This is a genomic window from Streptomyces pyxinae (assembly GCF_024756275.1).
Classification (GTDB): Bacteria; Actinomycetota; Actinomycetes; order Streptomycetales; family Streptomycetaceae; genus Streptomyces; species Streptomyces pyxinae.
Genome location: NZ_JANUGQ010000006.1, coordinates 228,607 through 273,366, shown reverse-complemented (window position 1 = coordinate 273,366; position 44,760 = coordinate 228,607). Strand labels below are relative to the sequence as shown.

Here is a 44,760-nt window from a genome sequence, read left to right as displayed (position 1 = left end):
CCGAACCCGGAAGCTAAGCCTTTCAGCGCCGATGGTACTGCAGGGGGGACCCTGTGGGAGAGTAGGACACCGCCGAACAATTATTAGCCTCGGCTCCCGCACTTCATGTGCGGGAGCCGAGGCATTTTTGCGTTGTCCCCCTTTTGTGTTGTCCCCTATCGATTGGGCTCATCGATCAGGCTTCTGGACAGCGCGCCGTTTCAGAGGCGTCCCGCTGCCTTGAGCGCCAGATAGGTGTCGGCCAGGGCGGGAGCGAGGTCGCCGGAGGCGGCGTCCGCGACCGTCACGCCGTGGCGTTGCAGCAGCTCGGCCGTGCGGCGGCGCTGGGCTCGGGCCTACGCGGCGGCAGCCTCGTACCCGGCGTCGATAGACCCGCGCGCGTCGGCCAACTGCTGGACACGGGGGTCGGCCACCGGGGCGACCAGCACGGTAGGGCGCCAGGTGACGTGGGCAAGACGAGCAGGGAGCGCCGGGGCGCATGAGCGAGGACGGCACCGCTGAGCCCGCGTGCGTCGGTCTCCACCAGGGCCGGCTTTAGGGAGGCGAAGGCTTCGACCAGGGTGGGGAGCATGTCGCCGGCCTTGAGGCCCGCTGCCTGGGCGTGGAGGCGCCGGTCGTACGCCAGGAGACCGACCCGGTCACCGGCACGGGCGGCCAGGGCACCGAGCAGCAGAGCGGCGTCCATGGCGGCTTCGATGGCCCGGGTGTCGTCGCCTGACACGTACGCACGGAGGCTGTCGAGCTCGGTGCCCTGGCTCCGGGTGAGCACACTGGTCCGGCCGTCCATTCTCCGGAGGCCGGCCAGCCGGGAGGGCAGGTGCGTGCGGCTGGTGAACGGCGGCAGCGCGCGAACGCTCCGCGGGGCGTGGTGGTTGCCCTGGGGGGCGGCGAGTCCCAGTGGTCCGTAGGAGCGGACGGTGACGTGGGCGGCGGCACGGTCTCCGCGCCGGGTGGGGCGCAGCACTGGGGTAAGGCGCCGGCGCTCTCCGGCCGGGACGGCGATCCGGTGACGCGAGGCGCTCTCTCCGGTGCCCGGAGCCCAACTGCTGTGCGGCCAGGCGTCTCTGATCCTGGCGCGGAGCGGAGGCGGTGGAGAGCAGGTCGCCTGCCCAGTTCCAGAGGCGGTGGAGGGCGCGCTGGACGATGTCCGGGTCGTCCTGGTGGGACCGCGGGTCGGAGAGTTCGCGCTCGGCCGCCTCGCGGGCGGAGACCCGTGGGACGCCGAGGGCAGGTCCCCGTCCGTCCGGCTCGGCGCCGCCGTCACCCGCCCCGGGGACCGGCACCGGGTCAGTTTCCGGGGGCTTCACCGGCTGGGGAGCCGTATCCGGACAGGCCGGCGGCGCGCGCGAGTTCGAGGTCGAGTGCCTCGCGGCGGATGCGCTGGTCCACGTAGAGGAGGGCGGTCACCCCGGCGGAGATGGGATAGGTGAGCGCGGAGGTGATCACCGCTCCGATGCCGGTGATGACCAGGAAGCTCCAGCCGAATTCGGGAGCGGTTCCGCCGGCCAGTCCGCTGAGCCCGTTGCCGTCCACCGCGTAGGCGATGGCGGTGAAGGGGATCGCGATGATCATCGAGGCGAGGAAGGTCAGCAGGCCGGTCAGGCTGAGCACGCCGAAGACGCGCCACCAGGCGCCCTGGACCAGCTTGGCGGAACGCTTCAGAGCGGCGGTGACACCCTGCCGCTCCAGCATGAGCGCCGGAGTGGAGAGGCTGAGCCGGATCATCAGCCAGAGGGCGGCGACACCCCCGGCGAGGCCGCCGGCCGCCGAGAGGAGGAGGCCGGCGCGGGAGCCGAGGAGCAGGCCGGGAAGGACGCCCACGCCGAGGAGAACGGCAGTGAGCAGGGGCAGCAGCAGGGTGAGCGCCAGCAGCTGGGGCAGCCGGGGGCGGGCCTCGCGCCATGCCTCGGCCAGGGTGACGGACCGGCCCAGGACCGACCTGCTGATGATGACGGTGACCGGGGCGCTGGTGAAGAGGGTCGCCATCAGGACGATGAGCGACGAGGGCCCGAGTCCGATCAGGGTGGACCGCAGGGACTCCACGGAGTTCTCGAGCGCCTCCGCCGGTGTGGGGTCGGGCCCCAGGGCCGGTGGCACCGGAACCAGGTAGCGCTGGACGAGGGTCTCGCCGATCTGCGCCAGGACGGAGACGGCGACGGTGATGGCGAGCACGGTCCGCCAGTGCGCGCGCAGGGTGGCGAAGGCGCCGTCCAGTATCTCGCCCACACCGAGGGGCCGCAGGGGGATGACTCCGGGCTTGGCGGCCGGCGGCGCTCCCCAGCCGCCCGGGCCCGGTCGGCCGCCCCACGCCGGGGGCGGCCCGGCGGGCGGCGGTACGGGGCCTCCGGGGCCGCCCGGCGCGGACCAGTGCCCAGCGGGTGGCTGCTCCGTGGACCAGCCGGCACCGGCCGGTCCGTCCGAGGGCGGGGCGGGGCGCGGTACTCCGGCACCCTGCTCGCCGGAGGAAGGGGATCCGGGCGAGGCCCAGCCCGGGGTGTCGTTCACAGTCGTCCACCTCGTCGGATCGTCTCGGGGCCCGTGCCGTGCCTGAGCCGGCTCGGGCACGGCTCCCGGCCGTCTGCCACACGGCCGGTCGGCAGCCATCGTGCCACGCGGCGGTGGCCGGAGGACCCGGTCCCGGGGCTCCTCGCCACCTTCTTTGTCGGGGCCCCAGCGGGCAGACTGGGCGGATGGCTGATCAGTACGCACAATTCTCCGTCGGCACTGAGCCTCCCGCGCTTCCTCCGCTCCGCTGGGAGGAGCCGCCCGAAGGGCCCGTGGTGGTCCTCCTCGACCAGACCCGACTGCCCGCCGCCGAAGTGGAACTCGTCTGCACGGACGTTCCGGCGCTGGTCGGGGCGATCCAGACGCTCGCCGTGCGGGGCGCACCGCTCCTGGGCATCGCCGGTGCCTACGGCGTGGCCCTGGCCGCGGCCCGGGGCTACGACGTGGAGGAGGCGGCCGAGTCGCTGGCGTCGGCGCGGCCCACCGCGGTGAACCTGGCGCACGGGGTGCGGCGGGCGGCCGCCGCCCACCGGGCCGCGGTCGGCCGGGGCGCCGGCCGGCGGGAGGCGGCGTCGGCGGCGCTCGCGGCGGCGCGGCAGCTGCACCGGGAGGACGCGGCGGCGAGTGCGGCGATGGCCGAGCGGGGGCTGGCGCTTCTGGACGAGCTGGTGCCGGGCGGCGGTCACCGGCTCCTGACCCACTGCAATACGGGCGGGCTGGTGTCGGGCGGGGACGGTACGGCGTTCGCGGTGGCGCTGCGGGCCCATCGTGCGGGCCGGCTGCGGCGGCTGTGGGTGGACGAGACCCGGCCGCTTCTCCAGGGCGCCCGGCTGACGGCGTACGAGGCGGCCCGGCACGGTCTGGCGTACACGCTGCTGACCGACAGCGCGGCGGGTTCGCTGTTCGCGGCGGGGGAGGTGGACGCCGTCCTGGTCGGGGCGGACCGGATCGCCGCCGACGGCTCGGTGGCCAACAAGGTGGGCAGCTATCCGCTCGCCGTGCTGGCCCGGTACCACCATGTGCCGTTCGTGGTGGTGGCGCCGCTGACCTCGGTCGATCTCGACACCCCGGACGGCGCGTCGATCGAGGTGGAGCAGCGGCCGGGGCAGGAGGTGACGGAGCTCACCGCGCTGCCGCGGATAGTGACGAGCGGCCCCGGAGCGGTGGGCGGCATGGCGGTGGCGCCGCTGGGAACACAGGCGTACAACCCGGCGTTCGACGTCACGCCGCCCGAATTGGTGACGGCGATCGTCACCGAATCGGGAGTGGTGTCGCCCGTGACGGCCACCGGAATCGCGGAGCTGTGTGCCAGCTCACGCCAGGTAACGATTAGCTAAATGGGATGATGGCCAATATGAAGGGACGCGTCCTTGTCGTCGACGACGACACCGCACTGGCCGAGATGCTCGGGATCGTGCTGCGTGGTGAGGGTTTCGAGCCGTCGTTCGTAGCGGACGGCGACAAGGCACTCGCCGCTTTCCGCGATGCCAAGCCGGATCTGGTGCTGCTCGATCTGATGCTGCCCGGTCGGGACGGCATCGAGGTGTGCCGGCTGATCCGGGCGGAGTCCGGGGTGCCGATCGTGATGCTCACGGCGAAGAGCGACACCGTGGATGTGGTGGTCGGTCTGGAGTCCGGGGCCGACGACTACATCGTCAAGCCGTTCAAGCCGAAGGAGCTGGTCGCCCGCATCCGGGCGCGCCTGCGCCGGTCGGAGGAGCCGGCTCCGGAGCAGCTGACCATCGGTGATCTGGTCATCGACGTGGCCGGCCACTCGGTGAAGCGGGACGGCCAGTCCATCGCGCTGACGCCGCTGGAGTTCGACCTGCTGGTCGCGCTGGCCCGCAAGCCCTGGCAGGTGTTCACCCGTGAGGTGCTGCTGGAGCAGGTCTGGGGCTACCGGCACGCGGCCGACACCCGGCTGGTGAATGTGCATGTCCAGCGGCTGCGTTCCAAGGTCGAGAAGGACCCGGAGCGGCCGGAGATCGTGGTGACCGTCCGTGGCGTCGGTTACAAGGCAGGACCGAGCTGACATGTCCCGCGGCAGCGCTGCTCCGAAGCCCGGGAAGCCGGGAGTCCGTCCGGGGCGGCCCGCCGCACCGGGGCGTGAGCCCTCCCGGGCCGGCCGTCTGCTCCAGGGCGGCCGGCCGTTCGCGGACGGGGCGCCCGGCGGCCGGGTGCTCCGGCTCGTCGTGCGGCTGGTCCGCCGGCCGGTGCTGCCCGCCGTCCGGCTGTGGCGGCGGAACATCCAGCTCAGGGTGGTCGTCACCACCCTGCTGATGTCGCTCGGCGTGGTGCTGCTGCTCGGGTTCGTCGTCATCGGTCAGATGCGCAACGGTCTGCTCGACGCCAAGGAGCGGGCGGCGCAGAGCCAGGCGTCCGGCGGCTTCTCGGCGGCGCAGGACCAGGCCAGTGCCGCGTCCGGCGGCCAGGACGGCGGCGCCCCGGCGGGCAGCGGGGCGCGGTCGTCGCTGAACTGGCGCTCCGACCTCGTGGTGCAGCTCGCCAGTGGCGGGCAGAGCGCCTTCAATGTGGTGGCGCTCAGCTCCGACTCGGCGGGCACCGCCCCCAGCCGGGGCGCCCGGGCCTCCGGCGGGGTGGAGCCGGCCACCAGCATCCCGGCCGAGCTGCGCGGCTCCGTCGCCCAGGGCACCGGCACCTTCCAGACGTTCACCCGCATCCGCTACACGGACGGCAAGCACTCCGAGGCCGGGCTGGTGATCGGCAAGCGGCTCAACGACATCGAGGGCAACTCGTACGAGCTGTACTACCTCTTCCCGCTCACCCAGGAGGAGGACTCGCTCTCCCTGGTCAAGACCACGCTGGCGACGGCCGGGCTGTTCGTGGTCGTGCTGCTGGGCGCGATCGCCTGGCTGGTGGTGCGGCAGGTCGTGACGCCGGTCCGGATGGCGGCCGGTATCGCGGAGCGGCTCTCGGCGGGCCGGCTCCAGGAGCGGATGAAGGTCACCGGCGAGGACGACATCGCCCGGCTCGGTGAGGCGTTCAACAAGATGGCGCAGAACCTCCAGCTCAAGATCCAGCAGCTGGAGGACCTCTCCCGGATGCAGCGCCGGTTCGTCTCGGACGTCTCGCACGAACTGCGGACGCCGCTGACCACGGTACGGATGGCCGCCGACGTGATTCATGAGGCGCGGGCGGACTTCGATCCGGTGACCGCGCGCTCGGCCGAGCTGCTCGGCGACCAGCTGGACCGGTTCGAGTCGCTCCTCGCGGATCTGCTGGAGATCAGCCGGTTCGACGCCGGCGCGGCGGCGCTGGAGGCCGAGCCGATAGACCTGCGCCAGGTGGTGCGCCGGGTGATCGGCGGGGCCGAACCGCTCGCGGAGCGCAAGGGCGGCCGGATCGTCGTCCTCGGCGACGAACAGCCGGTGGTCGCGGAGGCCGACGCCCGGCGGGTGGAGCGGATCCTGCGGAACCTGGTCGTCAACGCGGTGGAGCACGGCGAGGGCCGGGACGTGGTGGTGCGGCTGGCCTCGGCCGGCGGCGCCGTGGCGGTCGCGGTGCGCGACTACGGCGTGGGGCTCAAGCCCGGCGAGGCGACCCGGGTGTTCAACCGTTTCTGGCGGGCCGACCCGGCGCGCGCCCGGACCACCGGCGGTACCGGCCTCGGTCTGTCGATCGCGGTGGAGGACGCCCGGCTGCACGGCGGCTGGCTCCAGGCATGGGGCGAGCCCGGCGGCGGCTCGCAGTTCCGGCTGACCCTGCCGCGCACGGCGGACGAGCCGCTGCGCGGCTCCCCGGTGCCGCTGGAGCCCGAGGACTCCCGGCGCAACCGGGAGCGGGCGGCGCTGGAGGCGGACCGGGACGGGGCCCGGCCGGCGACCGTGCCCGCCCAGCCGGGCGCGGGCCGCTCCCCGCTGCCCCCGCCGCCCCGGCAGGCGTCCGCCGACCCGACGGCGCTGCCCGGCAACGGCGCGCGGGTGGTGGCGCGGGGCGGGGAGCGGGCGGCCGACGGGACCGTACCGGCGCAGTCGGCACCGGAGCAGGAGCGGAAGACGGAGCGGGAGGGCACGGGTCGTGGGCGCTGAGCGGCGTCGGTTCGGGAGGGGGCGTCCGGCGCGGGGGGCCGTGCTGCTCGGCTGCGCGGGGCTGCTGGCCGGCTGTGCCTCGATGCCGGACAGCGGGGACGTGACCGTGGTCAAGGCGTCGAAGCCGGGCGATTCGCAGGTGCGGGTCTATCCGGTGACCCCGCGCGAGAAGGCCGAGCCGGGCGAGATCGTCGACGGCTTCCTGGAGGCGATGACCGGCGACGACCCCGGCTTCGCCACGGCCCGGAAGTATCTGACCAAGCAGGCGGCCGCGTCCTGGCGCCCGGAGGAGAGCATCACCGTGCTGTCCGCCGCGCCGGCCCGGCAGACCACCGTCCGCGAACCGGAGCAGGAGGGCGCGTCGGGGCGGGTGTACCAGCTGGCGGGGGAGGAGATCGCCACGGTGGACCGCCGGCTCGCCTACCAGCCGGCCACTCCGCAGAAGTACCGGGGCGAGCCGCTTCATCTCTCCCAGGTGACGACCCCCGAGGGCAAGGAGTGGCGGATCGACTCGCTGCCGCAGGGGCTGCTGCTCGGTGAGTCGGACTTCCAGCGCAACTACCGTTCGGTGAACAAGTACTACTTCGCCGCGGGGCGGGGCTGGGTGGTGGCCGACCCGGTCTACATCCGGCAGCGGCAGGACCCGGTGACCCAGACGGTGCAGGCCCTGCTCGACGGTCCGACCGGCTGGCTCGGGCCCGCGGTCGACTCGAACTTCCCGTCCGGTACGGCGCTCAAGGAGGGCGTCCGGACACTCGCCCCCGATGACCGCAACACGCTGAAGGTGCCGCTCAACGAGAAGGCGGACAACGTCGGTCTCGACCGGTGCCGCAAAATGGCGGCCCAAGTCCTTTTCACCGTGGGGGAATTGTCGTCCACCAAGGTCGAAGAGGTGGAATTGCAGCGGTCGAACGGGTCGCGGCTCTGCGTGCTGAACGAGAGTCAGAAACAGAATTACGTCACCGACCGCAGCGTCGCCTTCCCGGAGAACCCCTATTTCGTCGACACCGCCGGAAAGCTGGCCAAGCTGGAGGTCACCGGCGACGACGTCGGCCGGCCGCAGCATGTGCCCGGCCCGTTCGGTGACGGTTCGCTGCGGCTCGGCGCGGTCGCCGTGGCCCGCGACGAGCGGCACGCGGCCGCCGTGACCGGCGAGGGACGCACCCTGCGGGTGTCGTCCATAGAGACCGAGAGCACCCCCCGGGAGCCGGTGGTCACCAGCAACGGCCCGGCCGGCCGGCGGCTGTCCGCGCCCAGCTGGGACGGGCGGGGCGATCTGTGGGTGGCCGACCGTGACCCGGCCGGCCCCCGGATCCGGCTGGTCCCCGGCGGTACGGGCAAGCCGCAGGACGTGGTCACGCCCTGGCTGCTCGACGGGATACGGATCGAGGCGCTGCGGCTCTCGGAGGACGGCGTCCGGATCGCCCTGCTGCTGAAGGAGGGCGACACCACCACGCTCCGGATCGGACGGGTGGAGCGGCGGACCTCGGGTGGCCGGCAGACGGTCTCGGTGGTGGACCTCCAGTCGGTGGCACCGCGCATGGAGTCGGTGACCTCGGTCTCCTGGGCGGGGGCGAGCCGGCTGGTGGTGCTCGGCAAGCTGGCCGGCGGGGTGCAGCAGGTGCGGTACATCCAGACCGACGGCTCCACCTCCGCCTCCGGCATCCCGGGGCTGAACGAGGTGAAGGCGGTGGCCGCCGCGAACGACGAGCGGGCACCGCTGGTGGCGGCCTCCTCGGACGACGGGATCGTCCGGCTCCAGGCCGGTGCCAACTGGCAGCCGGTGGGCGAGAAGGGCACCTTCCCGGTCTATCCCGGCTGACCGCCGGGCCGGTGCCGGGCCCGGGGCGGTTCCCGGGCCGTTCCCGCCGGCCGTCCGTTGCCGGGTCGGTGCCGCCGGGCCGTCCGTTGCCGGGCCGGTGCCGCCGGGCGGTCCGTTGCCGGGCCGGAGCCGGACGGTGGGCCGGGTGCGGCCCCGGTCCCTTCCGGGGCGTTCCGGGCGGCGTCGGCTGACCCGCCCGGTACCCGGGCCCCGGCCCCGGCCCCGGGGTTTTCCACAGGGGTGGCCGGGACGGGTCCCGCCGGGCAGGGTGGGCGCCGTGCGGAACTGGTGGCGGGAATTCTCCGAGCTGGTGCTGCCGGCCTTCTGCGGTGGCTGCGACCGGGCGGGTACGGAGCTCTGCAGGGCATGCGCCCGTGCCCTGTACGGGGACGGTGCCCGGCGGGCCGGACCGGTGCCCGAACCGCCCGGGCTGCCCCCGGTGTACGCGGCCGCGCCCTACCAAGGAGCGGTACGAGCGCTGCTCCTCGCCCACAAGGAGCGCGGCGCCCTGCCCCTCGCCCCGTTCCTGGGCGCGGCCCTCGCCGGGGCGGTCGGCGCCGCCCTGGAGCACCACGGCGGCGCCCCGGCCGACCGCCCGGTGCTGCTGGTGCCGGTGCCCTCCGCGCCCCGGGCGGTGCGGGCCCGGGGCCAGGACGCGGCGCGGCGGCTGGCCCGGGCGGCGGCGGCCGAGCTGCGCCGCGCCGGAGTGGCGGCCCGGGCGCTCCCGGTGCTGCGGCAGCGGCGGGAGGTCGCCGACCAGGCGGGGCTGACCGCGCCGCTGCGCCGGGCCAACCTGGCGGGTGCGCTGGCGGTGGCCGACGGGGGCGGCCGGCTGCTCGCGGCCGGCCGCCCGGTCCTGGTGGACGATCTCGTCACCACCGGCGCCTCGCTGGCCGAGGCGGCCCGGGCGGTGCGCGCGGCTGTCACGGGCGACGGCGACGGCGGCGGGGCAGGGCAGGGGGAGAGCGGGCGGGCGGGTCCCGGGGCCCGGAGAGTACCGGTGGTGGCGGCGGTTGTCGCGGCGCCGGCGGGGGCACTCGTCATAAACCGGAACTGAGCGGGAACGTATGACGTTGCTGGTAGTAGAAGCGTAAAAACACCTGATCGGAGGTACGCGCGGGTAGCGGGTGCCGATATCCGGCCGGGAGGGCTATGTTCGGTGGTGAGGCCCGGCGCACGCCGTGCTTCACCGATCGCACAGCCGTGCCCCGTCCGGAATTCCGGGGATCCCGGTGTTCGCACCACCGAAATCGGGTGGGATGGGGAGCAGGTCGACGGGGAAGAGGAGGGCGAAGCCGCCAAGTCGGGGATCCCGGCGCTTTCGCCGGGGTCGAGTGCAAAAGGGAGACGCCCGGTGGCCGGTGCGCCGGCCGGGCGATCCGGGAACGGAGTTCTGCGTGGACATCGTCGTCAAGGGCCGCAAGACCGAGGTGCCCGAGCGGTTCCGCAAGCACGTGGCCGAGAAGCTGAAGCTGGAGAAGATCCAGAAGCTCGACGGCAAGGTGATCAGCCTCGACGTCGAGGTGTCCAAGGAACACAACCCGCGGCAGGCCGACCGGTCCGACCGCGTGGAGATCACCCTTCATTCGCGGGGCCCGGTGATCCGGGCCGAAGCGGCCGCCGCCGACCCGTACGCCGCGCTGGACCTCGCCACCGGCAAGCTGGAGGCACGGCTGCGCAAGCAGCACGACAAGCGGAACGACCGCCGGGGCACCGGCCGGATCTCCGCCGCCGAGGTGGCCGACACCGTGCCGGGCGTCGCCAGCCTCAACGGCAGCGGGCTCGCGGTGGCCGAGGAGACGACGGACGCCGTGCCCACCACGAAGATCGGCTCCCTCGAAGTGCGGGGCGACGGCCCCCTGGTGGTGCGCGAGAAGACCCACACCGCCGCCCCGATGACGCTCGACCAGGCGCTCTACGAGATGGAGCTGGTCGGGCACGACTTCTATCTGTTCGTGGATTCCGAGACCAAGCAGCCCAGCGTGGTCTACCGGCGGCACGCCTACGACTACGGCGTGATCCACCTGGAGAGTGACCCGCTCGCCGGTTCGGAGGGCGGCGGCGCCGGCGGCGCGCTCGGCGGCTGAGCGGCGACCGGTGCGGGCCGGTGCGGCGGCCGTCGCGTGACGGCCGGGGCGGCAGCGGCGTCGGGTGACGCCTGATCCGTTCCGAGACGATGTGCCCCTGGAGTGCTTCGTGCGCCCCCAGGGGCATCATCGTGCGACCACGGAATCCCCGCTGGGGCACCCGGACGTGGAATCATGGCCGGACGCGTCAACCGGTGGCTCCCACCGGGTGGTTGACGCATCGCACATGAACTCGAGGCCCCGGCCCCAGGGGGAGGAACGATGGCGGACAGCTTCGGCCCGGTGCACCACCCGGGCGGCTCCGGCGCCCCGGACGGCATGGCGGGCGCCGGGCGCGTTCCCGGAACCGGCACGGACGACCCCCCGCCGCGCGGGGAGCCCATCCGGGTCCTGGTCGTGGACGACCACGCGCTCTTCCGCCGCGGCCTGGACATCGTCCTCGAGCAGGAGGAGGACATCACGGTCGTCGGCGAGGCCGGGGACGGGGCCGAGGCCGTCGAGAAGGCGGCCGACCTGCTGCCGGACATCGTCCTCATGGACGTACGGATGCCGAAGCGCGGTGGCATCGAGGCATGCACCTCCATCAAGGAGGTGGCCCCCAGCGCCAAGATCATCATGCTGACGATCAGCGACGAGGAGGCCGACCTCTACGACGCGATCAAGGCGGGCGCCACCGGCTATCTGCTCAAGGAGATCTCCACCGACGAGGTCTCCACGGCCATCCGCGCCGTCGCCGACGGGCAGTCGCAGATCAGCCCCTCCATGGCCGCCAAGCTGCTCACCGAGTTCAAGTCGATGATCCAGCGCACCGACGACCGGCGGCTGGTGCCCGCGCCCCGGCTCACCGACCGGGAGATCGAGGTGCTCAAGCTCGTCGCCACCGGGATGAACAACCGGGACATCGCCAAGCAGTTGTTCATCTCGGAGAACACCGTGAAGAACCACGTCCGCAACATCCTGGAGAAGCTCCAGCTGCACTCCCGGATGGAGGCGGTCGTCTACGCCATGCGGGAGAAGATCCTGGAGATCCGCTAGCCACCGGCGGCGCTGCCAGTGACCGGCGGAGCCACCGGGAGCCGCCGGCCGGTCCCCGCCGTCGGCCGGGCCGGTGCGGCGCCCGGGCCGGGGCGTTGGTCAGGTCAGCGCGGCGGTCAACTCGGCGGCCAGCTCCGGGGGATGGACGCGCTCCACCCGCACCGCGTCGCACCCCACCCAGCCGGCCGCCTCCTCCAGCGCCCCGGCCATCGGCCGCACCGCCTTGCGGCTGTCCAGCGACACCTGCCGGGCCACCAGGGTGCTGCCCTCCCGGGCCGGGTCCACCCGGCCGAGCAGCTTCCCGCCGGCCAGCAGTGGCATGGCGAAGTAGCCGTGTATCCGCTTCTGCTTGGGGACGTACGCCTCCAGCCGGTGGGTGAATCCGAAGATCCGCTCGGTGCGGGCCCGTTCCCAGATCAGCGAGTCGAACGGCGAGAGCAGGGTCGTACGGTGCCGGCCGCGCGGCTCGGTCGCCAGCGCCTCCGGATCGGCCCAGGCCGGCTTCTCCCAGCCGGCCACCCGCACCGGCACCAGCCCCGAGTCCGCCACCACCGTGTCGAACTGCTCGCCCTTCAGCCGGTGGTAGTCCGCGATGTCGGCCCGGGTGCCGACCCCCAGCGCCCGCCCGGCCAGCGCCACCAGCCGGCGCAGGCACTCGCGGTCGTCCAGCTCGTCGTGGAGCAGCCGGCCCGGGACGGCACGCTCGGCGAGGTCGTACACGCGCTTCCAGCCGCGCCGCTCCACGCAGACCACGTCGCCGTACATCAGTGCCCGCTCGACGGCGACCTTGGAGGCGGACCAGTCCCACCACTCGCCGCCGTTCTTGGCGCCGCCCAGCTCCGTCGCGGTGAGCGGCCCCTCGGCGCGCAGCTGCTTGATCACCGACTCGTACGCGCCGTCCGGCAGCGCGTGGTACCACTGCTTCTGGGCCCGGTAGGCGCGGCGGCGGAAGGCGAAGTGCGGCCACTCCTCGATCGGCAGCACACAGGCGGCGTGCGACCAGTACTCGAAGGCGTGGCCCTCCGTCCAGTACGCCGTGTCGACGGTCCGGCGGCCCACCGCGCCCAGCCGGGCGTACGGCACCAGCTCGTGCGAGCGGGCCAGCACCGAGATGGTGTCCAGCTGTACGGCGCCGAGCCGGCGCAGCACCCCGCGCACCCCCGCCCGGCGGTCCGGCGCCCCCAGGAACCCCTGGGCCCGCAGCGCGATACGGCGGGCCTCGTCGGCGGAGAGCTCCAGCACCGGGGCGGGACCGGGCGCGGGGGAGGAGGCCGGAGCGGAGCCGGAAGACGGATCGGGTGGCGGCAGGATCGTCATGCCGGGAACCCTAGACGCCGGCACTGACAACCCGGCCCCCGGCCCGGGCCGTGCAAGGCCGTGCAAAGCCCTGCAAAGCCCTGGAAAGCCGTGGAAAGCCGGGAAGAGGGGCCCGGTCGGCCGCACCCACCGACCGCCGCGCCCGTGCGGCAAGGACCCGGGCCGTGCTGCGAGAACCCCGGGCCTCCGGCAAGGCGTCCCGGCCGGCCGCTCCACCGGCGCCCCGGTTGCCCCACCGGCCGCCGGGCCCCGCCGCCTCCCCTTCACCCGCGCGGTGGGAGGTACGCCACCGGTCCCGGCAGCCCGAGGTCGCCGGGGAGCAGGGCGCCGATCCAGCAGTCCCGCAGCGTCCCGTGGTTGAGCAGTCCCGCGCGCCGGACGCCCTCGTACCGGAACCCGGCCCGCTCCGCGACCGCCCGGGAGCCCGCGTTGCCGACCTCGGCCCACCACTCCAGCCGGTGGCAGTCCCGCTCGGCCAGCGTCCAGCGGGCCAGCGCGGTGACGGCCTCGGCGGTGTACCCCCGGCCCCGGTGCTCGCGGGCCGTCCAGAAGCCCAGCTCCCAGACCCCGCCGCCGTCCCGGTCACCGCGGTCCGGGCCGCTCCGGCGCCGTACCCCGGCGGCGCCCAGCAGCGGGCCGCCGCCCCGGAGCCGTACCGCGAAGTCCAGCGCCGCACCGGTGCGCCAGCCCTCGGCCACGATCCGGTTCAGGAAGTCCTCCGCGTGGTGCCGCTCGTACGGGGAGGGGACCGTGGTCCAGCGCTGGATGTCCGGGTCCTGGCAGGCCGCGTACACCTCGTCGGCGTCGGACGGGGCGAGCGGGCGCAGCGACAGACGGTCGGTGATGAGGACGACGGTGCCGGTGCCGGCGGGACCGGGGGGCTCGGGGTTCTCGGGGCTCATGGGCCCGATTCTGGGGAGCGGCGCGGCCGGGCGCGAACAGTTTCCGGGTCTTTCCGGGCCGGGCGGCACCTTCCGCGTGTCCCGCGCGTTCTCCCTGTGGGCGGCGGACCGTGCCCCGGCGGTCCCGGCTCGTGCGCACCTCCCGGCGTGACGGGGTCCTCGCTTACGATGGCCGTTGCGGTGGGGTCCACCTGCCGTGCCCGTGCCAGTGTCCCGACAAGACCCAGTGCCAGGCCCGACCGGCAAGGAGACCAGCCTCAGTGTCCGTCTTCAACAAGCTCATGCGTGCAGGCGAAGGCAAGATCCTGCGCAAACTGCACCGCATCGCGGACCAGGTCAACTCCATCGAAGAGGACTTCGTCAACCTCTCCGACGCCGAGTTGCGGGCGCTCACCGAGGAGTACAAGCAGCGCCACGCCGACGGCGAGAGCCTGGACGACCTGATGCCGGAGGCGTTCGCGACCGTCCGTGAGGCGGCCAAGCGGGTGCTCGGCCAGCGCCACTACGACGTCCAGCTGATGGGCGGTGCCGCGCTGCACCTCGGGTATGTCGCCGAGATGAAGACCGGTGAGGGCAAGACCCTCGTCGGCACGCTGCCCGCGTACCTCAACGCGATCTCGGGCAAGGGCGTCCACCTGATCACGGTCAACGACTATCTGGCCGAGCGCGACTCCGAGCTGATGGGCCGGGTGCACAAGTTCCTCGGCCTCCAGGTCGGCTGCATCCTCGCCAACATGACCCCGGCGCAGCGCCGCGAGCAGTACGCCTGCGACATCACCTACGGCACCAACAACGAGTTCGGCTTCGACTACCTGCGCGACAACATGGCGTGGTCGCAGGACGAGCTGGTCCAGCGCGGCCACAACTTCGCCTGTGTGGACGAGGTCGACTCGATCCTGGTGGACGAGGCCCGTACGCCGCTGATCATCTCCGGTCCGGCCGACCAGGCCACCAAGTGGTACGGCGACTTTGCCAAGCTGGTCACCCGGCTGACCAGGGGCGAGCCGGGCAACCCGCTCAAGGGCGTCGAGGAGACCGGCGACTACGAGGTCGACGAGAAGAAGCGCACCGTGGCCATCCACGAGGCCGGGGTCGCCAAGGTCGAGGACTGGCTCGGCATCGACAACCTCTACGAGTCGGTCAACACCCCGCTGGTCGGTTATCTGAACAACGCCATCAAGGCGAAGGAACTGTTCAAGAAGGACAAGGACTACGTCGTCATCGACGGCGAGGTCATGATCGTCGACGAGCACACCGGCCGTATCCTCGCCGGCCGCCGCTACAACGAGGGCATGCACCAGGCGATCGAGGCGAAGGAAGGGGTGGACATCAAGGACGAGAACCAGACCCTCGCCACGATCACCCTGCAGAACTTCTTCCGCCTGTACGAGAAGCTGTCCGGTATGACCGGTACGGCCATGACCGAGGCCGCCGAGTTCCACCAGATCTACAAGCTGGGCGTCGTCCCGATCCCGACCAACAAGCCGATGGTCCGCGCCGACCGCTCGGACCTGATCTACCGCACCGAGGTCGCCAAGTTCGCGGCCGTCGTGGACGACATCGCGGAGAAGCACGAGAAGGGCCAGCCGATCCTGGTCGGCACCACCTCGGTCGAGAAGTCCGAGTACCTCTCCCAGCAGCTCTCCAAGCGCGGCATCCAGCACGAGGTGCTCAACGCCAAGCAGCACGACCGGGAGGCGACCATCGTCGCCCAGGCCGGCCGCAAGGGCGCCGTCACCGTGGCGACCAACATGGCCGGCCGCGGTACCGACATCAAGCTGGGCGGCAACCCCGACGACCTGGCCGAGGCGGAGCTGCGCCAGCGCGGCCTGGACCCGGTGGAGCACGTCGAGGAGTGGGCCGCCGCCCTGCCGACCGCGCTGGAGAAGGCCGAGCTGGCGGTGAAGGCCGAGTTCGAGGAGGTCAAGGAGCTCGGCGGGCTCTATGTCCTCGGCACCGAGCGCCATGAGTCGCGGCGCATCGACAACCAGCTGCGCGGCCGTTCCGGCCGGCAGGGCGACCCGGGCGAGTCCCGGTTCTACCTCTCGCTCGGCGACGATCTGATGCGGCTGTTCAAGGCGCAGATGGTCGAGCGCGTGATGTCGATGGCCAACGTCCCGGACGATGTGCCGATCGAGAACAAGATGGTCACCCGCGCCATCGCCTCGGCGCAGTCGCAGGTCGAGCAGCAGAACTTCGAGACCCGTAAGAACGTCCTGAAGTACGACGAGGTGCTCAACCGCCAGCGCGAGGTCATCTACGGCGAGCGCCGCCGCGTCCTGGAGGGCGAGGACCTGCACGAGCAGGTGCGCCACTTCATGGACGACACCATCGACGCCTACATCCAGGCGGAGACGGTGGAGGGCTTCGCGGAGGACTGGGACCTGGAGCGGCTCTGGACCGCCTTCAAGCAGCTCTACCCGGTCAAGGTCACCATCGAGGAGCTGGAGGACGCGGCGGGCGACCGCGCGGGCATCACCGCCGAGTTCATCGCGGAGTCCGTCAAGGACGACATCCACGAGCAGTACGACGCCCGGGAGAAGCAGCTCGGCTCGGAGATCATGCGCGAGCTGGAGCGGCGGGTGGTGCTCTCGGTGCTGGACCGCAAGTGGCGCGAGCACCTCTACGAGATGGACTACCTCCAGGAGGGCATCGGCCTGCGCGCGATGGCGCAGAAGGACCCGCTGGTCGAGTACCAGCGCGAGGGCTTCGACATGTTCACCGCGATGATGGAGGGCATCAAGGAGGAGTCCGTCGGCTACCTGTTCAACCTGGAGGTCCAGGTGGAGCAGCAGGTCGAGGAGGTTCCGGTGCCGGAGCAGGCCGAGCGCACCTCGCTGGAGAAGCAGGAAGCCGTCCCCGCGGGCGCCGGCCGCCCGGAGATCCGCGCCAAGGGGCTGGACGCCCCGCAGCGGCCGGACCGGCTGCACTTCTCCGCTCCCACGGTGGACGGCGAGGGCGGCATCGTGGAGGGCGACTTCCAGAACGGCGACAACGGCGACGAGGACGGCTACCGCTCCGAGAGCGACGGTCTGACCCGCGCCGAGCGCCGCAAGGCCCAGAAGGGCGGCCGCCGCCGCAAGAAGTGACGGCCGGGCCGTCGTCCGGCCCCCTCCGGGCCCGTCCCCGGTCTTCCTTCGGGCCCCGTTCCCGGTCTTCTCGGGCCCCGCGCACCCGTGCGGGGCCCGAGGGCTTTTCCGGTACTTCCGGGACGGGGGCTTTTCCGTTCGGACCCCGTACGGGCCCCGGGCCCCCGGCCGTCTCCGGGGGGCCGCACGGCGGGGGCCGCCCGGTTGAGGAGTGGCCGAGGTGACGCGGGCGATCGCTGGATGTGTCACGTCCGTGGGGCCGCCCCGGACCGTGCCCGGTTGCACGCCCGAGGACGGGCTCGTGTGAGTCCCGGGGCGACCCCGTCCGTCGGGAGGGCCGCGCGGGCCTCCGGCGACCACCCGGCTGAGGGGGAGCCCGAGCCACGAGGGCCATCGCCGAACGTCACGCCCGCAGGGCCGTCCCGGGCGCTCTCGCCCGGGACGCGTACGCCCCGGGGACGGATCACGCGTGTCCCGGAACAGCCCCGCTCGGTGGCGGGCCCCGGTTCTCCGGGGGTCTGCGCGACACCGGAAGGGCCGTATGCCCGTCGGGCGCCCGTACGGCCTGGGGCGGCGCGCAGTCGTCCAGGCGTCCGTCCGGGGCCGTACGACGGCGGGGCGCGGCTCCCGGCGCCCGTTCGCGGGCTCGCGTCCTCTCGGGCTTCCCGGCCCAGGGGACGCGTGCCGCCGGGCGAGGAGGCGTAACGGCCGCCGCGGGCGGTGACGTACGACGTCCCGGAGGCGCGGGGCGCCCGCCCACCCCGCACGTCCCGGGGTGGGCGGGGCAGCCGCTGAAGCCGCCGGGCCTCGCCGCGGGCGGGTGGGTTCACGGTCCTGGCGGTACGTCCCCGCGCGGAGCGGGTACGTGCCCGGGGCGGCTACCAGGTCCAGCCGGCGGGGCCGAGGTCTACGGCGGAGCAGCGCCATCTGCGGTCCGGGCCCCGCTCAAGGCGGAAGGCCATGGCCCGGACCCGTCCGCCCGCTGTGACGCTCGCGTACGCCTCCACCAGGTCCGGCCCCAGCGGGGCGGCGCCGCAGCGGCGCAGCACCGGCCGGACGCCCGGGGCGGCCGGCGGTCCGGCGGGGGCGAGCCGGGCCAGCTGCTCGTACGCCGCGCCCACGGTCTGGCCGAGCATCCAGTGCACCGGTCGCTCCCCGGTCAGCACGGCGATCAGCCGTTCCGCGAAGAGCACATGCGGCGGGACCGGCCGGCGGGGCGGCCTGGCCCCGCCGGGGCGCCGCTGGTCGCGCCGTCCGCCGGGCCGGGTGGACCCGGGCCGGGCCACCGGGCCCCGGGCGGGGCTCGGGGAGGTGGGGGAGACAGTCGCCTGGACCGTGCCGGCCATGGGTGCCCTCGTTCCGTCGGTCCCGGTGCTCTACCGGGGGGTAACTTCGGTCGGGGATCTTGTACGGGGCCGGAGGGCGGCGAGGCAAAGCGCCGCTCGCCGCCGGCGGAGCGACCGGGCGGGTCACCTATCCGGGTAAGGGCCGCCTCGCGGTTCCGGGGCACCGGGCCGGCCGGCCGGAGCCGGGTGGACGGCGGCCGGAGCGGGCGGGGCGCCCCGAAGGGGGACCTCGCACGTATCCTGATGGGCGTCCCGAGATCACCGAGAAAGCGGCCGACATGCGCGTCTACCTCCCTCTGACCCTCGCCGGTCTCGCCCGCGCGCACGCCTCGGGCGAGCTGGGGCCCGGCCCGCTGACCGCCTACGCGGTGACGCCCGGACTGCGCGAGTGGTACGTCTCGGACGACATCGAGGAGCTGGAGTACGCGGCGCTGAACCGGGCGGCCGCCGCCTCGCTGCGGCTGATCGCGGGCGACCCGGGCGCGGCGCGCCGCCGGGTGGTCGTCGCGGTCGACGTACCGGACCGGGCTGCCACCGCCGATCCGGGCCCGGGTCTCGACGCCTCGTCGGTCGGCGAGGTGCGGCTGGCGGACGCGGTGCCGCTGGCCAAGGCGGCGGCGGTGCACGCGGACGCGTCGGACGCCGAGCCCGACGTGACCGCCGCGGCGGACGCCCTGGGCGCGGCCGACCAGGGCGACGACGACGCCCAGTTCGTGGTGGACGGGGCGGAGGACCACGAGCTGCTCTGGTTCGGTGTGCAGGAGATCCCGGGCCTGATCGCCTGACCGGCCGCCGCCGGAGCCCGGCGGCGCACCCGTACCAGGGGCCCAACCCCCGGTCTCCCCAGGTCGGCGGGCGGTCACGGAGCGTTGTCGGTGGGCGGGGGTACCGTCGTGGGCATGGGGAAGCACCACGCGCATCTGGTCTGGGACTGGAACGGGACACTGCTCGACGACATCGACACCGTCATCGGGGCGACCAATGCCGCCTTCGCGGAGCTGGGGATGGCCCCGATCACCCTGGCGCGCTACCGCGAGCTGTACTGCGTGCCGGTGCCGCTCTTCTACGAGCGGCTGATGGGCCGGCTGCCGACCGGTGACGAGTGGCTGGTCATGGACGAGGCGTTCCACCGGCACTACTGGTCGCGCGCCGAGGCCTGTGCGCTGGCCGAGGGGGCGGCCGAGCTGCTGGCCGCGCGGCGGGCGGCCGGGCGCACCCAGTCGCTGCTGTCGCTGGCCCCGCACGAGCACCTGGTGCCGATCGTGCGGCGGCACGGCATAACCGAGCACTTCGTCCGGGTGGACGGCCGGACGGGCGCGTCCACCGAGGGCAAGGCGGAGCACATGGTGCGGCATCTGCGGGAGCTCGGCCGGGTGGTGGACGTGGAGCGGGTGGTCGTCATCGGGGACGCGGCGGACGACGCCCGGGCGGCCGCGCACGTGGGAGCCAAGGCGGTCCTGTACACGGGCGGATCGCACAGCCGGGCCAGCCTGGAGGCGGTCGGCGTGCCGGTGGTGGACACGCTCACCCATGCGGTGGAGGTGGCGGAGGAGCTGGCCGGGTAGCCGGGGTTCATGAGCGGTGTGCACGGCGCCGGCGGAGGGCATGGCGCGAGCGGTGAGTGCGCAGGCGGCCCCGGCCGGAGCGACGCCGACGGGGGCACGAGCGGCATCGGCCGTGACACGGGCGGTGACCGCGCCCTGGACCGCGGCCGGGGCATGACCGATGGCACCGGCACGAGCGGCGTCGGCCGTGGCAGGAGCGGCGACCGTGCCATGGGTGTCGCTCCCGGCGCGGTCGGTGGCCGGGATGTGAGCGGTGACCCCGGTACGGGTGCCGTCGGCCCGGACACCCGGAGCGCGACCGGCCACCCCGGCACGGTCGGCGGAGGGACATGAGAGCCGGGCCCGGCTCGGCCGGTGGCCCGGGCGCGGGCGGCGGCCGGGACATGAACGGTGACCCGGGGCGAGCGCCGACCGGGGCCACGACCGGCGGCCCCGGCAGTCCCGGCGCACCCGACCCGGCCGGCGGCCTCGGCGGTCCCAGTGGGCCCCGGCCCGAACGGCGGTCCCGGTGGTCCCGGTGGCGGCGTGGGCGGGGGGTGCGGCGCGGGGGTGCGTACGGTGCGGCCGGTGTGTCCCTCGTCACGGAGGCGGGAGGGGCGGGTGCGGAGCATGGCGGGAAAGCGCGGCCCTCGGAGAGCGGAGGAAACCGGCAAAACCGGCGATTGGCGGGAGCAAGTGCGAGAGAAATGGCCGGAACTGCACCATCAATCACAGGATTCGCTGTCCAAAGCGTCAAACTTCGCCCCCTGCTTTTGTACGCATGTGGACCATGACGGGGCGGGGGTGGAGGGCGATAGCCTGGACCCGTGATCAGCGCGATACGCCGTGGGGGCAGCGAGGCCCCCGGCATGCGCCCGGTTCGCCACGGCGGCCGGGTGGGCGCTGAGTTCTCCGCTCCGGCCCGGCGGCCGTATGTGGCCGATAACGGCCCGGACATCTCCCATTCCGGCATAACGTCGCCTCAGACCGGATACCCCGCGTCGTGGCGTTGTGCTCCCTTCTTCACCTACGTCACGCAACGGCGCGCGACAGGAGCCAGAGGACATGCAGACCAAGCTGGACGAAGCCAAGGCCGAGCTGCTCGAACGGGCTGCCCGGGTAGCTGAGAACAGCCCGGTCGGGGGGCAACTCCGGACCGGGCCCGAGGACGGGGAGCACCCGGACCGGGACACCGTGCTCGGCTACCTCCAGCACTACTACCTGCACACCGCGCCCGAGGACCTGGCCGACCGCGACCCCGTGGACGTCTTCGGCGCCGCGCTCTCGCACTACCGGCTCGCCGGGAACCGGCCGCAGGGCACGGCCAATGTGCGCGTGCACACGCCGACCGTCGAGGAGAACGGCTGGACGTGCAGCCACTCGGTGGTCGAGGTGGTCACGGACGACATGCCGTTCCTCGTGGACTCCGTCACCAACGAGCTCTCCCGCCAGGGCCGGGGCATCCATGTCGTGGTGCACCCGCTGGTCGTGGTCCGCCGCGATCTGACCGGCAAGCTCATCGAGGTGCTGCCCGCCGAGGCCGCCAAGAAGCGGGACGACCTGCCGCACGACGCGCTCACCGAGTCGTGGATCCATGTCGAGATCGACCGGGAGACCGACCGCGCCGACCTCAAGCAGATCACCGCCGACCTGCTGCGGATCCTCTCGGACGTCCGGGAGACGGTCGAGGACTGGGGCAAGATGCGCGACTCCGCGCTGCGCATCGCGGACGAGCTGCCCGCCGAGCCGCTCGCCGGTGACCTGCCCGGCACCGAGGTCGAGGAGGCCCGCGAGCTGCTCCGCTGGCTCGCCGCCGACCACTTCACCTTCCTCGGCTACCGCGAGTACGAGCTCACCGAGGACGACGCCCTCAAGGCGTGCCCCGGCACCGGGCTCGGCATCCTCCGCTCCGACCCGCACCACAGCGGCGAGGAGGCCCACCCGGTCTCGCCGTCCTTCGACCGGCTGCCTCAGGACGCCCGCGCCAAGGCCCGTGAGCACCGGCTGCTGATCCTCACCAAGGCCAACAGCCGCGCCACCGTCCACCGGCCGTCCTACCTGGACTACGTCGGCGTGAAGAAGTTCGACGCCGAGGGCAATGTGGTCGGCGAGCGGCGCTTCCTGGGCCTGTTCTCCTCGGCCGCGTACACCGAGTCGGTCCGCCGGGTGCCGGTGATCCGCCGCAAGGTCGCCGAGGTGCTGGACTCCGCCGGCTTCTCGCCCAGCAGCCACGACGGCCGCGACCTGCTCCAGATCCTGGAGACCTACCCGCGCGACGAGCTGTTCCAGACGCCGGTGGACCAGCTGCGCTCCATCGCGACCAGCGTGCTCTACCTCCAGGAGCGCCGCCGGCTCCGGCTCTACCTCCGCCAGGACGAGTACGGGCGCTACTACTCCGCCCTCGTCTACCTGCCGCGCGACCGGTACACCACCGGGGTGCGGCTGCGGATCATCGACATCCTCAAGGAGGAGCTCGGCGGCACCAGCGTCGACTTCACCGCCTGGAACACCGAGTCGATCCTCTCCCGGCTGCACTTCGTCGTCCGCGTCCCGCAGGGCACCGAGCTGACCACGCTGACCGACGCCGACACCGACCGGATCGAGGCCCGGCTGGTGGAGGCCGCCCGCTCCTGGGCCGACGGCTTCGACCAGGCGCTCAACGCCGAGCTGGGCGAGGAGCGCGCCGCCGAGCTGACCCGCCGGTACGGGCACGCCTTCCCCGAGGGGTACAAGGCGGACCACTCGCCGCGCGCCGCCGTCGGGGACCTGGTCCAGCTGGAGCAGCTCACCGAGGGCGAGCGGGAGTTCGCGCTCTCGCTGTACGAGCCGGTGGGCGCCGGTCCCGGCGAGCGCCGGTTCAAGATCTACAAGACCGGGGCGCAGGTCTCGCTCTCGGCCGTGCTGCCGCTGCTCAACCGGCTCGGCGTGGAGGTCGTGGACGAGCGCCCGTACGAGCTGCGCTGCGCCGACCGCACCCACGCCTGGATCTACGACTTCGGGCTGCGGATGCCCGCGGTCGCCGGCAGCGGCGACTATCTGGCCGACGACGCCCGGGAGCGTTTCCAGGACGCCTTCGCCGCCGCTTGGACCGGTGACGCGGAGAACGACGGCTTCAATGCCCTGGTGCTGAGCGCCGGGCTGACCTGGCGGCAGGCGATGGTGCTCCGCGCCTACGCCAAGTACCTGCGCCAGGCGGGTTCGACCTTCAGCCAGGACTACATGGAGGACACCCTCCGCAACAACGTCCACACCACCCGGCTGCTGGTCTCGCTCTTCGAGGCCCGGATGGCGCCGGAGCGGCAGAAGGCCGGCCGGGAGCTGACCGACGGCATCATGGAGGAGCTGGACGGGGCGCTCGACCAGGTCGCCTCGCTCGACGAGGACCGCATCCTGCGCTCCTTCCTCACCGTCATCAAGGCGACCCTGCGGACCAACTTCTTCCAGAAGGCCGAGGACGGCAGCCCGCACCGCTATGTGTCGATGAAGTTCGACCCGCAGGCCATCCCGGACCTCCCGGCGCCCCGCCCGGCGTTCGAGATCTGGGTGTACTCGCCCCGGGTCGAGGGCGTCCACCTGCGGTTCGGCAAGGTCGCGCGCGGCGGTCTGCGCTGGTCCGACCGGCGCGAGGACTTCCGTACCGAGATCCTGGGCCTGGTCAAGGCGCAGATGGTGAAGAACACCGTCATCGTGCCGGTCGGCGCCAAGGGCGGCTTCGTCGCCAAGCAGCTGCCGGACCCGGCGGCCGACCGGGACGCCTGGCTGGCCGAGGGCATCGCCAGCTACCGGACGTTCATCTCTGCGCTGCTCGACATCACCGACAACCTGGTGGCGGGCGAGGTCGTGCCGCCCGCCGACGTGGTGCGCCACGACGAGGACGACACCTATCTGGTCGTCGCCGCCGACAAGGGCACCGCGACCTTCTCCGACATCGCCAACGAGGTCGCCACCGCCTACGGCTTCTGGCTGGGCGACGCCTTCGCCTCCGGCGGCTCGGCCGGCTACGACCACAAGGGCATGGGCATCACCGCCCGGGGCGCCTGGGAGTCGGTGAAGCGGCACTTCCGGGAGCTGGGCCACGACACCCAGACCGAGGACTTCACGGTCGTCGGCGTCGGTGACATGTCGGGCGACGTCTTCGGCAACGGCATGCTGCTCAGCGAGCACATCCGGCTGGTGGCCGCCTTCGACCACCGGCACATCTTCCTGGACCCGAACCCGGACAGCGCCACCTCCTACGCCGAGCGCCGCCGGCTCTTCGAGCTGCCCCGCAGCTCCTGGGCCGACTACGACACCGCGCTGCTCTCGGCGGGCGGCGGCATCCACCCGCGCACCGCCAAGTCCATCGCGGTCAACGCCCAGGTCCGGGCGGCCCTCGGCATCGAGGACAAGGTCACCAAGCTGACCCCGGCCGAGCTGATGAAGGCCATCCTCCAGGCCCCGGTCGACCTGCTGTGGAACGGCGGCATCGGTACGTACGTCAAGGCGTCCACCGAGTCGCACGCCGACGTGGGCGACAAGGCCAACGACGCCATCCGGGTGGACGGCGAGCAGCTGCGCGTCAAGGTCGTGGGCGAGGGCGGCAACCTGGGCCTCACCCAGCTCGGCCGGATCGAGTTCGCCCGCCGGGGCGGCCCTGAGGGCCACGGCGGCAAGGTCAACACCGACGCCATCGACAACAGCGCCGGGGTGGACACCTCCGACCACGAGGTGAACATCAAGATCCTGCTCAACGCCCTGGTGGCGGACGGCGACATGACCGTCAAGCAGCGCAACAAGATCCTCGCGGAGATGACCGACGAGGTCGGCTCGCTGGTGCTGCGCAACAACTACGCGCAGAACGTGGCGCTGGCCAACGCCGTCGTCCAGGCCCCCTCGCTGCTCCACGCCCACCAGCGGTTCATGCGCCGGCTGGGCCGCGAGGGCCGGCTCGACCGGGCGCTGGAGTTCCTGCCCAACGACCGCCAGATCCGGGAGCTGCTGACCAACGGCAAGGGGCTCAGCCAGCCCGAGCTGGCGGTGCTGCTCGCCTACACCAAGATCACGGTGGCGGACGAGCTGATCTCCACCGACCTGCCGGACGACCCGTATCTGCGCGGGCTGCTGCACACGTACTTCCCGTCCAAGCTGCGGGCCGAGTTCGCCGAGCAGATCGACGCCCACGCCCTGCGCCGCGAGATCATCACCACGGTGCTGGTCAACGACACGGTGAACACCGGCGGTTCGACCTTCCTGCACCGGTTGCGCGAGGAGACCGGGGCCTCCATCGAGGAGATCGTCCGGGCGCAGACCGCGGCCCGCGCCATCTTCGGGCTCGGTGAGGTCTGGGACGCCGTGGAGGCGCTCGACAACAAGGTCCCGGCCGACGTCCTGACCCGCGTCCGGCTGCACTCCCGCCGGCTGGTCGAGCGCGGCACCCGCTGGCTGCTGGGCAACCGGCCGCAGCCGGTGCGGCTCGCGGAGACGATCGAGTTCTTCTCCGAGCGGGTCGAGCAGGTCTGGTCGAAGCTCCCGCAGCTGCTGCGCGGCGCCGACCAGAAGTGGTACGAGTCGATCGTGGCCGAGCTGACCGGGGCGGGCGTCCCGGAGGAGCTGGCGCTGCGGGTGGCCGGCTTCTCCTCGGCCTTCCCGACGCTGGACATCGTGGCCATCGCGGACCGGACCGGCAAGGACCCGCTGGCCGTCGCCGAGGTCTACTACGACCTGGCCGACCGGCTCTCCATCACCCAGCTGATGGACCGGATCATCGAGCTGCCGCGCTCCGACCGCTGGCAGTCGATGGCCCGTGCCTCCATCCGCGAGGACCTGTACGCCGCGCACGCCGCGCTCACCGCGGACGTGCTGGCGGCGGGTGACGACACCGCCTCGCCGGAGGAGCGGTTCCGGGCCTGGGAGGAGAAGAACGCGGCGATCCTGACCCGGGCGCGTACCACCCTGGAGGAGATCCAGGGCTCGGACACGTTCGATCTGGCCAACCTCTCGGTCGCTATGCGGACGATGCGCACCCTGCTCCGCACCCACGGCTGACCGAGCCCGGCCGACAGGCCGTACGGCACCCGGAAGGGCGCCCCGCCGACACCGGCGGGGCGCCCTTCTCGCGTGTACGGCTCCGGGGAGCGTGTACGGCTCCGGGGGTCGCGTACGGCTCCGCCGACCCCTGCCGGGTGCCGTCCGTGCCCGTCCGTCCCGGTGCGCGCCCGGCCGGCCGGGGGGCTCAGGCCCGTACGCCGAAGGTGTCGTCCAGCCAGTCGAAGATCCGGGCGTACGCGAGGCGCTGGGCGCCGGCCTGGCAGTGGGCGTCGGCCCCCTGCTCGGCGGTGAACTCCAGCAGCGTCCGGGGACAGGTCAGGTGCTCGTACAGCAGCTCGGGCTGGCCCCGGAAGAAGCCGTCGTCGGCGCCGGAGCAGACCAGGGTGGGGCAGGCGATCCGCTCGGCGACGCCGTCGCGCAGGTGGTAGTCGAGATAGGCGGCGGCGAAGGCGCGCGGGGTGGCGGCGCCCAGGACGTACATGCCGTGCTGGACGGCCCAGCGGACCATGGGGTCGGCCGCCATGCCCGCCTCCATCGCGGCGTCCAGCTCGGGGTCGTGCTCGGCGCGCAGCCGGCGTTCGGCCTCGGCGCGGTCCCCGGGGACGGAGGCGGTGGCGATGGTGCCCAGGTCGTAGACCCCGTCCAGGGCGATGAGCGCGGCGATCCGGTGGTCGAAGGCGGCGGCGCGCGGGGCGAGCAGGCCGCCCATGCTGGTGCCGAGCAGCGCGATCCGGAACGGGTCCACCTCGGGGAGCGTACGGGCGTGGTCCAGCACCGGTCCGACCACGTGCTCCCAGTCGGGGCGGAAGGTCAGGCCCTGGTGGTGGCGGGTGCCGGGCTGGCCGGGGCCGTCGAAGGTCAGCACGGTGTAGCCGCGCTCCACGGCGGCGGCGGCCCCGCCGAAGTGCATCTCCTCGGCGCTGCCGTCGAAGCCGTTGAACATCACCACCGTCGGCCGGGGCCCGCCGGAGTCGTCGGCCCGGTAGAGATAGCCGGGCAGGGTCGTGTCCCGGTAGGGGATCCGGACCGGTTCGACGGCCGGGGCGAACAGCGCCGCGGCCTCCCGGAAGCAGGCGACCGAGGCGTCGTAGGCGTGGTGGATGCGCGGGTCCGTGGGGTCGCCGTGCAGAAAGAACTCGGCGCTCCGGTAGTAGTTCGACGCCCGGAGGAAGGCGTCCCGGGCGCTGACCGGGTGCCCGCCGGCCAGCGCCGAGCGTCCCTCGGCGGCCACCCGGTCGGCGGTCGCCAGCCATTCGTCGTGCCAGCTGTCGTAGTCGCCGGCGATGATCCGCTCGGCGGTGACCACGGTCTCCCCGAAGTCGGCGCCGCCGTAGGCGATGTGCCCGAAGGTCCGCAGGGTCTCGAACCAGAACTGGGAGTCGTCGGGGAAGAACAGGGGTTTCATGGCTGCCTCGGCTCCTAAAGCAGTTGACGGCTGCGTTTGGTGCGACTGTAGAACCCTCGGACGTGTAAACGCAATCACTTGCTGCGTTAAGGTGGGGTCATGGTGAGGGAAGAGGGGCCTGCGGCAGTGGGGGCGAGCGAGAGCGGACCCGTGGCGGCGGGCGGGGACCTGGTGGAGAAGCGGCCGGCGCGCCGGCCCGGTGGCCGCAGTGCCCGGGTGCGGGCGGCGGTGCACCGGGCCGTCACCGAGCTGGTGGCCGAGCGGGGGTACGGCAATGTCACCGTCGGGGAGGTGGCGGCCCGCGCGGGCGTGGCCGACACCAGCGTCTACCGCCGGTGGGGCAGCCTGGAGGCGCTGCTCACGGAGGTGGTGATGAGCTGGCTCACCGACCAGTCACCCATCCCCGACACCGGGAGCCTGCGCGGGGATCTGCGCGCCTTCGCGGCCCAGGTGGCCCGCGATGTGACCGGGCCCGACGGTCTCGCGGTCGTCCGCCTGGTCATGGCCCTGTCGGCGGCGGGCGAGGAGGGCGCCCGGGCGCGCGACGCGTTCCTGGCCGAGCGCGCCCGGCAGCTGACGGGCATGCTCGACCGGGCCCGCGAGCGCGGTGAGGAGCCGCCCGGGATGCTGGAGGTGGTCGACCACATCCTGGCCCCGATGTACATCCGGGTCCTCTTCGGCGCGGGCCCGCTCACCCCGGAGTACGCCGAGGAGCTGGCCGACCGGCTGCTGCCCCCGCCCGCCGGGCCCGCGGTCTCGTAGGGCCGCGCGCCCGGTCCGGCCACCTGCCTCGGGCCCCGTAAGGGCCGCGCGTCCGGCGGACCGCCGCGAGACCCGGAGCCGCGCGCCCGGCGCCGCGCCCGGGAGCCGCGCGCCCGGTCCGGCAGCCTGCCCCGGGAAGCCCTGGGCCCCGGAGTCGCGAGCCCAGGAGCCTGGAGCCGCGCGCCCCGCCCGCCCGGCACCGCGCCCGGCACCGGGCCCCGGCCGCTCGCCGCCTCAGGGGCCCGTCGTCGAGCGCCAGAGGCGGCGGCAGGCGAGGAGGGTGGCGGCGATCAGCAGCGCGTTGCGGGCCACCATCACCGCGCACCCCAGCGGATCGACCGCCAGCACGTTCTCGTAGAGCACCGGGTAGGCCAGGGTGCTCAGCGCGGCGGCCGGGAGCAGCAGCAGCGCGACCGGGCGCAGCGCGGTGTCCCGGCGGGTCAGGCAGACGGCGGCGAGGCCCAGCAGCCAGATCAGGTACTGCGGGCTGATCACCCGGCTGGTCACGGTGAACAGCAGGACGGCGGTGAGCGCGGCGTCCGCCGGAACGGCCGGCCCCCACCGCCGGGCCCGCAGCCGCCACGCCAGGAGCCAGCCGAATCCGGCCACCGTGAGCAGCAGCGCCAGCCGGGCCACGCTCGACACATACGGGCCGGTCAGCTCGAAGGCCCCGTAGCGGTAGGTGACCGCCCCCGGCCACCCGGCCAGCCGGGCCAGCGACAGCGCCGTGCCGCCCAGCGACTCGATCTGCACCCCCCGGTCGCCCTGGTGGCGCAGGAACTCCAGGGGATTGGGGAAGACCAGGAGCAGCACGCCGAGCAGCCCCGCCGCCGCGGCCGCCGCCGAGGCCCAGGCGCGCCGGGTCACCGGGCCCCGGTCGGTGCCGATCAGGGCGAGAACCGGCCAGACCTTGACCAGCGCGCCCACCCCCGCGAGCGCCCCGCCGAGCCCCGGCCGCCGCGCCCGCACCGCCAGCAGGGCGAGCACGGCGAACGCGGTGACCACCACGTCGTAGCGGGCCAGCGGCAGATGGGCCAGCAGCGGCAGCCCACCGACCCACAGCCAGGCGCCCCGCCCGCCGTTCCGGTCGGCCCGCGCCAGCGCGTACGCCACGGCCGCGTCGGCCAGCAGGGTGAGCCCGACGAACGCCCGGTAGTAGCCGAGCGGGGCCAGCAGCCCGGGGGCCAGGATCACCAGTCCGGCACCCGGCGGGTACTGCCAGGTGACGTCGCCCGCCGGGTACGAGCCCGCCGCGAGCTGCTCGTACCAGTGCCGGTACAGCACATGGACCTCGCGCCCCAGGCCCCCGATCCCCAGGGAGTCGTCCCAGAGCAGCACCAGCATCGCGGCCCGGGAGGCCGCCCACACCGCCACCAACGGCAGCGGCGCGGGCCGCCCGCCCGCGCCCGGCCGGCCCTCCCGCCGGACCCTGCGGCCGAGGCCGCTCCGCGGCACACCCTGCCGGAGACCGTTCCGCAGCATCCCCTGCCGGAGGCCGTTCCGGTGAACTCCGAGGCCGGGATCGTCCCGGCGAATCCTCCGGCGGAGGAGATTCCGGAGGAGATCTTGGAGGAGGACCCGAAGGGGGGCCCGGGGGTACGGGCCGGGGGCCGGGGGCCGATGCGTCGTCCGGGGCGTCTGCGTCGTCATCGGAGCGCACTGTAACTCCGGATTTGTCCATCGGTGCGCTTTAAGGCGCCGATGTCACCCGCGTTCGTACGCGGCGATCACCTCGTCCGCCGGACCGTCCATCAGCAGCCGCCCCGCCTCCAGCCAGAGGGCCCGGTCGCAGGTCTCCCGGATGGTGGAGTTGCTGTGCGAGACCAGGAAGACCGTGCCGGCGTGGGCCCGCAGCTCCTCGATCCGCTCCTGGCTGCGCGCCCGGAAGGCGGCGTCCCCGGTGGCCAGCGCCTCATCGATCAGCAGCACGTCGTGGGACTTGGCGGCGGCGATGGAGAACCGGAGCCGGGCGCCCATGCCGGAGGAGTACGTCCGCATCGGCAGCGAGATGAAGTCGCCCTTCTCGTTGATGCCGGAGAAGTCCACGATCTCGTCGTAGCGGGCCCGGACCTCCTCGCGGGTCATGCCCATCGCGAGCCCGCCCAGGACGACGTTCCGCTCCCCGGTCAGATCGCCCATCAGCGCCGCGTTGACGCCGAGCAGCGAGGGCTGGCCCTGGGTGTGGATCCGGCCCCGGCTCGGCGGGAGCAGCCCGGCGACGGCCTTGAGCAGGGTGGACTTGCCCGAGCCGTTGGAGCCGATCAGCCCGATCGCCTCACCCTTGTACGCCGCGAAGCTCACTCCCTTGACCGCGTGCACGGTACGGGTCCCCGAGCCCGGAGCGTCGGCCGCCGGGCGCCGGGAGAGCAGCCGGCTCAGCGCCCCGGTGGCCCCGCCCCGGCCGCTCCGGGCCGCGCCCTGGACGGTGTAGGTCACATGGACGTCGTCCACGACCACGGTCGGCACCCGCCCTCCGGCGGCGGGGACGACCGGGGCGGTCTCGGGGACGACCGGTGCGCTCTCGTTGGTACGTGTCTCAGCCACGGCCGTACGTCTCCTCCGCCTGCCAGAAGTAGATGAACCCGCCCACGAAGGCGAGCAGCGCCCACCCGGTGGCGATCGCCCAGACGTGCGGCGGCAGCTGGGCGGAGGTGAAGCTGTCGATGAGCGCGAAGCGCATCAGGTCGATGTAGACGGCGGCCGGGTTGCACTCCAGCGCCAGCAGCAGGGCGTGCGGCAGATGGTTGTGGGCCAGCACGTGCTGGACGCTCCACATCACCCCGGAGACGTACATCCAGGTGCGCAGCAGGAACGGCATCACCTGGGCGACGTCCGGCGTCCGGGCCGCGATCCGGGCCATCACCAGGGCGAGCCCGGTGTTGAAGAGCGCCTGGAGCAGCAGCGCGGGTACGGCCAGCAGCCAGGACCAGTCGGGGGTGACCCCGAAGCAGAAGAGGATGACGACCAGCGCGCAGAGCGAGAACACCAGCTGCTGGAGCTGTTGCAGGGCCAGCGCGATCGGCAGGCCGGCGCGCGGGAAGTGCAGCGCCCGGACCAGCCCGAGGTTGCCGCTGACCGCCTTGGTGCCGGCCATGATCGTGCCGGCCGTGAAGGTCCAGATGAAGACGCCGGTCACCAGGAACGGGACGAAGTCCGGCACCCCGCTCTTGGTGTTCATCAGAACGCCGAAGATGAAGTAGTAGACCGCCGCGTTGAGCAGCGGGGTCGCCACCTGCCACAGCTGGCCCAGCCGCGCCTGGCTGTACTGGGCGGTCAGCCGGGCGGTGGCGAAGGCGGTGATGAAGTGGCGCCGGCCCCAGAGCTGCCGCACGTACTCCGGCAGCGTCGGCCGGGCCCCGCTGACCGTCAGCCCGTGCCGGCGGGCGAGCGCGCCCAGGTCCTCCTCGAAGTCCGGGAACGCCTCCGGCGCCGGGGATGCCGAGGCGGGCGCCGGGGGAGAGGCCGGGGGCGGCGCGAGGATCGGAGTGCTCACGGCGGCGGTCCCTTTCGCTCGAAGTCCCTGGTGGGGGGCGCTCGATGTCCCTGCGGGGAGCTCCCTGCCGGGGCGGCGCGACGGAACGGTCCCGTTTCGTCGCCACGGCGGCAGCGTAGGCGCGCTGACGTCGGAACGCAACCGTGTCGTCGTAACGTAAAAACCGGGTTATGATCCGGTCATGACCTCACCGCCGCCCGGAACCCGACGCCGCGCCCCCGCCGGAGCCGCCGTACTCCGGGAGGACGTCACCGACGCGATCCGGGCGGCCGTCTTCGAGGAGCTGGCCACCGTCGGCTTCGCCCGGATGTCCATCGAGGGCATCGCGCGCCGGGCCGGGGTGGGCAAGACGGCGGTCTACCGCCGCTGGAAGTCCAAGCTCTCGCTCGTCCTCGATCTGCTGACCGTCTTCGCCGCGCAGGGGCTGCCCGCGCCCGCGACCGGTTCGCTCCACGGGGACGTGCGCGCGCTGCTCGAAGTCGCCGCGCACGCGCTGCGCCATCCGGTCGCCTCCCAGGTCATCCCGGACCTCCTGGTGGAGGCGGCCCGCCAGCCCGAGATCGCGGACACCATCAAGGCGACCCTGCTCGACAGCCAGCAGGGCGTGGCCGCGCTGGTCGTCCGGGACGCCGTCGCCCGGGGCGAGCTGCCCGCCGCCACCGATCCCGGCCGCGCCCTGGACCTGATCATCGGCCCGCTCTACTGGCGGCTGGTGGTCGTCCGTACGCCCCTGCCCAAGGGGTACCTGGACGACCTGGCCACGGCGGCGGTCGCGGCGCTGAAGTCCTGAACCGCGCGAAGTCCTGAGCCGCGTACCGGCTCCGGGGCCCGGGTGCCGGGCCCTCCGGGTGCCGGCTCACCCGTCCGGCCCCGCCCCCGGTGACGCGGGGCCCGTCCGTCCGTTGGGCCCGCCGACATCCACGGCGGTACGGGAAGGACGGTGGGCCAGATGCGTGAACTGGGCATCGAGGGCGCGTGGCTCCGGGAGCCGGAGGTCTTCGAGGACGACCGGGGCAGCTTCCACGAGTGGTTCCGGGCGCCCGACCCCGACGACGTGACCGGGGCGGCCGGGGTGGCCGCCGCCGGGCCCGTCCTGCGGCCGGTCCAGGCCAACTGCTCGGTCTCCGTCCGGGGCACCCTGCGCGGCATCCACTTCGCGGCCGTGCCGCCCGGCCAGGCGAAGTACGTGACCTGTGTGCGCGGGGCCGTGCTCGATGTGATCGTGGACCTGCGCACCGGCTCGCCCACCTACCGCGCCTGGGAGGCGGTACGGCTGGACGACCGCGACCACCGGGCCGTCCAGCTGGCCGAGGGGCTGGGCCACGGGTTCCTGGCCCTCACCGACGACGCCACGGTCGTCTACCTCTGCTCCCGGGGGTACGCCCCCACCCGCGAGCACGGCGTCCACCCGCTCGACCCGGAGCTCGCCATCGACTGGCCGCCGGGCATCACCCCGCTCCTCTCGCCCAAGGACGCCGCCGCCCCCACCCTCGCCCAGGCCGAGCGCACCGGCCTGCTCCCGTCCTACCGGGCGTGCGCCGACTGGTACGCCGGCCTCCGCACCGGGCCCGGCGCGCCCCCGGTGCCCCCGGCCCCCCGGGAGGGGGAGGCGGCGGAGCCGTACGTCAAGGGGCGGAACGGCCGGCGCTGACCACCCCCGGCAGCGCCGCCGCCAGCGCCTCCCGCCAGGGGCGCGGGGGCTTCAGGCCCGCCGCCGCCCAGCGGTGGTGGGCCAGGGCGCTGTACGCGGGGCGCGGGGCCGGGCGGGGGAAGGCGGCGCCCGGGACGGGGCGCACCCGCCCGGGGTCGGCCCCCAGCAGCCGGAAGGTCTCCCGGGCGAGGCCGTACCAGCTGGTCTCGCCGGAGTTGGTGGCGTGGTAGACGCCGGGCGGGGCCCCCGTGTCGCCCAGCGCCACCAGCAGCCGGGCCACGTCGGCGCTCCAGGTGGGCTGGCCGCGCTGGTCGTCGACCACGTCCACGGTGGGGCGGGTCGCCGCCAGCCGGGCCATCGTCCGGACGAAGTGGGCGCCCCCGGAGCCGTACAGCCAGGCCGTCCGGACGACGAGACCCCGCTCGGGGAGCAGCTCCAGCACGGCTCGCTCGCCCGCCAGTTTGGTGCGGCCGTAGGCGGTGCGGGGACCGGTGGGCGCGTCCTCCGGATAGGGGGAGCGGGCGTCGCCGGGGAAGACGTAGTCGGTGGAGACGTGCAGCAGCCGGGTGCCCGACTCGGCGCAGGCCCCGGCGAGATGGCGTACCGCCGTGCCGTTGACGGCCAGCGCCTCGTCCTCGCGCGTCTCGGCCTCGTCCACGGCGGTCCAGGCGGCGCAGTTGACCACATGGGTGGGCCGCAGCGCCGCCAGGGCCGCGCGCACGGCTTCCCGGTCGGTGAGGTCGAGGGCGGTACGGGGCAGGCCGACGGCCCGGTCACCGAGGGCGGCCAGCACGTCCCGGGCCAGCATCCCGCCCGCGCCGGTCACCAGCCAGGGGCGCGAACCGGGCCCGCTCGCCGGGCGGTTCACCGGGCCGTCCGGCCGAGCAGCGGCTCCCACCAGGCGCGGTGGTGCCGGTACCAGGCGACGGTCTCGGCCAGTCCGGCCGCGAAGTCCCGCCGGGGCCGGTAGCCCAGCTCCTCGCGGGCCCTGGTCCAGTCGACCGAGTAACGGCGGTCGTGGCCCTTGCGGTCGGGCACCCGGTCCACGCTCGACCAGTCGGCCCCGCAGGCCGCGAGCAGGCACCCGGTCAGCTCCCGGTTGGACAACTCGGTGCCGCCGCCCAGGTTGTAGACCCGGCCCGCCCGGCCCCGGGTGCGGACCAGCTCGATGCCGCGCACATGGTCGTCGATGTGCAGCCAGTCGCGGACGTGCGAGCCGTCGCCGTAGAGCGGCACCCGGCCGCCGTCGAGCAGCCGGGTGATGAAGAGCGGGATCACCTTCTCGGGGAAGTGGTGGTGGCCGTAGTTGTTGGAGCAGCGGGTCACCCGGACGTCCAGGCCGTGGGTGCGGTGGCAGGCCAGGGCGAGCAGATCGCCGGACGCCTTGGTCGCCGCGTAGGGGGAGTTGGGGCGCAGCGGCTCTTCCTCGGTCCAGGAACCGGTGTCGATGGAGCCGTACACCTCGTCGGTGGAGACCTGGACGAACACCTCGGCGCCGTTGCGCAGGGCCGCGTCGAGCAGCGTCTGGGTGCCGAGCACATTGGTGCGGACGAAGGGCCCGGCGTCACCGAGGGAGCGGTCCACGTGCGACTCGGCGGCGAAGTGGACGATCTGGTCGTGCTCGGCCGCCAGCTTGTCGACCAGGGGCGCGTCGCGGATGTCGCCGTGCACGAAGGCGAATCCGGGGTGGTCGCGGACCGGGTCCAGATTGGCCGGGTTGCCCGCGTAGGTGAGGGCGTCCAGCACGGTGATCCGGACGCCGTCCGTACCGAGCCGGGGGTTCAGCAGCGTACGGACGTAGTGCGAGCCGATGAACCCGGCACCGCCCGTGACCAGGACGCGCGTGACCGGAGCGGCCGGAGGGATGGTCAGGGGGGCGGTCATGAGGAGATCTGCACCTTGCTGTGATCACCGAGCACCAGTCGGTGGGCGGCCGGAATGGGCGGGGCGGGGGTGATCTCGACGCTACGGCCGATGAGCGACGCCTCCACGCGCCCCACGCCGAGCAGTGAGGAGCCGCTGAGCACGATGGAGTACTCGATCTCACTGCCGGTGATCCGGCAGTTCTCCGCGATCGAGGTGGAGGGGCCGATGTACGAGTTCTCCACCACCGTGTCCGCGCCGATGATCACCGGCCCCACCAGCCGGGAGCCGCGCACCACGGCACCCGGGCCGATGCGCACCCGGCCGATGATCTCGGTGTCCCGGTCGACCGTGCCCTCGTTGCCGGGGGTGAGCAGCTCCAGCACCGAGCGGTTCACCTCCAGCATGTCCGCGACATTGCCGGTGTCCTTCCAGTAGCCGGAGACGATGGTGGAGGCGACCGTGCGCCGCTGGTCGATCAGCCACTGGAGGGCGTCGGTGATCTCCAGCTCGCCGCGCGCGGACGGCCTGATGGCGCGCACCGCCTCGTGCACGGCCGGGGTGAAGAGGTACACCCCGACCAGCGCCAGGTCGCTGCGCGGGCACGCGGGTTTCTCCTCCAGCCGGGCGACCCGGCCCTCCGGGTCCAGTTCGGCCACCCCGAAGGCGCTCGGGTCGGGCACCTTGGTGAGCAGGATGCGGGCTGCGGGCCGCTCGGCCCGGAAGCCGTCGACCAGTTCGGTGATGCCGCCGACGACGAAGTTGTCACCCAGATACATGACGAAGTCGTCGTCCCCGAGGAACTCCCGGGCGATCAGCACCGCGTGGGCCAGTCCCAGCGGGGCGGGCTGCGGAAGGTAGGTGACCGCCAGGCCGAACCGGGCGCCGTCGCCCACCGCGCCCCGGATCTCGGCCGCCGTGTCGCCCACGATGATGCCGACCTCGCGGATCCCGGCGGCGGCGATGGACTCCAGTCCGTAGAAGAGCACCGGTTTGTTGGCGACCGGGACGAGTTGCTTGGCCGAGGTGTGGGTGATGGGGCGCAGCCGGGTTCCGGCGCCGCCGGAGAGGACGAGTGCTTTCACTGGCTCTGCTCTCGGATCTCGGAAGTCTCGTTCGGAGGCCTCGTTCGGAAGTCGTTCGGAAGTCGTTCGGAAGTCCGGTGCTGAGGCCCGGCGCTGAAGACTGGTGAGGACCTGGCGGACCTGATCGGGCCGGGTGGGGTTCGGTGAGGCCCGGTGGGTCCGGCGGGGCGTGCGACGCAGAAGCGTTTCGGCGCAGCCATATGGGTGATTTCGCTTATCACTTCTGTGCTGATAACCAGCCTGAAACGACCTTCATAGCCCCTTTAATGTGTTTATCGGTGCTTCGTTTGTCCCGGTGAGTGTTGCTACGTTCCCCGACCATGAACGCCCGAATGTCGTCCCTGCCCTTTCTATCGTGGGATGTACGGAAAGCAAGGATTGTCGTACTCGTCGTCGCGGCGCTCGCGTTCGCCGCCAAGATGGCGCTCGCGGCGGCGACCCGGGGCCCCGCCGATGTGCGCTTCTTCTGGGGCTTCGCGCGGGCGATCGCCCGGACCGACCCGGTCCACGTCTACGCCGAGCCGCTGACCTGGCTGCCGGTCTACAACCACCCGCCGCTGGCGAGCTGGATGCTGCTGGTCCTGCACGAACTCGCGGTGAACGGCGTGCCGTGGACCTCGCTCATCCGCTTCCCCGCCTGTCTCGCCGACTTCGTCACCGTCCTGCTGGTCTTCGAGATCGTCCGCCGGCGGGCGGCCCTGCGCACCGCCGTGAGCTGCGCGCTGGGCGCGGCCCTCTGCCCGGTGCTGGTGGCCACCTCCGGCTACCACGGCAATACGGACTCGGTCGCGGTGATGTTCGCCTTCGCCGCCGCCCATCTGCTGGCCGACCGGGGACGGCCGCTCGCGGCGGGGGCGGCGGCCGCGCTCTGCGTCAGCGTGAAACTGATCCCGGTCGTCGCCGTACCGCTGTTCTTCGCCGCCGCCTGGCGGGCGGGCCGTCCGGTGTTCACCCGGTTCACCGCCGCCGCCGGGCTGCTCTTCCTGGCCGTCTGGGGGCCGGTGATCGCCGCCGTGCCGGGGCCGCTCAAGGCCAAGGTGCTGGAGTACGCGGGCGGCGACTTCAGCTTCTGGGGCGTGGTCCGCTTCGCCCGCTGGGCCGGGGTGCCGGAGGAGTACGTACAGCTGCTGCGCGGACCCGGCCACTGGCTGATCGTCGCCGCCGTCATGGCCACCGGCGTCTGGCTGGTCCGGCGGCGCCCGGCCGAGCTGCCGGTCGCGGTCGCGGTGGTGCTCGGGCTGCTGCTGCTCCTCAGCACCGCCTCCGGGGTGCAGTACCTCGCCTGGCCGGCCGCCGGGCTGTTCGTGATCGGCCTCTGGCAGGGGCTGGCGTACGGCGTGGTCGTCGGCGGGGTCACCGCCTCCGTCTACACGGGCCAGCGGCCGGTGCACTGGACGCTCACCGAGATGGCCTTCGGGGCGCTCGGCTGGCTGGTGCTCGCCGTCTGCGTGGCCACCGGTGTCCGCCGGGTGCTCACCGCCGCCCGGCGGGAGGCCCGGGCGCTCCCGGTCATCGCGGGACCCCGCACCGGGAGCCGGCCGACCACCCCGACGGCCAACTGAGCCCGGGGCCGACCGGGCCCGGAGGCCGACCGGGCCCGGCCGCCGGACCCCGGTTCCGGTTCCGCCCCGGACCCCTCGTCCGTACCCGGTCCGTACCTCGTCCGTGCCCAGCCCCTGCCTCGTCCGCACCGACCGATCCCCTACGCAGAGGAGAGCCCGTGCCACCGGCCCAGAGCCCGCAGCCCAGGATCGGCATCCTGGTCGTGGCGTACAACGCGGAGACCACCCTGGAGAAGACGCTCGACCGCATCCCGGCCGGCTTCCGCTCCCGGATCGCGGAGATCCTCATCCTCGACGACGCCAGCCATGACGCGACCTTCACCGCCGGCTGCCGCTGGTCGCAGCTGGAGGGCATGCCGCCCACCGTGGTGATGCGGCACACCAAGAACCTCGGCTACGGCGGCAACCAGAAGGCCGGCTACGCGCTCGCCGCCGAACGGGGCCTGGACATCGTGGTCCTGCTGCACGGCGACGGGCAGTACGCCCCCGAGCTGCTCCCCGAGATGGTCGAACCGCTGGTGCGCGGGGAGTGCGAGGCGGTCTTCGGCTCCCGGATGCTCCGGCCCCGGGACGCCCTGCGCGGCGGGATGCCGGTCTACAAGTGGCTGGGCAACCGGGTGCTGACCGCCCTGGAGAACCGGCTGCTCGGCTCGGAGCTCAGCGAGTTCCACTCCGGCTACCGGGCCTACCGGGTGGACGCGCTGCGCCGGCTGCCGATCGAACGGAACACCGACGCCTTCGACTTCGACACCCAGATCATCGTGCAGCTGGTGAACGCCGGGATGCGGATCCGGGAGATCCCCGTGCCCACCTACTACGGCGACGAGATCTGCTACGTCAACGGGCTGCGGTACGCCAAGGACGTGGTGAAGGACGTGCTGGAGTACCGGCTCGCGAAGAAGGGGTTCGGCACCTGCGGCTGGATCCCCAAGCCGGCGGCGTACGCCTTCAAGGAGGGCGACAGCTCCTCGCACGCGGTCATCCTGGAGCGGATGCGCGGGCTGCCGCCCGGCCGGGTGCTGGACATCGGCTGCTCGGGCGGCCTCTTCGCCGAGCGGCTGGAGGCGCTGGGCCACCGGGTCACCGGCGTGGACGTGGTGGAGATCGACGGGGTACGGGAGCGGTGCTCCGAGTTCCACCGCGCCGACCTCGAACAGGGGCTGCCGGAGGCGGTGCTGGCGGGTGAGCGGTACGACCATGTGGTCGCCGGGGACGTCATCGAGCACCTGGCCCGGCCCGAGCGGCTCCTCGCCCAGCTCCGGGGCGTCCTGCGGCCGGACGGCCGGATCCTGCTCTCGGTACCGAACTTCGGGCACTGGTACTCCCGGCTGCGGGTGGCGCTCGGGGCCTTCGACTACGACCGGCGCGGCATCCTGGACGAGACCCATCTGCGCTTCTTCAGCCGCGCCAGCCTGCGCCGCACCGTCCGGGCCGCCGGGTACGACCTGCTGTCCCTGAGCGCCACCGGGGCGCCCTTCTGGTCGGTGCTGGGCGGCGGGCCCGCGGCCCGGGTGCTGGGCGCCCTGTCCCGGCTGCTGACCCGGGTCCGGCCGACCGTCTTCGGCTACCAGTACGTCGCCCTGCTCACCCCGCACGCGGCGCGCACGATCATCGCTGGGGAGCACATCGATGTCCAGGAGATCCTCAACCGTCAGTACGTCCCCGAGGACCGTCCCGCCACCCGCCCGGCCACCCGGGCCGGGGTCTGAGCCCGCGTCCGGGTGCGCGTCCGTGCCCGGGGGTGCGCCGGAGCCGGGGGCCGGGCCTGGATCCGGGGGGCCCGGGTCCGGGGCGGCCGGCGGCGCGGAGGACGACGCCCCGACGAGCCGGCGGAGGCCGCGCATGACCCTGTCCAGCCTGTTGCTGCTGCTCTTCGCGGTCTTCTCGTCGGCGGGCGGCCAGATCATGCTGAAGCACGGCATGCGCACGGCCGCCGCGGCCGTGGAGCGGGGCGGCGGCTCGCTCGCCGCCCGCGCGGCGACCACCCCCTGGGTGGTGGTCGGGCTCGCCGTCTTCGCGGTCTCGGCGCTCGCCTGGATGACCACCCTGGCCCGGGTGCCGCTCTCGATCGCCTATCCGTTCAACGCGCTCGGCTATCTGCTGATCGTGCTGGCCGGCTCGATCCTGCTGGACGAGCGGACCTCGGTCTGGACCTGGGCCGGGTCGCTGCTGGTGGTGGTCGGACTGGTCACCGTCTTCGCCGGCCAGCGGAACTGAGCCGGGGGCGGGGGTGGGGGTGGGGGTGGAGGTGAGGCCCGGGGGCCGGGGGGTCGCTCGGCCCCGGGCCCCTGGTCCGCCTCCGGCCCCGGTCGCGTACCGCGTTTGGCCCCCGGCCCGGTCGCGTACCTCCGGCTCCCCGGCCCGGTTCCGTGTCGCGTCCGGCTCCCCGGCCCCCGGCCCCGGTCGCGTACCGCCTCCGGCACGCGGCCACCCGGCCCCGGTTCCGTATCGCGTCCCGCCCCGGCCCCCCGGCCCCGATGATCCCGGCCCCCGGCCCCCCGGCCCCCGACAGCCCCTCCCCCGCCGGGCTGCCGGTGAGGACCGCCGTCCGGGAGGGTGCCGCGACCCGGCAGACGGCGCCGCTGCTGGCCCGCATCCCGGAGCTGACGGCCTGGGAGGAGGAGAACTTCGGCCCGTACCCGTTCTCCTCCACCGGGGCGATCGTGGACCCGGCGGTGGACACCGGCTACGCCCTGGAGACCCAGACCAGGCCGTTCTTCCCGGTGGGCACCTTCGACACCGCGACCCTCGTCCATGAGCTGGCCCACCAGTGGTACGGAGACTCGGTCTCCCCGAAGTCCTGGCGGGACATGTGGCTCAACGAGGGCTTCGCCACCTACGCCGAGTGGCTGTACGACGAGGACTTCGGGGACAAGCCGGCCGGGGAGAGCTTCCAGGAGGCGTTCGAGGACGACGCGGCCTGGGAGTTCCCGCCCGCCGAGCCGCCCGGGCCCGAGGTGCTCTCGGAGACGCCCGTCTACCGGCGCGGCGCCATGGTGCTGCACCAGGTCCGCGAGGCCGTGGGCGACGAGGCGTTCTTCCGGCTGCTCAAGGGCTGGCCGGCCGACCACCGGGGCGGCAACGCCTCGACCGAGGACTTCACCCGGTACGCCGAGAGGACCACCGGTAAGGACCTGAGCGCGGTGTGGGAGGTCTGGCTGTACGGCGACGAGCGCCCGGAGGAGCCGGACGGCGCCGACGGGAGCTGACCGGGCGGGCGCCCGGTACGGCTCAAGGGGCCGGACACGGTACGGAGCGGTACGGCCCCGGGGCGGGGAGCGCCGCCGGGGCCGTACCGGACACCGTGTACCGGCCTCGGCGGGCCGGACACCGTGCACCGGGCCCGGCCGTACCCGCCGTCAGGTGTCTCAGATGTTGACGCCGAAGTCGCGGGCGATGCCCTCCAGGCCGGAGGCGTAACCCTGGCCGACCGCGCGGAACTTCCAGTCGGCGCCGTTGCGGTACAGCTCGCCGAAGACCATGGCGGTCTCGGTGGCGGCGTCCTCGCTCAGGTCGTAGCGGGCGATCTCGGCACCGCCCGCCTGGTTGACGATGCGGATGTACGCGTTGCGGACCTGGCCGAAGTTCTGCGAGCGGGTGACCGCGTCGTAGATGGAGACCGGGAACACGATCTTGTCGACATTGGCCGGGAGGCCCGCCAGGTTGACGTTGATCTGCTCGTCGTCACCGCCACCCTCGCCGGTCCGGTTGTCACCGGTGTGGACGATGGTCTGGTCCGGGGTCGACTTGTTGTTGAAGAAGACGAAGTGACCGTCGGAGACGACCCGGCCGGCCGCGTCCACGCCGATCGCGGAGGCGTCGAGGTCGAAGTCGGTACCGGTGGTGGTGCGGACGTCCCAGCCGAGGCCCACGGTGACGGCGGTCAGGCCGGGCGCCTCCTTGGTGAGCGAGACGTTGCCGCCCTTGGACAGGCTTACAGCCATGGGAAGTCCCTTTCCTCGTGTGCTCGGTGCCGCCGGGGGCCGGCGTCACCCCCCATAACGCGGCGGCCCGCCCCCTGGTTCCAGCCCCACCGGACTCGCGCGCCAGGGCCGGGTCCGGAGCCGCCGGACCCCGGGTCACCGGGTGCGCCCGGGTCCGCCCGGGTAATCGGGGTGACGTGGACACGGTGGTGCGGGGACCATGGAGGGCATGTCCGGTCCCCATGTCATCCGCGGTTCGGTCTGCCTCCCGGAAGCCGAGCTCAGCTGGCGCTTCTCACGCTCCTCCGGGCCGGGCGGGCAGCATGTCAACACCAGCGACTCCCAGGTGGAGCTCCGCTTCGACCTGGCCCGCACCCGGGCGCTGCCCCCGGTCTGGCGGGACCGGGCGCTGGAGCGGCTCGCGGGCCGGCTGACCGACGGGGTGCTCACCGTACGGGCGTCGGAGCACCGCTCCCAGTGGCGCAACCGCGAGGCGGCGGCGGTACGGCTGACCGCGCTGCTGGCCGAGGCGACCGCTCCGCCGCCGAGGCCCCGCAAGGCCACCAGGATCCCGCGCGGCATCAATGAGCGGCGGCTGCGCGAGAAGAAGCAGCGGGCCGATACCAAGCGCGGCCGCTCGGGCCGCGACTGGGGCTGAGCCCTGGGCCGCGCCCTGGGGGCCGGGTCCCGGGGGCCGGGCCCCGGGCGGGCCCCCGGGACGGCCCGCTCCGGCCCGGAAGGCCGCCGCCCCGCCTCCGGGTGCGGCCCATCTCCGGGTCCGCCCCATCTCCGGGTGCGGCCCTCCTCCGGGTCTGGCCCATCTCCGGGTGCGCGGCCCGCCTCCGGCCCACTTACGGGCCCGGCCCGGCGAGGAGAGACCGGCCCGGGGAGACCGGCCCGGGGACCGGTCCGAGCCCGGGGAGACCGGTCCGGCGAGGGCCGGCCCCCCGCTACTGGCACCGGCCCCCCGCTGCCGGCACCGGCCCCCCGCTGCCGGCACCGGCCTCAGCCCAGCCGCCGGTACTTCCCCCGGAAGTAGGCGAGCGGGCTCTGTTCGGCGGCCGGGAAGCCGACGGCCAGCACCCGGCCGACGACCAGCGTGTGGTCGCCCGCCGTCACCCGCTGTTCGGTGCGGCACTCCAGTACCGACAGCGCCCCGTCCAGCAGCGGCGCCCCGCAGATCTCGCCCCGCCGGTACGGCAGGTCGGCGAAGAGCAGCCGGTCGCTGATCCGCCCCTTCATGGCGAACCGGCCGGCGATCGCCCGCTGGTGCTCGGAGAGGACCGACACCCCCCAGAGCGGCTGCTCGGCCAGCAGGTCGTCCATCCGCGAGCCCTCCCGGAGGCTCACCATCACCAGGGGCGGGTCCAGCGAGACCGAGAGGAACGAGGTCGCGGTCATCCCGACGTCCTCGCCCCGCGGTCCGTCCGCGCTCAGCGGCGGCTCCTGGGCGGTGACCAGCACCACACCGGCCGCCAGCCGGGACATGGCCGCCCGGAACTCCTCATCGCTCACCCCCTCAGCATGCGGCACACCGTCCGCGGGCCGGTCGGGAACACCGGGCCGGTCGGAAACACCGGGCCGGTCGGGGCCACCGGCCTCGGCGGAAACACCGGGCCCGGCGGGGTGGGCGGGTTCGGGGGCGGGGGAGGTCGTCGTCCGGTACACACCGGCACGCTAACCGCGTCTCTCCGGGCCCCGCATCGGGCCGGGGAACGAGCGAAGGCCTAGGTCTGGAGCCCCGTGACCCCGGGGTCCGGAGCCGGGAGCCCGGCCGGGCCCGCGCCGGCCGCGGTTCGCCCGCCCATCCCCGGGAAGATCCATTTGCGTTCGGCAAGCCTGACACACCTGTGAGGCTGCTGTGACTTGAGTCACAGAGGGCAGGAATTGTTGACCCTGTGTACCGGGTGCACAGCTCATTGTGATTCAGTGGCGAGGCAGGACCAGATGAGTGTCGATGAGAATCCTGGAGTTGCTGTCGAGGTCTCGGGGAGAGCGAACAATGGAGACCGAGTCGGAGCCGTACGTCCGCCTGGCCACCCTGCGGCAGCTGCATCAGGTCGTCGCCAATCTCCATACGGCCCGGAGCCTGGCCGAGACGCTCCAGACCGTCGCCGACGGCATCACCGCCGGTCTCGGCTATGAGCTGGCGTGCGTCAACCTGGTCCGCCCCGACGGCGATCTGGTGGTCGCCGCGTTCGCCGGCAGCCCGGCCGCCGAGGCCCTGATCACCGGCCGGGTCGGCTCCCGGGCCTCCTGGGAGCGCCGCCTCTCGATGGGCGAGGCCTGGGGCGACCTGCGGTTCATACCGCACACCGAGGGCTGGGCGCTGATCGACGACGACGTGCCGCAGTGGTACACCGATGGTCCCGATCCGCGCTTCGAGGACGAGTGGCACCCCCGGGACCGGCTCTACGCCCCGATGTACGCCTCCGGCAGCGGCCGGGAGCTGCTGGGCGTCATATCCGTCGACAGCCCGCGCAACGGCCGCCGCCCGGGGGCCTGGGGGCGCGAGGCGCTCCAGATGTACGCCTCCCAGTCCGCCATCGCCATCGGCAACGCCCGTTTGCGCGCGAATATGCAACGCGCCCTGGTCCGGCTGGAGCGGGAGCAGCAGGCGCTGCGGGCCAGCGAGGAGTCGTTCCGCCAGGCGTTCGAGTACGCCCCGTCCGGCATGGCCATCGCGGAGATGGGCGGCGACCAGCACGGCCGGCTGCTCCGCGCCAACGACGCCCTCTGCCGGCTGCTCGGCCGGCCGGCCGCCGTGATGCGCCGGCACTCCTTCGCGGACCTGGTCCACCCCGAGGACGTGGGCACCCTGCTCCGTACGTCGGCCGAGGGCGGCCGGGCGGAGCTGCGGCTGGCCCGGCGGGACGGCACCCATGTCTGGGTCTCGCTGCGGAACTCCGTGGTCGCCGACACGGCCGACGGGCCGCGTTTTCTGCTGACCCATGTCGAGGACATCGAGGAGCGCAAGCGCCATGAGCTCCAGCTCGCCCACCGGGCCTCGCACGACGCGCTGACCGGCCTGCCGAACAGCGCCGAGCTGCGCGCCCGGCTGAGCGCCCGGCTCTGCGCCCGCCCGCACGCGGTCCGCGCGGCGGCGGGCGCCTACGACTCGGGGGCGTACGAGCCCGGGACGTACGACACAGGGGCGGGGGCGTACCCCGGCGGACACGGGACCGGGCCGGCCGGCGCCGCGCTCCCGGCGCGGCATCCCGCGTACCCCGGGTACGCCGCGTGTCCCGAGTACGCGGAGTACACCGAACACCCCGAGTACGCACCCGCGCACC

Annotated in this window: 33 protein-coding genes, 1 rRNA gene and 1 pseudogene (1 of these 35 only partly in view); 21 read left to right on the top strand and 14 right to left on the bottom strand. The window is 73.6% G+C overall.

Going from position 1 to position 44,760, the window contains the following annotated elements; translation table 11 throughout:
- A 5S ribosomal RNA gene (gene rrf, locus NX801_RS10270) occupies positions 1-78 on the top strand; the annotation flags it as partial.
- A 122-nt stretch (positions 79-200) separates the two neighbouring features.
- On the opposite strand, the pseudogene NX801_RS10265 reads toward rrf, so the two are convergent.
- Positions 201-1,168 (bottom strand): annotated as a pseudogene (locus NX801_RS10265) (DUF58 domain-containing protein); the annotation flags it as partial.
- A gap of 119 nt (positions 1,169-1,287) precedes the next feature.
- On the bottom strand, positions 1,288-2,505 hold the full coding sequence (locus NX801_RS10260) for a hypothetical protein (protein ID WP_258786990.1): 1,218 nt from the start codon (positions 2,503-2,505) through the stop codon (positions 1,288-1,290).
- A gap of 185 nt (positions 2,506-2,690) precedes the next feature.
- Here NX801_RS10260 and mtnA point away from each other — a divergent pair, with 185 nt between their 5' ends.
- The 7 genes from mtnA to NX801_RS10225 all read left to right on the top strand — a co-directional run bounded on the left by mtnA (position 2,691) and on the right by NX801_RS10225 (position 11,498).
- Positions 2,691-3,842 (top strand): S-methyl-5-thioribose-1-phosphate isomerase, encoded by a 1,152-nt coding sequence (mtnA, locus tag NX801_RS10255; RefSeq protein ID WP_258786989.1) that lies wholly within the window; start codon positions 2,691-2,693, stop codon positions 3,840-3,842.
- A 5-nt stretch (positions 3,843-3,847) separates the two neighbouring features.
- A complete protein-coding gene (mtrA, locus tag NX801_RS10250) occupies positions 3,848-4,537 on the top strand; it encodes a two-component system response regulator MtrA (RefSeq protein ID WP_309505815.1) in 690 nt (229 codons plus the stop codon).
- Position 4,538: 1 nt separating this feature from the next.
- Positions 4,539-6,554 carry an MtrAB system histidine kinase MtrB gene (gene mtrB / locus NX801_RS10245; RefSeq protein ID WP_258786986.1) on the top strand — a complete coding sequence of 672 codons (2,016 nt, stop codon included), beginning with the start codon at positions 4,539-4,541 and terminating at the stop codon, positions 6,552-6,554.
- On the top strand, positions 6,544-8,376 hold the full coding sequence (locus NX801_RS10240) for an LpqB family beta-propeller domain-containing protein (protein WP_258786985.1): 1,833 nt from the start codon (positions 6,544-6,546) through the stop codon (positions 8,374-8,376). Before mtrB ends, NX801_RS10240 begins: the two co-directional genes overlap by 11 nt.
- A 277-nt stretch (positions 8,377-8,653) precedes the next feature.
- Positions 8,654-9,433 carry a ComF family protein gene (locus tag NX801_RS10235; RefSeq protein WP_258786984.1) on the top strand — a complete coding sequence of 260 codons (780 nt, stop codon included), beginning with the start codon at positions 8,654-8,656 and terminating at the stop codon, positions 9,431-9,433.
- 340 nt (positions 9,434-9,773) lie between these two features.
- Positions 9,774-10,463 (top strand): ribosome hibernation-promoting factor, HPF/YfiA family, encoded by a 690-nt coding sequence (gene hpf, locus NX801_RS10230; protein ID WP_309505814.1) that lies wholly within the window; start codon positions 9,774-9,776, stop codon positions 10,461-10,463.
- A gap of 261 nt (positions 10,464-10,724) precedes the next feature.
- Complete coding sequence (locus NX801_RS10225) at positions 10,725-11,498, top strand: response regulator (RefSeq protein ID WP_258786981.1); 774 nt, start codon at positions 10,725-10,727, stop codon at positions 11,496-11,498.
- 99 nt (positions 11,499-11,597) lie between these two features.
- On the opposite strand, the gene NX801_RS10220 is transcribed toward NX801_RS10225, so the two are convergent.
- Together NX801_RS10220 and NX801_RS10215 are read right to left on the bottom strand one after the other, a co-directional pair.
- The gene (locus tag NX801_RS10220) at positions 11,598-12,845 is read right to left on the bottom strand and encodes a winged helix-turn-helix domain-containing protein (protein WP_258786980.1); all 1,248 of its coding nucleotides are present in this window, start codon (positions 12,843-12,845) and stop codon (positions 11,598-11,600) included.
- Between the two features lie 233 nt (positions 12,846-13,078).
- Complete coding sequence (locus NX801_RS10215) at positions 13,079-13,717, bottom strand: GNAT family N-acetyltransferase (protein ID WP_258786979.1); 639 nt, start codon at positions 13,715-13,717, stop codon at positions 13,079-13,081.
- Between the two features lie 260 nt (positions 13,718-13,977).
- On the opposite strand from NX801_RS10215, the gene secA reads away from it, so the two are divergent.
- Positions 13,978-16,806: a preprotein translocase subunit SecA gene (gene secA / locus NX801_RS10210; RefSeq protein ID WP_258786977.1), complete on the top strand. Its 2,829-nt coding sequence runs from the start codon at positions 13,978-13,980 to the stop codon at positions 16,804-16,806.
- Between the two features lie 878 nt (positions 16,807-17,684).
- Here the strand turns inward: secA and NX801_RS10205 are convergent.
- Positions 17,685-18,152 (bottom strand): Rv3235 family protein, encoded by a 468-nt coding sequence (locus NX801_RS10205; protein ID WP_258786976.1) that lies wholly within the window; start codon positions 18,150-18,152, stop codon positions 17,685-17,687.
- Between the two features lie 278 nt (positions 18,153-18,430).
- Between NX801_RS10205 and NX801_RS10200 the strand changes: the two genes are divergently transcribed.
- The 3 genes from NX801_RS10200 to NX801_RS10190 all read left to right on the top strand — a co-directional run bounded on the left by NX801_RS10200 (position 18,431) and on the right by NX801_RS10190 (position 25,720).
- Complete coding sequence (locus NX801_RS10200; protein WP_258786975.1) at positions 18,431-18,937, top strand: DUF6912 family protein; 507 nt, start codon at positions 18,431-18,433, stop codon at positions 18,935-18,937.
- A gap of 114 nt (positions 18,938-19,051) precedes the next feature.
- Positions 19,052-19,717 carry an HAD family hydrolase gene (locus tag NX801_RS10195; RefSeq protein ID WP_258786974.1) on the top strand — a complete coding sequence of 222 codons (666 nt, stop codon included), beginning with the start codon at positions 19,052-19,054 and terminating at the stop codon, positions 19,715-19,717.
- A gap of 1,044 nt (positions 19,718-20,761) precedes the next feature.
- Positions 20,762-25,720: an NAD-glutamate dehydrogenase gene (locus NX801_RS10190; protein WP_258786973.1), complete on the top strand. Its 4,959-nt coding sequence runs from the start codon at positions 20,762-20,764 to the stop codon at positions 25,718-25,720.
- A 187-nt stretch (positions 25,721-25,907) separates the two neighbouring features.
- Here the strand turns inward: NX801_RS10190 and NX801_RS10185 are convergent, their stop codons facing one another.
- A complete protein-coding gene (locus tag NX801_RS10185) occupies positions 25,908-27,128 on the bottom strand; it encodes an alpha/beta hydrolase family protein (protein WP_258786972.1) in 1,221 nt (406 codons plus the stop codon).
- Positions 27,129-27,296: 168 nt separating this feature from the next.
- Between NX801_RS10185 and NX801_RS10180 the strand changes: the two genes are divergently transcribed.
- A complete protein-coding gene (locus NX801_RS10180) occupies positions 27,297-27,890 on the top strand; it encodes a TetR/AcrR family transcriptional regulator (protein WP_258787011.1) in 594 nt (197 codons plus the stop codon).
- A gap of 234 nt (positions 27,891-28,124) precedes the next feature.
- Here NX801_RS10180 and NX801_RS10175 read toward each other — a convergent pair whose 3' ends face one another.
- From NX801_RS10175 to NX801_RS10165, 3 genes are all read right to left on the bottom strand, one after another.
- Positions 28,125-29,264: a glycosyltransferase 87 family protein gene (locus NX801_RS10175; protein WP_428986113.1), complete on the bottom strand. Its 1,140-nt coding sequence runs from the start codon at positions 29,262-29,264 to the stop codon at positions 28,125-28,127.
- 330 nt (positions 29,265-29,594) lie between these two features.
- Positions 29,595-30,356: an ABC transporter ATP-binding protein gene (locus NX801_RS10170; protein ID WP_258787009.1), complete on the bottom strand. Its 762-nt coding sequence runs from the start codon at positions 30,354-30,356 to the stop codon at positions 29,595-29,597.
- Between the two features lie 70 nt (positions 30,357-30,426).
- On the bottom strand, positions 30,427-31,383 hold the full coding sequence (locus tag NX801_RS10165; protein WP_258786971.1) for an ABC transporter permease: 957 nt from the start codon (positions 31,381-31,383) through the stop codon (positions 30,427-30,429).
- A gap of 181 nt (positions 31,384-31,564) precedes the next feature.
- On the opposite strand from NX801_RS10165, the gene NX801_RS10160 reads away from it, so the two are divergent.
- A complete protein-coding gene (locus NX801_RS10160) occupies positions 31,565-32,173 on the top strand; it encodes a TetR/AcrR family transcriptional regulator (protein ID WP_258786970.1) in 609 nt (202 codons plus the stop codon).
- 159 nt (positions 32,174-32,332) lie between these two features.
- A complete protein-coding gene (locus NX801_RS10155) occupies positions 32,333-33,034 on the top strand; it encodes a dTDP-4-dehydrorhamnose 3,5-epimerase family protein (protein ID WP_258786969.1) in 702 nt (233 codons plus the stop codon).
- On the opposite strand, the gene rfbD is transcribed toward NX801_RS10155, so the two are convergent.
- Genes rfbD through NX801_RS10140 form a run of 3 tightly spaced genes read right to left on the bottom strand, consistent with a single transcriptional unit; the run spans position 33,009 to position 35,982 of the window.
- A complete protein-coding gene (rfbD, locus tag NX801_RS10150; RefSeq protein ID WP_258786968.1) occupies positions 33,009-33,902 on the bottom strand; it encodes a dTDP-4-dehydrorhamnose reductase in 894 nt (297 codons plus the stop codon). The two genes, NX801_RS10155 and rfbD, sit on opposite strands and share 26 nt — an antisense overlap.
- On the bottom strand, positions 33,899-34,918 hold the full coding sequence (rfbB, locus tag NX801_RS10145) for a dTDP-glucose 4,6-dehydratase (protein ID WP_258786967.1): 1,020 nt from the start codon (positions 34,916-34,918) through the stop codon (positions 33,899-33,901). The genes rfbD and rfbB overlap by 4 nt, the downstream gene beginning before the upstream one ends.
- Positions 34,915-35,982 (bottom strand): glucose-1-phosphate thymidylyltransferase, encoded by a 1,068-nt coding sequence (locus NX801_RS10140; protein WP_258786965.1) that lies wholly within the window; start codon positions 35,980-35,982, stop codon positions 34,915-34,917. The genes rfbB and NX801_RS10140 overlap by 4 nt, the downstream gene beginning before the upstream one ends.
- 320 nt (positions 35,983-36,302) lie before the next feature.
- On the opposite strand from NX801_RS10140, the gene NX801_RS10135 reads away from it, so the two are divergent.
- The 4 genes from NX801_RS10135 to NX801_RS10115 all read left to right on the top strand — a co-directional run bounded on the left by NX801_RS10135 (position 36,303) and on the right by NX801_RS10115 (position 40,753).
- Entirely contained in the window at positions 36,303-37,544 is a 1,242-nt protein-coding gene (locus NX801_RS10135) for a glycosyltransferase family 39 protein (protein ID WP_258786964.1), read from the top strand.
- 158 nt (positions 37,545-37,702) lie between these two features.
- On the top strand, positions 37,703-39,253 hold the full coding sequence (locus NX801_RS10130) for a methyltransferase domain-containing protein (protein WP_258786962.1): 1,551 nt from the start codon (positions 37,703-37,705) through the stop codon (positions 39,251-39,253).
- Positions 39,254-39,386: 133 nt separating this feature from the next.
- Entirely contained in the window at positions 39,387-39,761 is a 375-nt protein-coding gene (locus tag NX801_RS10125; protein WP_258786960.1) for an SMR family transporter, read from the top strand.
- A 317-nt stretch (positions 39,762-40,078) separates the two neighbouring features.
- Entirely contained in the window at positions 40,079-40,753 is a 675-nt protein-coding gene (locus tag NX801_RS10115; protein ID WP_428986112.1) for a M1 family aminopeptidase, read from the top strand.
- 159 nt (positions 40,754-40,912) lie between these two features.
- Here NX801_RS10115 and NX801_RS10110 read toward each other — a convergent pair whose 3' ends face one another.
- A complete protein-coding gene (locus NX801_RS10110; RefSeq protein WP_258786959.1) occupies positions 40,913-41,488 on the bottom strand; it encodes a TerD family protein in 576 nt (191 codons plus the stop codon).
- 208 nt (positions 41,489-41,696) lie between these two features.
- Here NX801_RS10110 and arfB point away from each other — a divergent pair, with 208 nt between their 5' ends.
- A complete protein-coding gene (arfB, locus tag NX801_RS10105; protein WP_258786958.1) occupies positions 41,697-42,125 on the top strand; it encodes an alternative ribosome rescue aminoacyl-tRNA hydrolase ArfB in 429 nt (142 codons plus the stop codon).
- Positions 42,126-42,472: 347 nt separating this feature from the next.
- Here the strand turns inward: arfB and NX801_RS10100 are convergent, their stop codons facing one another.
- A complete protein-coding gene (locus tag NX801_RS10100) occupies positions 42,473-42,955 on the bottom strand; it encodes a flavin reductase family protein (RefSeq protein WP_428986116.1) in 483 nt (160 codons plus the stop codon).
- Between the two features lie 514 nt (positions 42,956-43,469).
- Between NX801_RS10100 and NX801_RS10095 the strand changes: the two genes are divergently transcribed.
- Positions 43,470-44,760, top strand: partial view of a diguanylate cyclase domain-containing protein gene (locus tag NX801_RS10095; RefSeq protein ID WP_258786956.1) — the 5' portion only. Its footprint extends 824 nt past the window's final position; only the first 1,291 of its 2,115 coding nucleotides appear in the window; the start codon lies at positions 43,470-43,472; its stop codon lies beyond the right edge, outside the window.

Bases quoted from the DNA above. Each gene is read 5' to 3' on its own strand.
- mtnA (WP_258786989.1), top strand. From the start codon at position 2,691: ATGGCTGATCAGTACGCACAATTCTCCGTCGGCACTGAGCCTCCCGCG.
- mtrA (WP_309505815.1), top strand. From the start codon at position 3,848: ATGATGGCCAATATGAAGGGACGCGTCCTTGTCGTCGACGACGACACC.
- mtrB (WP_258786986.1), top strand. From the start codon at position 4,539: ATGTCCCGCGGCAGCGCTGCTCCGAAGCCCGGGAAGCCGGGAGTCCGT.
- NX801_RS10225 (WP_258786981.1), top strand. From the start codon at position 10,725: ATGGCGGACAGCTTCGGCCCGGTGCACCACCCGGGCGGCTCCGGCGCC.
- NX801_RS10215 (WP_258786979.1), bottom strand. From the start codon at position 13,717: ATGAGCCCCGAGAACCCCGAGCCCCCCGGTCCCGCCGGCACCGGCACC.
- NX801_RS10205 (WP_258786976.1), bottom strand. From the start codon at position 18,152: ATGGCCGGCACGGTCCAGGCGACTGTCTCCCCCACCTCCCCGAGCCCC.
- NX801_RS10200 (WP_258786975.1), top strand. From the start codon at position 18,431: ATGCGCGTCTACCTCCCTCTGACCCTCGCCGGTCTCGCCCGCGCGCAC.
- NX801_RS10195 (WP_258786974.1), top strand. From the start codon at position 19,052: ATGGGGAAGCACCACGCGCATCTGGTCTGGGACTGGAACGGGACACTG.
- NX801_RS10190 (WP_258786973.1), top strand. From the start codon at position 20,762: ATGCAGACCAAGCTGGACGAAGCCAAGGCCGAGCTGCTCGAACGGGCT.
- NX801_RS10185 (WP_258786972.1), bottom strand. From the start codon at position 27,128: ATGAAACCCCTGTTCTTCCCCGACGACTCCCAGTTCTGGTTCGAGACC.
- NX801_RS10160 (WP_258786970.1), top strand. From the start codon at position 31,565: ATGACCTCACCGCCGCCCGGAACCCGACGCCGCGCCCCCGCCGGAGCC.
- NX801_RS10155 (WP_258786969.1), top strand. From the start codon at position 32,333: ATGCGTGAACTGGGCATCGAGGGCGCGTGGCTCCGGGAGCCGGAGGTC.
- rfbB (WP_258786967.1), bottom strand. From the start codon at position 34,918: ATGACCGCCCCCCTGACCATCCCTCCGGCCGCTCCGGTCACGCGCGTC.
- NX801_RS10135 (WP_258786964.1), top strand. From the start codon at position 36,303: ATGAACGCCCGAATGTCGTCCCTGCCCTTTCTATCGTGGGATGTACGG.
- NX801_RS10125 (WP_258786960.1), top strand. From the start codon at position 39,387: ATGACCCTGTCCAGCCTGTTGCTGCTGCTCTTCGCGGTCTTCTCGTCG.
- NX801_RS10110 (WP_258786959.1), bottom strand. From the start codon at position 41,488: ATGGCTGTAAGCCTGTCCAAGGGCGGCAACGTCTCGCTCACCAAGGAG.
- arfB (WP_258786958.1), top strand. From the start codon at position 41,697: ATGTCCGGTCCCCATGTCATCCGCGGTTCGGTCTGCCTCCCGGAAGCC.
- NX801_RS10100 (WP_428986116.1), bottom strand. From the start codon at position 42,955: ATGTCCCGGCTGGCGGCCGGTGTGGTGCTGGTCACCGCCCAGGAGCCG.